At 62.9% G+C, this 57,206-nt stretch carries 49 protein-coding genes and 1 tRNA gene (1 of these 50 cut by a window edge); 25 read left to right on the top strand and 25 right to left on the bottom strand.

The features are described from left to right. The 6 genes from IEI94_RS17025 to betI form a co-directional block, all read right to left on the bottom strand. On the bottom strand, positions 1–776 hold the 5' portion of the coding sequence (locus IEI94_RS17025) for an ABC transporter permease (protein ID WP_191169643.1). 58 nt of this gene lie to the left of the window's left edge; 776 of the gene's 834 nt are visible here — the first part of the coding sequence; it begins with the start codon at positions 774–776; its stop codon lies beyond the left edge, outside the window. A gap of 5 nt (positions 777–781) precedes the next feature. Then, positions 782–2,029 carry a quaternary amine ABC transporter ATP-binding protein gene (locus IEI94_RS17020; RefSeq protein WP_191168450.1) on the bottom strand — a complete coding sequence of 416 codons (1,248 nt, stop codon included), beginning with the start codon at positions 2,027–2,029 and terminating at the stop codon, positions 782–784. A 372-nt stretch (positions 2,030–2,401) separates the two neighbouring features. Further along, complete coding sequence (locus IEI94_RS17015) at positions 2,402–4,852, bottom strand: acyl-CoA dehydrogenase (protein ID WP_191168449.1); 2,451 nt, start codon at positions 4,850–4,852, stop codon at positions 2,402–2,404. A gap of 165 nt (positions 4,853–5,017) precedes the next feature. Beyond that, positions 5,018–6,724, bottom strand: coding sequence for a choline dehydrogenase (betA, locus tag IEI94_RS17010; RefSeq protein ID WP_191168448.1), 1,707 nt, complete (start codon positions 6,722–6,724; stop codon positions 5,018–5,020). 9 nt (positions 6,725–6,733) lie between these two features. Beyond that, on the bottom strand, positions 6,734–8,203 hold the full coding sequence (gene betB, locus IEI94_RS17005) for a betaine-aldehyde dehydrogenase (protein WP_191168447.1): 1,470 nt from the start codon (positions 8,201–8,203) through the stop codon (positions 6,734–6,736). Positions 8,204–8,216: 13 nt separating this feature from the next. Beyond that, positions 8,217–8,813 (bottom strand): transcriptional regulator BetI, encoded by a 597-nt coding sequence (gene betI, locus IEI94_RS17000; protein ID WP_191168446.1) that lies wholly within the window; start codon positions 8,811–8,813, stop codon positions 8,217–8,219. A 203-nt stretch (positions 8,814–9,016) separates the two neighbouring features. Here betI and IEI94_RS16995 point away from each other — a divergent pair, with 203 nt between their 5' ends. Then, positions 9,017–9,976, top strand: a complete 960-nt coding sequence (locus IEI94_RS16995) for a choline ABC transporter substrate-binding protein (protein ID WP_191168445.1) — start codon at positions 9,017–9,019, stop codon at positions 9,974–9,976. An 81-nt stretch (positions 9,977–10,057) separates the two neighbouring features. Then, positions 10,058–10,134: transfer RNA gene (locus IEI94_RS16990), tRNA-Met, on the top strand. A gap of 63 nt (positions 10,135–10,197) precedes the next feature. On the opposite strand, the gene IEI94_RS16985 is transcribed toward IEI94_RS16990, so the two are convergent. Beyond that, a protein-coding gene (locus IEI94_RS16985) for an IS3 family transposase (RefSeq protein WP_191168444.1) occupies positions 10,198–11,564 on the bottom strand; the annotation gives its coding sequence in 2 pieces (ribosomal slippage) (positions 10,198–11,093 and positions 11,093–11,564; 1,368 coding nt in all). A 171-nt stretch (positions 11,565–11,735) separates the two neighbouring features. On the opposite strand from IEI94_RS16985, the gene IEI94_RS16980 reads away from it, so the two are divergent. Continuing rightward, positions 11,736–13,238, top strand: a complete 1,503-nt coding sequence (locus tag IEI94_RS16980) for an NCS2 family permease (RefSeq protein ID WP_191168443.1) — start codon at positions 11,736–11,738, stop codon at positions 13,236–13,238. A gap of 48 nt (positions 13,239–13,286) precedes the next feature. Here the strand turns inward: IEI94_RS16980 and IEI94_RS16975 are convergent, their stop codons facing one another. Both IEI94_RS16975 and IEI94_RS16970 read right to left on the bottom strand, forming a co-directional pair. After that, positions 13,287–14,561, bottom strand: a complete 1,275-nt coding sequence (locus IEI94_RS16975; RefSeq protein WP_191169642.1) for an MATE family efflux transporter — start codon at positions 14,559–14,561, stop codon at positions 13,287–13,289. 141 nt (positions 14,562–14,702) lie between these two features. After that, on the bottom strand, positions 14,703–16,727 hold the full coding sequence (locus tag IEI94_RS16970) for a putative bifunctional diguanylate cyclase/phosphodiesterase (RefSeq protein ID WP_224750174.1): 2,025 nt from the start codon (positions 16,725–16,727) through the stop codon (positions 14,703–14,705). A gap of 312 nt (positions 16,728–17,039) precedes the next feature. Here IEI94_RS16970 and IEI94_RS16965 point away from each other — a divergent pair, with 312 nt between their 5' ends. Continuing rightward, positions 17,040–17,834, top strand: a complete 795-nt coding sequence (locus IEI94_RS16965; protein ID WP_191168442.1) for a 2OG-Fe dioxygenase family protein — start codon at positions 17,040–17,042, stop codon at positions 17,832–17,834. 187 nt (positions 17,835–18,021) lie between these two features. Here the strand turns inward: IEI94_RS16965 and IEI94_RS16960 are convergent, their stop codons facing one another. From IEI94_RS16960 to fabI, 6 genes are all read right to left on the bottom strand, one after another. Continuing rightward, on the bottom strand, positions 18,022–18,606 hold the full coding sequence (locus tag IEI94_RS16960) for a YceI family protein (RefSeq protein ID WP_191168441.1): 585 nt from the start codon (positions 18,604–18,606) through the stop codon (positions 18,022–18,024). 32 nt (positions 18,607–18,638) lie between these two features. Next, positions 18,639–19,205, bottom strand: coding sequence for a cytochrome b (locus IEI94_RS16955; protein ID WP_191168440.1), 567 nt, complete (start codon positions 19,203–19,205; stop codon positions 18,639–18,641). Between the two features lie 124 nt (positions 19,206–19,329). After that, complete coding sequence (locus IEI94_RS16950; RefSeq protein WP_191168439.1) at positions 19,330–20,016, bottom strand: type 1 glutamine amidotransferase domain-containing protein; 687 nt, start codon at positions 20,014–20,016, stop codon at positions 19,330–19,332. Between the two features lie 93 nt (positions 20,017–20,109). Next, entirely contained in the window at positions 20,110–21,321 is a 1,212-nt protein-coding gene (locus tag IEI94_RS16945) for an acetate/propionate family kinase (protein ID WP_191168438.1), read from the bottom strand. After that, positions 21,318–22,736 carry a bifunctional enoyl-CoA hydratase/phosphate acetyltransferase gene (locus IEI94_RS16940; RefSeq protein ID WP_224750173.1) on the bottom strand — a complete coding sequence of 473 codons (1,419 nt, stop codon included), beginning with the start codon at positions 22,734–22,736 and terminating at the stop codon, positions 21,318–21,320. The genes IEI94_RS16945 and IEI94_RS16940 overlap by 4 nt, the downstream gene beginning before the upstream one ends. A gap of 2 nt (positions 22,737–22,738) precedes the next feature. Continuing rightward, positions 22,739–23,512, bottom strand: coding sequence for an enoyl-ACP reductase FabI (fabI, locus tag IEI94_RS16935; protein ID WP_191168436.1), 774 nt, complete (start codon positions 23,510–23,512; stop codon positions 22,739–22,741). Between the two features lie 186 nt (positions 23,513–23,698). On the opposite strand from fabI, the gene IEI94_RS16930 reads away from it, so the two are divergent. After that, positions 23,699–24,898, top strand: a complete 1,200-nt coding sequence (locus IEI94_RS16930) for an iron-containing alcohol dehydrogenase (protein WP_191168435.1) — start codon at positions 23,699–23,701, stop codon at positions 24,896–24,898. Positions 24,899–24,909: 11 nt separating this feature from the next. Here IEI94_RS16930 and gntR read toward each other — a convergent pair whose 3' ends face one another. From gntR to IEI94_RS16905, 5 genes are all read right to left on the bottom strand, one after another. After that, positions 24,910–25,905 carry a gluconate operon transcriptional repressor GntR gene (gene gntR / locus IEI94_RS16925; protein ID WP_191168434.1) on the bottom strand — a complete coding sequence of 332 codons (996 nt, stop codon included), beginning with the start codon at positions 25,903–25,905 and terminating at the stop codon, positions 24,910–24,912. A 79-nt stretch (positions 25,906–25,984) separates the two neighbouring features. Then, positions 25,985–26,476: a gluconokinase gene (locus IEI94_RS16920; RefSeq protein ID WP_191168433.1), complete on the bottom strand. Its 492-nt coding sequence runs from the start codon at positions 26,474–26,476 to the stop codon at positions 25,985–25,987. A gap of 19 nt (positions 26,477–26,495) precedes the next feature. Then, entirely contained in the window at positions 26,496–27,974 is a 1,479-nt protein-coding gene (locus IEI94_RS16915) for a tripartite tricarboxylate transporter permease (RefSeq protein WP_191168432.1), read from the bottom strand. Positions 27,975–28,058: 84 nt separating this feature from the next. Next, a complete protein-coding gene (locus IEI94_RS16910) occupies positions 28,059–29,024 on the bottom strand; it encodes a tripartite tricarboxylate transporter substrate binding protein (RefSeq protein ID WP_191168431.1) in 966 nt (321 codons plus the stop codon). An 86-nt stretch (positions 29,025–29,110) separates the two neighbouring features. Further along, positions 29,111–29,605, bottom strand: coding sequence for a tripartite tricarboxylate transporter TctB family protein (locus IEI94_RS16905; RefSeq protein ID WP_191168430.1), 495 nt, complete (start codon positions 29,603–29,605; stop codon positions 29,111–29,113). 272 nt (positions 29,606–29,877) lie between these two features. Between IEI94_RS16905 and IEI94_RS16900 the strand changes: the two genes are divergently transcribed. From IEI94_RS16900 to IEI94_RS16890, 3 genes are read left to right on the top strand one after another with little or no spacing between them, the layout of a single operon-like run. Further along, positions 29,878–30,426 carry a cytochrome b gene (locus IEI94_RS16900; RefSeq protein WP_191168429.1) on the top strand — a complete coding sequence of 183 codons (549 nt, stop codon included), beginning with the start codon at positions 29,878–29,880 and terminating at the stop codon, positions 30,424–30,426. Positions 30,427–30,435: 9 nt separating this feature from the next. Beyond that, positions 30,436–31,611 (top strand): ChaN family lipoprotein, encoded by a 1,176-nt coding sequence (locus IEI94_RS16895; RefSeq protein WP_191168428.1) that lies wholly within the window; start codon positions 30,436–30,438, stop codon positions 31,609–31,611. Between the two features lie 7 nt (positions 31,612–31,618). Further along, positions 31,619–33,505, top strand: a complete 1,887-nt coding sequence (locus IEI94_RS16890; protein ID WP_191168427.1) for a M1 family metallopeptidase — start codon at positions 31,619–31,621, stop codon at positions 33,503–33,505. Here IEI94_RS16890 and IEI94_RS16885 read toward each other — a convergent pair. The 3 genes from IEI94_RS16885 to IEI94_RS16875 are packed head-to-tail and all read right to left on the bottom strand — an operon-like array spanning position 33,482 to position 36,710. Further along, a complete protein-coding gene (locus IEI94_RS16885; protein ID WP_191168426.1) occupies positions 33,482–34,939 on the bottom strand; it encodes a PH domain-containing protein in 1,458 nt (485 codons plus the stop codon). The two genes, IEI94_RS16890 and IEI94_RS16885, sit on opposite strands and share 24 nt — an antisense overlap. Continuing rightward, entirely contained in the window at positions 34,936–35,463 is a 528-nt protein-coding gene (locus IEI94_RS16880; RefSeq protein ID WP_191168425.1) for a PH domain-containing protein, read from the bottom strand. The genes IEI94_RS16885 and IEI94_RS16880 overlap by 4 nt, the downstream gene beginning before the upstream one ends. After that, positions 35,460–36,710, bottom strand: a complete 1,251-nt coding sequence (locus IEI94_RS16875; protein WP_191168424.1) for a methyltransferase — start codon at positions 36,708–36,710, stop codon at positions 35,460–35,462. Before IEI94_RS16875 ends, IEI94_RS16880 begins: the two co-directional genes overlap by 4 nt. 302 nt (positions 36,711–37,012) lie before the next feature. On the opposite strand from IEI94_RS16875, the gene IEI94_RS16870 reads away from it, so the two are divergent. From IEI94_RS16870 to IEI94_RS16810, 13 genes are all read left to right on the top strand, one after another. Continuing rightward, a complete protein-coding gene (locus tag IEI94_RS16870) occupies positions 37,013–38,236 on the top strand; it encodes a GGDEF domain-containing protein (RefSeq protein WP_191168423.1) in 1,224 nt (407 codons plus the stop codon). A gap of 74 nt (positions 38,237–38,310) precedes the next feature. Next, on the top strand, positions 38,311–38,658 hold the full coding sequence (locus tag IEI94_RS16865; protein WP_191168422.1) for a putative quinol monooxygenase: 348 nt from the start codon (positions 38,311–38,313) through the stop codon (positions 38,656–38,658). A gap of 106 nt (positions 38,659–38,764) precedes the next feature. Continuing rightward, a complete protein-coding gene (locus IEI94_RS16860; RefSeq protein WP_191168421.1) occupies positions 38,765–40,555 on the top strand; it encodes an ABC transporter transmembrane domain-containing protein in 1,791 nt (596 codons plus the stop codon). Between the two features lie 443 nt (positions 40,556–40,998). Continuing rightward, positions 40,999–42,102, top strand: a complete 1,104-nt coding sequence (locus tag IEI94_RS16855; RefSeq protein WP_191168420.1) for a TRAP transporter substrate-binding protein — start codon at positions 40,999–41,001, stop codon at positions 42,100–42,102. Position 42,103: 1 nt separating this feature from the next. Further along, positions 42,104–42,613: a TRAP transporter small permease subunit gene (locus IEI94_RS16850; protein WP_191168419.1), complete on the top strand. Its 510-nt coding sequence runs from the start codon at positions 42,104–42,106 to the stop codon at positions 42,611–42,613. A 3-nt stretch (positions 42,614–42,616) separates the two neighbouring features. Next, positions 42,617–43,942, top strand: a complete 1,326-nt coding sequence (locus tag IEI94_RS16845) for a TRAP transporter large permease (RefSeq protein WP_191168418.1) — start codon at positions 42,617–42,619, stop codon at positions 43,940–43,942. 40 nt (positions 43,943–43,982) lie between these two features. Further along, entirely contained in the window at positions 43,983–45,569 is a 1,587-nt protein-coding gene (locus IEI94_RS16840) for a gamma-glutamyltransferase family protein (RefSeq protein ID WP_191168417.1), read from the top strand. Between the two features lie 554 nt (positions 45,570–46,123). Further along, the gene (locus IEI94_RS16835; protein WP_191168416.1) at positions 46,124–47,020 is read left to right on the top strand and encodes an NAD(P)-dependent oxidoreductase; all 897 of its coding nucleotides are present in this window, start codon (positions 46,124–46,126) and stop codon (positions 47,018–47,020) included. 99 nt (positions 47,021–47,119) lie between these two features. Further along, the gene (locus tag IEI94_RS16830; RefSeq protein ID WP_224750297.1) at positions 47,120–47,875 is read left to right on the top strand and encodes a GGDEF domain-containing protein; all 756 of its coding nucleotides are present in this window, start codon (positions 47,120–47,122) and stop codon (positions 47,873–47,875) included. A gap of 121 nt (positions 47,876–47,996) precedes the next feature. Next, positions 47,997–48,842: an AAA family ATPase gene (locus tag IEI94_RS16825; protein ID WP_191168414.1), complete on the top strand. Its 846-nt coding sequence runs from the start codon at positions 47,997–47,999 to the stop codon at positions 48,840–48,842. A 3-nt stretch (positions 48,843–48,845) separates the two neighbouring features. After that, on the top strand, positions 48,846–50,024 hold the full coding sequence (locus tag IEI94_RS16820; RefSeq protein WP_191168413.1) for a vWA domain-containing protein: 1,179 nt from the start codon (positions 48,846–48,848) through the stop codon (positions 50,022–50,024). 113 nt (positions 50,025–50,137) lie between these two features. Beyond that, positions 50,138–50,785 (top strand): hypothetical protein, encoded by a 648-nt coding sequence (locus tag IEI94_RS16815; protein WP_191168412.1) that lies wholly within the window; start codon positions 50,138–50,140, stop codon positions 50,783–50,785. Further along, the gene (locus IEI94_RS16810) at positions 50,782–51,546 is read left to right on the top strand and encodes a DUF3307 domain-containing protein (RefSeq protein ID WP_191168411.1); all 765 of its coding nucleotides are present in this window, start codon (positions 50,782–50,784) and stop codon (positions 51,544–51,546) included. Before IEI94_RS16815 ends, IEI94_RS16810 begins: the two co-directional genes overlap by 4 nt. 23 nt (positions 51,547–51,569) lie before the next feature. Here IEI94_RS16810 and IEI94_RS16805 read toward each other — a convergent pair whose 3' ends face one another. Then, positions 51,570–52,139, bottom strand: coding sequence for a helix-turn-helix domain-containing protein (locus IEI94_RS16805; protein WP_191168410.1), 570 nt, complete (start codon positions 52,137–52,139; stop codon positions 51,570–51,572). A 120-nt stretch (positions 52,140–52,259) separates the two neighbouring features. Here IEI94_RS16805 and IEI94_RS16800 point away from each other — a divergent pair, with 120 nt between their 5' ends. Then, complete coding sequence (locus tag IEI94_RS16800) at positions 52,260–53,480, top strand: benzoate/H(+) symporter BenE family transporter (protein ID WP_191168409.1); 1,221 nt, start codon at positions 52,260–52,262, stop codon at positions 53,478–53,480. Here IEI94_RS16800 and IEI94_RS16795 read toward each other — a convergent pair. Continuing rightward, positions 53,477–53,926 carry a hypothetical protein gene (locus IEI94_RS16795; RefSeq protein ID WP_191168408.1) on the bottom strand — a complete coding sequence of 150 codons (450 nt, stop codon included), beginning with the start codon at positions 53,924–53,926 and terminating at the stop codon, positions 53,477–53,479. The genes IEI94_RS16800 and IEI94_RS16795 overlap by 4 nt on opposite strands. A 159-nt stretch (positions 53,927–54,085) precedes the next feature. Here IEI94_RS16795 and IEI94_RS16790 point away from each other — a divergent pair, with 159 nt between their 5' ends. The 3 genes from IEI94_RS16790 (at position 54,086) to IEI94_RS16780 (ending at position 57,175) form a co-directional block, all read left to right on the top strand. Next, a complete protein-coding gene (locus IEI94_RS16790) occupies positions 54,086–54,679 on the top strand; it encodes a GNAT family N-acetyltransferase (RefSeq protein WP_191168407.1) in 594 nt (197 codons plus the stop codon). A gap of 200 nt (positions 54,680–54,879) precedes the next feature. Next, positions 54,880–56,601 (top strand): proline--tRNA ligase, encoded by a 1,722-nt coding sequence (locus IEI94_RS16785; protein WP_191168406.1) that lies wholly within the window; start codon positions 54,880–54,882, stop codon positions 56,599–56,601. After that, positions 56,582–57,175: a transglycosylase SLT domain-containing protein gene (locus IEI94_RS16780; RefSeq protein ID WP_412030914.1), complete on the top strand. Its 594-nt coding sequence runs from the start codon at positions 56,582–56,584 to the stop codon at positions 57,173–57,175. Before IEI94_RS16785 ends, IEI94_RS16780 begins: the two co-directional genes overlap by 20 nt. The last annotated feature ends 31 nt before the right edge of the window (positions 57,176–57,206 follow it).

Genomic DNA, 57,206 nt, shown 5'->3' with positions numbered 1-57,206 from the left:
ATCACCACCGCGATGCCGGCTTCGAAGCCGTCACCGGGGCGCAGGCGCTGGATGGCGCGCCACACTTCGCTGCCCAGGCCATCGGCGCCGATCATGGCAGCGATCACCACCATCGACAGCGCCAGCATGATGGTCTGGTTGATCCCTGCCATGACGGTCGGCAGCGACAGCGGCATCTGCACCTTGACCAGTTTCTGCCCTCGGGTGGCGCCATAGGCGTCGGCGGCCTCGATCAGCTCTTTGGGCACCTGGCGTATGCCCAGGGTAGTAAAGCGGATCGCCGGCGGCATGGAGAAGATCACCGTGGCAAAGATCGCCGAAACCGAGCCGATCCCGAAGAACGGAATGGCGGGAATCAGATAGACGAAGGCCGGCATGGTCTGCATGAAATCGAGCACCGGCATGATAGTGCGGTAGAGACGCTCGGAGAGCGCCGCGGCAATACCCACCGGTAGGGCGATGGTCACTGCCACCAGGGTGGCGATCACCACCAGCGTCAGTGTCTCGATCATCGGGTACCAGAGCCCGAGGTTCCAGATCAGTGACAGGCCGGCGGCGGCGCCAATCGCCAGCCGGGTATTGGCCAGCTTCCAGCAGATCGCCACGATGATCAGCAGCAGCGCCCAGGTCGGCAGCCACATCAAGGCATCGTTGAGGCCGTTGATACCGGTCTGGGTGGCCCGCGAGATGGCGCGAGTCACCATCGAGTACTCGCTGGTCAGCCAGTCCAGGCTGCCCTCGATCCACTGGCCCAGGGGAAGACGGGGAATTTCGATAGCCATCATGCATCTCCTGCCGTGGTCGTGGTGGAACGCTCAGCGATTTGCGTGGGCTCAGCGGCCTGGGCAAGCTGATCAAGTACAGCGCCTTTGACGACCACGCCTAGCAGGCGCTGCTGGTCGTCGACCACCGCGATCGGGAAGCTGTGTTCACTGAACATGGCAAATAGGTGGTGCATCGGCTCCTCGAGCGTGACTCGGCGGAAATCCTGAGTCATGACGTCGGTCACGCTCTCCTTGCCCTCCTCGATCGCCCGGCTGGCAGCATCGGCTTCGATCAGACCTATCAGGACGCGGTCGCGATCGGTGATATAGATCGAATCGAGGCTATGCTCATGCATCTTGCGCAGGGCGGTACGCGGGCCGTCGGTGTCGCGCACTGTGGAGCGCACCCGACGCATGGCACTCTCGGCGGTGAGAATGCGCGCCTTGTCGACGCCTTCGATAAAGCGCCGCACATAGTCGTCGGCGGGCTTGGTCAGGATCTCTTCCGGCGTGCCGATCTGGACCACCTCGCCATCCTTGAGCAGCACGATGCGATCGCCGATGGTCAGCGCTTCGTCGAGATCGTGGGTGATGAACACCGTGGTCTTCTTCATGCGGCTTTGCAGCTGCAGCAGCTCCTGCTGCATATCGCCGCGGATCAGCGGATCGAGCGCCGAGAACGCCTCATCCATCAATAGCACGGTGGAGTCGTTGGCCAAGGCCCGGGCCAGGCCGACGCGCTGTTGCATGCCGCCGGAGAGCTGATTGGGATAGGCATCTTCCCAGCCATCCAGGCCAACCTGCTTGAGGGCGTTGCGAGCGATTTCGCTGCGCTCGGCGGGGTCGATGCCGCGGATCTCGAGGCCGAACTCGGCGTTCTTCTGCACGGTACGATGAGGAAAGAGCGCGAAATTCTGGAACACCATCGAAAAGTGCCGGCGGCGGCACTCGAGCAGCGCCTTGTCGCTCAAGGTGGGGATGTTCTCGCCGTCGATCACGATCTCGCCCTCGGAGGGTTCGATCAAGCGGTTGAGACAGCGAATCAGGGTCGATTTGCCGGATCCCGACAGCCCCATGATCACCAGCAGTTCACCCTCATAGACATCGAAATCGATATTGGATAGACCGAGAGTCTGTCCGGTCTTGTCGAGGATCTCGGGGCGCTTGAGTCCCTGGTCACGCAGTGCCAGAGCCTTCTTCGGCTGTGCGCCGAATACCTTGCTCAGATTACGTACGCGAATCTTGACGTTGCGTTCTTCATTCATTGGTTTGCCTGTTGTCGACCCCCGGGTTCGCGGCGCAACGCCTCAACTCGAAGCGTCGAGGCATTCAGCGTCCTGCCGAACCAAAATGGCGGGCGGGGGAGTGCGTCACCCTGACGGTTGCGAATGATGCCTGGCAGCGTAGCGGAACCACTGCGTACGGCATATGAGTGGATCGCCATGGCGATCCCGTAAGCAGGCGATTGTTATAGTCTCTGCTGTTACTACGGTGTTATGAACCCGCTATGAGTAGTACCGCGGAATCAACATGATAACGGATGGAGAGGGGGGAGTGCCAAGGTTGTGCGCCCCTTGACAATGGCATAAAGCGACACCCCGGCATTTGCCGGGGTGTCGTGGTGAGGCAAGGACAGGTCAGGCCGCGTTATGCCAGACCACCTTCTCCTGCTGCTGGGCGAAGGCATCGAAGGCGAAGTCATCGACGGTCAGCATGTCCAGGACTTCTGCTTCGTACTCGGCCATGAAGCGGGCATCCTCCTCGCTGATCAGCTCGGCCTCGCGTGCCGCGGCAAAGCGCTGTTCGGGATGTAGCGCTTCGACCGGCAATTCGCCCTTGGCATAAGCCTTGTTGACGGTGCGGTACAGCGCCTCGGCGCGGTCGTAGTCGACCAGCAGGGCGTTGTAGCGCGCCAGCGGGTTGTCCTGCTGGCCCTCCTCCTGCTGATCCCAGGTATTGCCGAGCAGCTTGCTGCGCAGGGCGCTGTGACGCGATACCTGCTGGGCGATCTCGCGGGTCAGGTCGTCATGAGGTGTCGTCCAGCGGCGTCCGAGCGGCATCACCAGCCACGACAGCAGCTTGCCCAGACCCTTGTTGGGCAGGTTGTCGAACAGCTCGATCAGCGCCTGCTCGGCACGATGCAGCAGTAGCCGGCAGCTGTAATGCAGCAGCGCGGCTTCGCTCTCGACCTTGTCCGAGGCGTGCCACTGCTTGAGCACCATCGACGTCAGGTAGAGGTTGGAGAGCACGTCACCGAGCCGCGCGGAGACCATCTCGCGGGACTTCAGCGCCGAGCCGAGGCTGGCCATGGCTGCGTCGGCGCACAGACCGAAGCCGGCGGAGATGCGGGCGACCTCTTGAGCGTAGGGGGCCGCCACCTCGTCGAAGGGCGTAGCCGCCTTGCCCAGCCCCAAGCCCTGAGTGAAGGCGCGGGCGGTGTTGCCGAAGATCAGTCCGGCATGGCCGAAGAACGCCTTGTCGAAGGCCTTGAGGTCATCGGCATCCTTGGCGGCCAGCTCATCCAGTACATAGGGGTGGCAGCGGATCGCCCCCTGACCGAAGATCATCAGGTTGCGGGTCATGATATTGGCGCCCTCAACGGTAATCGCCACCGGGTTGGCACTATAGCCGATACCGATATAGTTGCGCGGCCCCAGGGTCACTGCCTTGCCGCCGTGGATATCCATGGCGTGGCTGAGCAGGTCGCGCTGGAACTCGGTCAACTGGCTCTTGAGGATCGCCGAGGGCACTGCGGGTTTATCGCCCTTGTCGATCATATTGGCGGTCTGAATCACCGCGGCTTGAGAGATGTAGGAGAGTGCGGCAATGCGTGCCAGTGGCTCCTGGACGCCCTCCATCTCGGCCACCGGCAGATTGAACTGGCGGCGTATGCGGGCAAAGCCGCCACTCCAGCCCAACGCATAGCGCGAGGTGCCGGTGGCGCCGGAGGGCAGGGTGATGCAGCGGCCCACTGACAGGCACTCGACCAGCATGCGCCAGCCCTGACCGGCCATATCCGGGCCGCCGATAATGGTGTCCAGCGGCACGAACACGTCTTTGCCTACGATTGGGCCGTTCATGAACGGGCTGCCAATCGGGTGGTGGCGACGTCCGATCTCCATGCCATCGGTGTCGCGGGGAATCAGCGCACAGGTGATGCCCAGGTCGTTCTCGCCGCCGAGCAGGCCATCGGGGTCGAACATGCGGAAGGCCAGGCCCACCACGGTGGCGATCGGCGCCAGGGTGATCCAGCGCTTCTCGAAGTTGAGGCGCAGGCCGAGCACTTCCTCGCCGTTGACGACCTGCTTGCAGACCACCCCGGTATCGGGAATCGAGGTGGCATCGGAGCCGGCACGGGGGCCGGTCAGACCGAAGCAGGGGATTTCGCGGCCATCGGCCAGGCGCGGCAGGTAGTGATCCTTCTGCTGCTGAGTGCCGTACTTGAGCAGCAGCTCACCCGGGCCAAGCGAGTTGGGCACGCCGACGGTGACCATCAGAGTCTCGTTGACGGCGAGTTTCTGCAGCACCGCTGACTGGGCCTTGGCGGAGAAGCCGAGGCCGCCATACTGCTTGGGGATGATCATGCCGAAGAAGCCCTCCTTCTTCAGATATTCCCACAGCTCCGGCGGCAGGTCGGCCCGTTCGCGGGTGATGTCCCAGGCGTTGGTCATCCCGGATGCAACGTTGCACTGGTGGTCGATGAAGGCTCGCTCTTCGTCGCTGAGGCCGTCGTCGCCATAGGCCATGAGGGCGTCCCAGTTAGGCTTGCCGCTGAACAGCTCGCCGTCCCAGCCAACGCTGCCGGCTTCCAGTGCGGTGCGCTCGGTATCCGATACCCGGGGAGCCACTTTCTTGAAGGTGGCGAAGATACGCGGCGTCAGCCACTTGCTTCGCAACGCCGGCAGACCGCACGCGGCCACTGCCACGGCGCCAATCAGCAGCAGTATGCCGAGCAGTGGCGCGCCAAACAGCACGCCGACGATGCCGGTGGCGGCGAGCACGCCGAGTGCTGGCAAGGCGCCAGCCTCGCGGCGCATTACCATCAGCAGGCCGACGACGGCCACGATGACCAACAACAGTTGCAACATGCGGGATCTCCTTCAGAGCCTGTCATCACTGGGATGACGAAATTCTAACAAGCGTTTGAATATTTGTAGACTAGTGCATTGGTCGTGCTCTGGCCAGCCCTTACTGGTACGCAAACGGCCCCGCTGAGAGTATCAGCGGGGCCGTTTTGTTCACGCTTCCTCTTCTCAGCTTGCCAACGAATTAGCCCCCTGGCGCGCAGGTGCGCTGCGGGCGGGCGTAGCGCCGGCGATATAGTAGGGCGCCTCACTCTTGGCCAGCGGCTCGCGTCCGCGGATGCGGTCGGCGATCTTCTCGGCCAGCATGATGGTCGGTGCATTGAGGTTGCCGGTTGGGATCACCGGGAACAGCGAGGCATCCACCACGCGCAGGCCATGCACGCCGTGCACTCGGCCCTCGCCGTCGGTCACAGCCATGGCATCGTCACCCATGCGGCAGCTGCCGCATGGGTGATAAGCCGTTTCGGCGTGGGCCTTGACGAAGGCATCCAGCTCGGCGTCACTCTGCACGTCCGGTCCCGGCGAGATCTCGCGACCTCGATAGGGGTCCATGGCCGGCTGCTGAATGATCTCGCGGGTCAGGCGGATGGCGTCACGGAACTCCTGCCAATCCTTCTCCTTGCTCATGTAGTTGAACAGGATGCTCGGCGCCTGGCGAGGGTCGCGTGAGGTCAACCGAATACGGCCGCGGCTCTCGGAGCGCATCGAGCCGACGTGGGCCTGGAATCCGTGAGCCTGGACCGCGCTCTTGCCGTTGTAGCTGATGGCAATCGGCAGGAAGTGGTACTGCAGATTGGGCCACTCCTCCTCATCGCGGCTGCGAATAAAGCCGGCCGCCTCGAACTGGTTGCTGGCGCCGATGCCGGTGCCTTTGAACAGCCACTCGGCGCCGATCTTCGGCTGGTTGTACCATTTCAGTGCCGGATATAGTGAAATCGGCTTCTTGCACTGGTACTGGATGTACATCTCCAGGTGGTCCTGAAGATTTTCGCCAACGCCCTTGAGATCGTGGACCAGCGGGATGCCCAATTCGGCGAGGTGCTCGGGATCGCCGACGCCGGAGCGCTGCAGAATCTGTGGCGAGGCGATGGCGCCGCCGCAAAGCAGCACCTCACGCCGCGCACGGGCTTCTACCGGCTGCTTCCTGTGCAGATAGCTGACGCCCACCGCGCGCTTGTCTTCGAACAGAATGCGGTCGGTGGTGGCGTGGGTGACGATGGTCAGGTTGCTGCGCTGCTTGGCGATGTCCAGATAACCGCGCGCCGTGGAGGCCCGCCGCCCGTTGGGGGTGACGAAGCGGTCCATGGGGCCGAAGCCCTCCTGCTGGTAGCCGTTGACGTCCTCGGTCTTGGGGTATCCGGCTTCTTGCCCTGCCTCGATGAAGGCGTGATAGAGCGGGTTGTTGCCTTCCTTGGGCGTGGTCACGCTGACCGGGCCGTCGCCGCCGTGATAGTCGTTGGGGCCGATATCGCGGCTCTCGGACTTCTTGAAGTAGGGCAAGCAGTCGGCATAGGACCAGTCTTCAAGGCCGGGCTGCTTGGCCCAGTTGTCATAATCCAGGGCATTACCGCGGATATAGCACATGCCGTTGATCAGCGATGAACCGCCCAGGCCCTTGCCGCGACCGCACTCCATGCGCCGACCGTTCATATGCGGCTCGGGGTCGGTCTCGAAGGCCCAGTTGTAGCGCTTGCCCTGCAGCGGGAAGGCGAGTGCCGCCGGCATCTGGGTGCGGAAGTCGAAGCGGTAGTCGGGGCCGCCGGCCTCGAGCAGCAGCACGCTGACGTCCGGATCCTCGGTGAGGCGGGTGGCGAGCACGTTGCCCGCCGAGCCGGCACCGATGATGATGTAGTCGAATTCGTGAGTCTGGGGCATGCGGCCTCCTTAAAACACCGACTCGAAGGGGCCCATTTCGATCTGGATCGATTTGGTCTGGGTGTAGTGGGCCAGCGTCTCGACGCCGTTCTCGCGGCCCACGCCAGACTGCTTGTAGCCACCCACCGGCATTTCCGAGGGCGACTCGCCCCAGGTGTTGATCCAGCAGATACCGGCTTCCAACTGGTGGATGGTGCGATGGGCGCGGTTGAGGCGCTCGGTGAAGATACCGGCGGCCAGGCCGTAGTGCGTGTCGTTGGCGCGACGGATGACCTCGTCGTCCTCATCGAAGGCGAGGATCGACATTACCGGGCCGAAGATCTCCTCGCGCACGATACGCATCTCGTCGCGGCAGTCGCTGAATACCGTGGGGGCCGCCCAGGCGCCCTTGGCACGCTCGCCCTCGTTCCAGGCGTCGCCGCCGGCCAGCAGGGTAGCGCCTTCCTGCTTGCCTAGGGCGATATAGGAGAGCACCTTCTGCTGATGCTCGAAGCTCACCAGCGGGCCGAAGTTGACCGCCGGATCGAGCGGGTCGCCGTCCTTGATGCGTGCCACGCGCTCCTTGATCCTGGCCTCGAAGGCCTCTTTGACGCTGCGCTGCACGAAAACCCGGGTACCGTTGGTGCAGATCTGACCGCTGGAGTAGAAGTTGGCCATCATCGCCGCATCCGCGGCGCGATCCAGGTCGGCGTCATCGAACACGATTAGCGGTGACTTGCCGCCGAGTTCCATGGTCACGTCCTTGAGGGTCGAGCCGGCGGCGGCCGACATCACCTTCTTGCCGGTATCCACTTCGCCGGTGAAGGAGATCTTGTCGATACCGGCGTGGCCGGTAAGCAGCTGGCCGACGCGGCCGTCGCCATGCACCACGTTGAAGACGCCGTCGGGCAGGCCCGCCTCGGTGAAGATCTCGGCCAGCTTCATGGTGGTCAGCGGAGTCACTTCGCTGGGCTTGAAGACCACGGCGTTGCCGGCGGCCAGCGCCGGGGCAGCTTTCCAGCAGGCGATCTGGATCGGGTAGTTCCAGGCACCGATGGAGCCGATCACGCCCAGCGGTTCACGGCGGGTATAGACGAAGGAGTCGTCGCGCAGCGGGATCTGGCTGCCCTCGATGGCTGCCGCGAGGCCAGCGTAGTACTCGAGGGCATCGGCGCCGGTGACGATATCCACGGCAGCGGTTTCGCTGATCGGCTTGCCGGTATTGCGAGTCTCGAGTTCGGCGAGTTCGTCGTTGCGTTCCCGCAGCAGCGCCACGGCGCGCTGCAGGATGCGCCCGCGCTGCATGCCGGACATCGCGGCCCAAACCCTCTGGCCCTTGTGGGCAGCGGCCACGGCGCGGTCGACGTCGGCCTCACTGGCCTGCTGGACGTTGGCTAGCAGGCTGCCGTCATAGGGATTGACGACCTCAAAGGTCTCGCCGGAGGTGGCGTCGGTGTGGCGGCCATCTATATAAAGTTGCTGTGTCGTCAGTTGAGTCATCGAGTGTCTCCCGTCACGCTGAGGCGTTACGCCCCAGCTGTTCGTCGAGGTAGTCGTAGGCGAGTGAGCGAGCGCGCTCCACATCCAGGCCTTCCGGGGCCAGTGCACCACGTAGCCACAGGCCATCGATCATGGCCGCCAGGCCTCCAGCGGCGCGGCGTGCCTCAGCCTTGGGCATGCAGTGGCGAAACTGGTGGCAGAGATTGGAGTAGAGGCGCCGATCGTTGACATACTGCAGGCGCTGCAGTGGGCGGCGGTGCATGCTGCTGGCCCAGAAGGCCAACCAGGTCTTCATGACCGACTGGCTTACCTGGCTGCGATCGAAGTTGCCATCGATGATCGCACGGATGTGTTCGCGGGGGTTGTCAGCGGGCAGGGACTGGCGACGCACGGCGACTGCCTCGCCAAGATCATTGAGGATCTGACGCATGGTGGCCTCGAGCAGGCCATCCTTGCCACCGAAATAATGACTGATGATGCCTGCCGACACACCGGCGCGGCGAGCAATACGAAGGATCGTGGCGTCGGCCAGGCCAGCTTCGTCGATCGCTTCCATGGTGGCGCGGATGAGCTGGCTGCGGCGGATGGGTTCCATTCCTACCTTGGGCACCGGTCGCCTCCTTTGACTATTTTGAATGTGATTTGGTGGCCCGCTGTCATGCGGAGAGGGCTGGCCAGACGGTGGCTAACCCATTATGGTAAGAAGTATGCCTCTTTTTTATTGAACGTTCAATCAATAAAAGAGGGGGCATGCACAAAGACAAGAGAAGCATCGCATTCTGTTTACCGATACCTATACGCAAGGAGAACCTCATGTCGAATCATTCTCGCCTGATGCTCAAAGGGACGCTGCTGGCCGTAGGTGCGCTGACCGTCAGCGTGGCTCAAGCCAGCGAGCCTGAATCATGTGACATGGTGCGCTTCGCTGAGGTCGGCTGGACCGACATCACTGCGACCACCGCCGTGGCGCGAGAGTTGCTGGAAGGGCTGGGCTATGAAACTCGGGTCGACACCGTGTCGGTGCCGATTGCCTATGGCGGTATGCGTAACGGCGACTTCGATGTCTTTCTCGGTAACTGGATGCCGTCGATGGCCTCTATCAGCGATCCTTATGTCGAGGCGGGTGACGTGGATCGCTTGAGCGCCAACCTCGAGGGGGCCAAGTACACCTTGGCGGTGCCGCAGTACGTTCATGATGCGGGCGTGACGTCAGTGGCCGATCTCGACGAGCACGCCGAGCAGTTCGAAAGTGTCATCTATGGTATCGAGGCTGGTAACGACGGCAACGAGTTGATCCAGGATATGATCGATGACGATGCCTTTGGGCTTGGCGATTGGCGGCTGCGCGACTCCAGTGAAGCGGGCATGCTGGCTGAGCTGCGCTCCAAGGTTGGCAATGACGAGTGGATGGTGTTTCTCGGCTGGGCGCCACACCCGATGAATACCAATTTCGACATCGCCTATCTGGAAGGTGCCGACGACTACTTCGGACCCGACATGGGGGGCGCTACTGTTTATACCAATACCCGCGGTGGGTATGCAGAAGAGTGCACCAACGTCGGCACGCTGCTGGATAACCTGGCCTTCACCCTGGAGATGGAAAACCAGCTGATGGCGGCGATCATGGACGATGGCGAGGACCCGCGTGATGCGGCGCGCGCTCACCTGCAGGCTGATCCCGAGGTGCTCGAGGAGTGGCTGGCTGGTGTCGTGACCCGCGATGGGGACGATGGGCTGGCTGCAGTGCATGCTGCGCTCGACATTGAGGAGTGATCCTCGTCAGGGGGCTTGTCATGCGTATTCGGCATAGGCATAATTCGCCCCCGTTGCCTGCCGGTAGGCGGGCAATCATGTGGCTACGTAGCTCAGCTGGTTAGAGCACATCACTCATAATGATGGGGTCCCCTGTTCGAATCAGGGCGTAGCCACCAGATTTTGCAACAGCGCCCGATGCCCTTGTGAACTGACCCCCAATCGTTGGACGGTTAGTTCTCTTAACCGGCGACCATGGCCTGAGTCCTGTATTGCACTGGGCTCAGGCCTTTTAGTCTCTGCTTGATCCGTTGATGGTTGTAGTAGTGGATGTAGTCGGCAATGCCTTGCTGCAACTGCTCAACGGTGTCGAACCGGTTCAGATGGAAGTACTCGGACTTCAGGGTGCCGAAAAAGCTCTCGATGGCGGCATTGTCCAGACAATTTCCTTTCCGTGACATGCTGCGCAGTATTCGTTTCTCCACCACCAGGCGACGATAGTTGGGGTGCCGGTAATGCCATCCCTGATCCGAGTGCAGTAGAGGCCGATCACCCGGCCTCAGCCGGTCGAAGGCGCTCCTCAACATGTTCTTCACCAGGCCGAATACCGGTCGTGGCCCGGTCTGAAAGGCGATGATTTCGCCGTTATATAGATCCATGACCGGTGACAGGTAGAGCTTCTGGTCATCGACCTTGAATTCGGTGATGTCGGTCACCCATCGTTGATTCGGTCCTTGGGCCTGAAACCGACGCCGTAGCGTATTCGGGGCGGCGTAGCCCTCGGCTCCTCGATATGCCCGATACCGCTTGGGGCGAACGAGGGACTTCAGGCCCAGCTGTTGCATCAGCCGCTGGACGGTCTTGTGGTTGACCGCCTCGCCTGTCTGGCGCAGCACAGCGGTGATACGGCGATAGCCATAGCGTCCCTTGTGGTGATCATAGATCGCCTGGATACGCGCCTTCAGAGACGCATACGGATCGCCAGCCACCAAGGCCTTGAGCTGGTAGTAGAACGTGCTGCGTGGTAGCGATGCCGCACGTAGCAGCATCGCCAGTGGGTGCTCATGCCTTAACCCTTGGACGGCTTGGGCTTTTTGCCCCGTGTCGTCGCCCACTTCTCTCGGGTCAAGGCATCGAGCTTTTTTAGATAGGCATTCTCCGCCCGCAGATATGCCAGCTCCTCGAGCAGCTCCTCATGGGAGCGCTCACCATCGGAGGGAGGCTCGGGCGGTGGAGATGGGGGTTTCTGGGGCATCGGGCGGCGTCCCGTACGTTTCGGTTCCAAGGCGATTAGGCCACCACTATGGTACTGGCGCTCCCATCTGCCAATAGCGCCAGCGGCACGGATATCAAACAGTGCCTCGGTCTGCCGGATCGACAAGCCGTCGCGCCACATCCTTTCCAGCACCTCACGCTTGAACGCTGGGCTGTAGTGATGGCGTGTCCGGCGCAATCCTGAAGGCCCATGCTCCCGGTACTGCTCCACCCATCGCCTGATCATGGAATAGTCCAGACCAAGGTGGTGGGCGACCACTTCTAGGCCGTCATCCCCGTCCAGGTATTGCTGCACCACTTGCAACTTAAACTGGTCGCTGTACTGGTTCCTCATAGAAACACCCCGAAGGTTGGATTGGGTGTCCAACTTTCGGGGTGCAGTTCAATCTCCCGGGCGTTTTGCTGTGCGCGCGAGCCGTTGATATCGACACTTGACCAACCAGTCAGACAAGGCGACACTGCCGTCAGCCTTGTATACAAATCAAACAACCCGTGAGGCACTGCCATGGCTACTCCCGCTGTGCACTACCCCTGGTACAAGAAGGAAGACACCGACGCCTTCTTCGCGCTGTTTCAGAACAACATCGCCAACTTCGTGATTATCGCCCTGACCATGCTCGGCATGGGCTTTCCCGCCGCCATCGTGTTCGGCCAGGTCCTGCCGGGTGCCGCCGTGGCGGTGATGGTGGGTAACTTCTACTACGCCTGGAGCGCGGCACGCCTGGCGCGCAAGGAGAATCGCGCCGACGTTACCGCCCTCTCCTACGGCATCTCGACCCCGGTGATGTTCGTGTTCCTGTTCGGCGTGCTGCTGCCCGCCAAGCAGCTCACCGGCGATGCCGACCTGGCCTGGAAGATCGCCGTGGCCGCCTGCTTCATCAGCGGTGCCATCGAGGCGCTGGTCAGCCTGATCGGCCGCTGGGTACAGCGTCACCTGCCGCGTGCCGCGATGCTGGGCGCAGTGGCCGGTGTGGCGCTGACCTTTATCGCCGGCGAGATGCTGTTCAAGACCCTGGAGATCCCGGTCATCGGCCTGCTGGTGATGGCAATCATCATCGTCGGCCTGATCGGCCGGGTGAGCATGCCATTTCGCATCCCCACCTCGCTGTTCGCCATCGTCATCGGCACGGCCCTGGCCTACCTGATTGGCGCCACCGAGGAGGGCCAGTTCAGCGACGCATTCACGCATCTCGGCTTCTACCCGCTACTGCCGACCCTGGCATGGTTCGAAGGCCTCGGGCTACTGTTCACCAGCATGCTCGCGGTCCTCACCGTGGTCCTGCCAATCACGCTCTACAATGCCATCGAGACCATGAACAACGTCGAGGCCATGGAGGCCGCCGGCGACAAGTACGATGTGCGTGAGTGCCAGGCGGTGGACGGCGCCGGCACCATGATCGGCGCGCTGTTCGGCGGCGTCTTCCCGACCACGGTGTATATCGCCACCGTAGGGGCCAAGTGGATGGGCGCCGGGCGTGGTTACAGCATTCTCAACGGCGCGGTCTATGCCATGGCCACCATGTTCGGCCTGATCGCCATGCTGGCAGCGATCATTCCGGTCTCGGTGGTGGCACCGATCCTGGTATTCGTCGGCATGTCGATGATCGCCACCGCCTTCCAGACCAACGACACCCGCTACTATCCGGCGGTGGCGCTGGCGATGCTGCCCTACTTCGCCAACTATGTGATGACGCGCTTCAATAATGCCGCCGGCGAAGTGGTCAGCGATATCTCCACCGCCATCGTGGCACTGGGCCAGGGGGCGATGTTCACCGCCATCCTGATCGGCGCCATGACCGTGTCGGTGATCGACCACCAGTTCCGGCGCGCCGCCGTCTTCGCGCTGTTCGCCGCTGGATTCTCCTTTATCGGGCTGATGCACGCGCCGCGGCTGGCCTTCAACGCCGCGCCCGATTTCGCCATGGGCTACGTCGTGATGGCGCTGTTCTTTGGCTTCTACGCGCTTCAGGGCGCACGTCAGGAACGTCCGCTGCCCAGCGGCGATTGATCTTGCAAGCCCTTTAACCAAGAAGCCCCATCCAGTTGGACGGGGCTTCTATCGACTCCCCAAGGTGTTGCCCATGGTGATCCGATAGAGCCGCCACGCCAGCAAGCCCGCCAACAAGTTGCCCAGCGCCGCCCCTATCGCCAGCCCCTTCAGACCGCCCACCAGCATGCCCAGCCACAGGCAGGGCAGATAGCAGACGAATAGCCGGGCGCTGGACATGAGCATGGCGCGCAGCGGCCAGCCCAGGGCATTGCCTGCCGATACAACGATCATGCACAGCCCCAGCAATGCATAGCTGGGCAGCAGGAAGCGGATCAGCAGCGCCAGATCGTCACCGATATCCGGGTTGCCCGCGAGCCCCTGCGCCACCCACGGCGCAGACAAGGCCATTATCAGTCCCAGCAGCAGTTGCCAGCCCACCACGGCGATGGCGGCCACCCTCATCAAGCGCTGGATCTGCCCCCAATCACCGGCGCCATAGCAGCGACCCAGCCAGGGTGGCAACGACATGGTCAGCGCCAGCACCAGCATCAGCGACAGCGTTTCCAGACGGCTGGCGAGCCCCCAGGCGGCCACCGCCGTTTCGCCTAGCCGCGAAACGATGGCGATAGCCAGCATCGCCGCCAGCGGCGGCATCAGCTGACTGACCATGGCAGGCCCGGCAATCCCGGCGAAGGGCCGCGCCGAACGCCGAGCCTCCGGCAGCAGGCCGCTGCGCCCCAGCCAGTCGGCACGGCGCAAGCGCGGCCACAGGATCAGGCCGCCGCTGGCGAAGGCAATGACCGTGGCCCAGGCCGCGCCGGGCAGCCCCAACCCCGCCCAGGGGCCAACGCCGAAAATCAGCAGCGGGTCGAGCAACAGGTTGATCAGGCTGGTAAGTACCATCAGCTTTCCCGGCAGCCGGGTATCGCCGTGGGCGCGGCATAGGCTGTAGCCAAAATAGAGCACGGCCCCGAGCCAGGCCGCCAGCAGCTGAGGGCCCCAGTAGCCGCGAATCAGTACCAGGCTCTCTGCAGATGCGCCCAGGCGCGCGAAGATCGGTGTCTGGGCGAGCCATAGCACACCCACCAGCAGGCCGATGACAACCCCGCCAACGCCCAGCACCAGGCTTCCCAGCCGTCTGGCACGGCGTGTTTCACCGGCGCCCAGCGCGCGCGAGATCAGCGCAGCAATGGCGATGCCCAGACCAACTTGAATGCCAATGATCAGGAATGTCAGCGGGAAGGTGTACGATTGCGCCGCCAACGGTGCGGTACCGAGGCGCGCGATAAAGGCGCTGTCGACCAGTTGGAAGCCCAGCAGCGCAAACACACCGATGGCCATCGGCCAGGTCTGGCGCCAGAGTTGAACGGCGAGTCGCGTTGAAGAAAGGGCAGCAGCAGACACGGGCACTCCAGTCGATCAGGGGCGCACTAGTCTACTTGATCTTGCCAGCGGCTTGGCAGCCACCTTCGCGCATGTCGCCTAGCTGACGATTCGCGACTGTCCACCCACCAGGCCAGTCAGCAGCCGGGTAGTATCAGCGGCACTCATCGGCTTGAAGAAATAGTAGCCCTGGACCAGATCACATTTCATCTCACGGACCAGTTCGAGCTGCTCCTCGTTCTCGACCCCCTCGGCAATCACCTCGAGACCCAGCCGGTGGCCGATGAATACCGCAGCGGCCATGATCGCCCGATCACTGGGATCCTTGGGCGCGTCGCGCACGAAACTGCGGTCGATCTTCAGCGACGTCACCGGAAACAGCTTCAGGTAGCTGAGCGAGGAGTAGCCGGTACCGAAATCGTCGATGGCGATTTTCATGCCGCGGTGATAGAGGCCGCGCAGGGTGTCGAGAATCCGCTCCTCGGCCTCTATCAGCACGTTCTCGGTCAACTCGATGCCGATATCCTGTGGCGTCAGGCCGAACTCGCTCATGCACGCCTCAAGGTGCTTGAAGGTATTGGCCATCGCCAACTGCTTGCCGGACAGGTTGATGTCGACCCGGGGGCCACCCAAGCCTTGACGCTTCCACTCGGCCTGCTGACGGCACGCCTCGCGGATTACCCAATCACCGATACGGTGGATCAGCTGCGAGCGCTCGGCGACCGGAATGAACTCCGATGGCGAAATGGCGCCCCCCTCACTCGGGTACCAGCGCAGTAGCGCTTCCAGGTTCTCGATGCGCCCACTCATTGCGCTGACCTGGGGCTGGTAATGGAGGCTCAGCTCATTCTCGGCAAGTGCCAGCTGTAGCCGCTCTGCCAAGCGGTGCTGGTGCAGCAGCTCATCGTGGATCTTCTGGTTGAAGAACCAGCAGCGGTTGGGCGCAGATAGCTTGGCACGGTTCTTGGCAGCATCGGCATTATGGATCAGCTCGCGGGCGTTGGTGCCGTTATCCGGGAACAGGCTGACCCCCAGACTCGCCGTGACGTGGACCTCGCGGCCGTCGAGCAGGAAAGGGCGTGAGAAGCTGTCGAGCACCTTCTCCACCAGTTGCAGCACGTCGTTACCGGCGCGCAAGTGGGGGAAGGCCAGCACGAATTCGTCGCTGCCGAAACGTGACAGCAGGTCAGACCCGCGCTGACAGTAGCGGAGTCGTTTGGCTACCATCGACAGCAGCAGATCCCCTTGCTCGTAGCCCTTGGCGTCGTTGATCTCGGCGAAGCGGTCAAGATCGACGAAGAGCACCGCCAAATACTCTGCATGGCGCTGTGCCGTGACGATGAACTCCTCCAGCTCACGCTCGAAGGTGTTTCGATTGGGCAGTTGGGTAAGGGCGTCATAACGCGTCACGTACTCAAGCTCGCGACGCGCTTCCTTCTGCTCGGAGAGATCCACATCGACGCAAAACATCAGTGGATCATCGCCATGCTCACCCAGCATCAAGTGCTGAGAGAAGACCGCAACCGGCATCCCGGATTTGTTCTTGAGTTCTAGCTCGGCAGCAGGAATCTCGATGCCCTTGTTTATCCAGTCGTGGTGCGCCGCGATCACGCCATCACGCATGTAATCGGGAATAATCAGGTCTTCCAGCAGCTGCCCATGAGCTTCTTCAGGGAGATAACCGTAAAGTCGGGTGCTGGCTGCGTTCCAGTAAATCACACGGCGGCGGCTGTCATAACCCTGCACGGCCACCTTGGGCAAGCTCTCGAGCAGTGCCCGAAAGCGCAGTTCGCTCTCGTTATGGCGCTGCTGGGCCAACACCAGGGCGTGATGATCGGCGAGCACGATAGCGGTACCGTCACCGTTACCGTCGTTGGCAGCATTCACTCCGTCTGGGGGTTGGTCGTCGCCCCCCTCTCGTGCCGGTTGCCCGTGATGAAGCGAGGCGCGCCGCTCATACCACCAGCCCAGCCCTAGTGCTACTGCAGCGCTGGCGCCCAGCACGGTGGGCAACCAGGCAACCCCACCGAAACCTATCAATATCAGCGCCGCGGCAAAGGCGGCCACCAAGAGCACCGCCACACCCAGCAGCAGATCAGCGTGCGGTCGTTGTCGCTTGTACAAGATGCGCTCCCCTGCAACTCACCCGGCTAGCCCCGCGGCGAGTGTGTCAATTTCATGAGTCAATCCTACATTGCTTCGCCTCCTTGCGCAGCGGCAACGCACTCCGCAGACCCGTATTCCGTCAATGAGTTAGCCCACTACACATAGACTGACTGACCTAATAGTAGCCACCTATGCACGTTATGACGATATTTCTACATATTGCGCGTTTTGTTGACATTACTTTTCATTTGTTTTCATTCTGTTTCCTGTAGTACCCAAGCAGTGCCGAGCCATTCTGGACTCGGCCCTCAATACAGAAAGGAAACGATCATGAAACAGGAAAGCCTCAAGCACGGTTACGACGTCACCAGCATGCCCTTCGACTTCGCGCGTAGCTACTGGCACCCCGCGGTCCACGAAGAGCTTAGCCAACAGTACTGGAGCGTCACCAACGTACGTGAGCAGATCGACCTGCCAGCCTGGCAAGGCTACCTCGCCGACCTGCCCCGCGACCCCTATGTCAATCAGCGCTGGAAGCGCATGGCCTGGCTGACACTCAATGATCGCGACGAGGTCGAGGTGATGGGGGAGTGCCCGATGGCACAAGGGGGCATGTTCAATGATGCGGATAGCATGGCCGACGTGCTGCGCTACTACCCCAGCCTGGAAACCTCGTTCGTCGAGCGCAACGACGTCAAGGCCTTCGTCAAGGCGTGGGCCAAGCTGTGGGGGATCAGCGCCCGTGAGCCTATCCTGATGCAGATCACTGGCATGCGTGGCAGCGAACCTCTGGATCCGTTACAGGGCCAGGGCATTCATTCCGATGGCTGCAAGTACCTGAGTATCATGGTGGTAAGCCGCGACAACGTCAGCGGGGCCAATAGCCTGCTGTTTGCCGACAAGGCCGGAACTCGCCCGCTCACCAAGCAGGTCCTGACACCGGGCGATGTGCTGCACATTCGCGACGACAAGCTGTTCCACGGCGCCGACGGCATGACCCAGGATGATCGCGACAAGCCCTATGAGCGCTTTATCATCATCATCAACAGCCGCTTCGTCGATGCCTTCCAGAACAAGATGCTGCGTCGTCACTTCCCGGATGCGGTACTCAACGAAGGTCACTGACCGCTGACCTGTTAGCCAGGCAAGCTCCCGATGCATAGCCTCCCAAAGCCGGCGCACTCCATGAGTGAGCCGGCTTCCTGGGTAGCGTCCTGGCAAACAGTCACGTCAATTGTCGCGTCCACTAACGCACAAGCTCCCGGCGCTTGGCGCCGGGAGCTTGTTGAGTTACCACAATGGTGCGTCAGGATTACTGACGAATCCCCTCGAAGGTCACGTACAGTTCGAGCTCCTGCATCGACTCAGGAAAGTCGCTCATGTCGATACCGTAATCCTCGAGAGTCAACATGGTCGACCCCTCGAAGCCGGCGCGGTAAGCGCCCCACGGATCTTCACCCTCGCCCATCAGGGTGACCGGCATCTCGATTTCGCGGGTTTCACCTTTAAGGGTCAGCTCACCGGTCAATACACCCTCGCCTTCGTCGCCAGGCTCAAAGCCGGTGGTCACGAAGCTCGCCTCGGGATACTGATCGGCATCAAGGAAGTCATCGCTGAGGATATGGCGATCGCGCTCGGCGTGGTTGGTGTCCAGACTGGTCACGTCAACCTCGAGTGAGACACTGGACGCTTCCAGATCGTCCGGATCGTAGCTGAACTCACCGCTGAAATCGCGGAAGCTGCCGAGAATGTAGGAGTAGCCTAGGTGATTGATCTTGAACTGAACGAAGGCGTGCTGGCCTTCGATGTCGATCTCGTAATTGTCGGCCTGGGCCTGGCTCAGCGGCACCAGGGCGGCGGCCCCGAGAGCGGTCAGCAGTGCAGTCTTCTTCAACATTCCAGTGTCTCCGTTTGCGTCATTGCCCGCACTCATTTAGCGGGTGGCTTAGTGTGACCGACCCGTGGGCGCAGCATGCGCACCAAGGTATCGTGCCGGTCGATGAAATGATGCTTGAAGGCGGCCAGAGCGTGGCCGGCAGCGAGAATCATAAGCGCCAGGGCGCTATACCAATGAACGTTGCCTGCTACGCTCGCCTGATTCGGTAGGCCATGCAGGATCGCCGGCGCCTCGAACCAACCGAAGACGCTAATACCGCGACCGTTGGCAGTAGAAATCATATAACCACTGATCAACACCACCATCAGCAGGACGTATAGTAAAGTGTGCCCAATGTGGGCGGCCAAACGCTCGACGCGGTGGCCATGGGCCTGCGGTATGGGCTGGACGAAACGCCAGGCCACTCTCAGCAGGGTCGCCAGCAGCAGCAGCACGCCAATCGAGCGATGCCACCACGGTCCCAGGTTGTACCAGCTATCAAAATAGCTGAGCCCGGTCATCCACCATCCCAGGGCGAACAAGCCAATGATCGCTACTGCACTGAGCCAGTGCAGCAGGATCGCCACCAGGCCCCACCCGCCTGCGGTGTTGCGCCACATATCCAATCCCTCGTGATGGGGATACGCCGAGAGCGTATCCATTAGCACAAAGCCTAGTGGCATCTGGGCGGCAATACAGCGCCGCATCGGTTAATGCATCGTTCACGTCAGAGAAACGGTCCATTTAGCGGCCGCCAAGCTGCTCCAGCAGCAGTGCCGCGGTGGGCGCGCTGGAAGCGGGATTCTGGCCGGTTACCAGCAGACCGTCGTTGACCTGATAGGGGGCGAAATCATCGACGCTGCGCACATAGTCGGCCCCCAGGCGTTTGAGCTCGTCTTCGAGCAAGTGTGGCACCACTGCGCTCAGACCAACCGCATCCTCCTCACTGTTGGCAAACCCCGTAACCCGCTTGCCCTTGACCAGCGGCTCGCCGTTGGCGGCCTTGGCCTTGAGCAACACCGTAGGCGCGTGGCATACCGCGCCCAGAGGCTTGTCGGCGGCGAGAAAGGCCTCGATCAGGCGCAGCGAGTCGGCGTTGTCTGTCAGATCCCATAGCGGTCCGTGACCACCAGGATAGAAGATGGCGTCGTAATCGGCGGCATTGAGCATATCCAGTCGCAAGGTGCTGGCCAATTGCGCCTTGGCCTCCGAGTCCGCCTCGAAGCGCCGCGTCTCGTCGGTCAGCGCATCCTCCTGGGTCGAGTTGGGATCCACCGGCGGCTGGCCGCCTTTGGGCGAGGCCAGCGTGACCTCGGCGCCGGCATCCTTGAAGACGTAGTAGGGAGCGGCGAACTCCTCGAGCCAGAACCCGGTCTTGTGACCGGTATCGCCCATGGCGTCGTGAGATGTCAGTACCATCAGAATCTTCATCGTTGCCCTCCTGGGCCGCGTATCAGCATGCCCTGAATAGATGGCGACACGCCGCCAAGGTTCAACCCCAAGGCGCATAACCTCAAAGATCGATCAACGCCCGCTGCGCGATACCAGCAGTTCCTGAGTCTGCCAGGCGATCATTTGCGCCTCGTCCGTGGCAAGCACCCACAGGCCGATGCGGCTCTCGGCGCCGGCAATCGAGGTGGCATGGACCCGGTTGGCCGCCGCATCCAGACGCGCCCCGAGCCAGCGGCAGCCGTCGACGATGGCGGCCCGCACCGGATCGGCGCGCTCGCCGATGCCGGCCGTGAATACCAGGTGGTCGAGCCCCTCTAGCGCCGCCGCGAGGCTGCCGATTTCACGCACGATACGATAGACGAACAGCTCCACGGCAAGCTGCGCAGACGGCGAGCGGCTGGTCAGCAGCTCGCGCATGTCGGCGCTGATGCCAGAGACCCCTAGCAGCCCGGCGTCGCGATACAGCAGCCGCTCCACCTCAGTGGCACTCATGCCGCGCTGCTGAATCAAGTGCAGCACCAGGCCCGGATCGAGGCTGCCGCTGCGGGTCCCCATCATCAGACCATCCAGAGCGGTAAACCCCATGCTCGAGGCAATGCTGCGCCCTTCGGCGATAGCACACAGACTGGCGCCACTGCCCAGGTGAGCCACGACCACCCGCGCACCAGGCTGGCCGCCCAACTCCCGGGTAAGTTGCCGATTCACATAATCGTAGCTGAGCCCGTGGAAGCCATAGCGACGCATGCCGTCATCATGAAAGCGCTGAGGCAGTGCATAGCGCTGCGCCAACGCCGGCTGGTCGGCGTGAAAGGCGGTGTCGAAGCTGGCGACCTGAACCAGGTCGGGTCTGCGCTCGGCCAGGGTTCTTACCGGCGCCAGGCAGTGTGGCTGGTGCAAAGGGGCAAGCGGGCTGAGGCTCTCCAGTTCATCAAGGATCGTGGCATCGATGCGGGTCGCCTCGCGGTAGCGCGCACCGCCGTGAACGACACGATGCCCCACCGCGCTGAGATGCTGCCAACCAACCTCAGCTTCCAGCCAGTCGAGCAGGTGCGTCAACGCCGCCCCCTGCTGGTCATCACTGCTATCGCCGATGAATGATAGCGAGCGCTCCTCGGCCGGCCGCCCCAGGCCCGCCTCGAGCTGCCAGCGCGGTGAAGCGCCAAGCCCACTGATCTGCCCACGCAGCACCACTGGAAGCGCCTCTGGGGAACACCCTTCAGCGGCCTCGAACAGCGCAAACTTGAGACTCGACGAGCCGCTATTGAGTACCAGCACGAGATTCATGACGCTGCCGACTCACGCTGGTGGCGCGCCACCAGCAGTGCCAGGGCACAGGAGGCGAGCCGGGTGATGGCGTCATCGGAGCGACTGGTCAACACGATCGGCACCTGAGCGCCCATCACCAGGCCAGCCCCGCTGGCATCGGCCAGGTGGGTCAGCTGTTTCATCAGCATATTGGCGGCCTCCAGGTCGGGTGCCACCAGGATGTCGGCGCGCCCCGCCACCATCGAGTCGATGCCCTTGGTCTTGGCTGCGGCTTCGGAGATGGCGTTATCGAAGGCTAGCGGCCCATCGAGCAACCCACCGCTGATCTGGCCTCGCTCGGCCATCTTGCACAGCGCCGCGGCGTCCAGGGTCGAGGCGAGCCGCGGGTTGATCGTCTCGATGGCCGATAGCAGCGCCACCCGCGGCTGCTCGATGCCCACCGCGTGAGCAAGGTCAATCGCGTTCTGCACGATATCGCGCTTGATCTCGAGCCCCGGCGCGATGTTGATCGCGGCATCGGTAATGAATAGTGGTCGCGGGTAGGTCGGCACATCGAACGCCATCACATGGCTCAGTCGACGACCAGTGCGCAGTCCTGCGCTACGCGAAACCACCGCCTGTAGCAATTCATCGGTGTGCAACGCGCCCTTCATCAGCGCATTGGCACGCCCCTCACGCACCAGAGCCACGGCCTGCTCGGCGGCGGCATGGCTGTGCTTGGTGGCGATCAGCTCGAAGCCGTCGATATCTACCCCCGCGGCTTCGGCAGCGGCGCGAATACGCGCCTCCGGACCCACCAGAAGCGGCGTGATAAAGCCCTTGTCCGCCGCCTCCCAAGCGCCCTTGATCGAGACCTCGTCGACCGGGTGCACCACCGCCATGGTCAGCGCCTCGCTGCGCTCAGCGGCATTCAGCAGCTCATGCAGGTGCCCGCGCTCGGCCAGCCGCAGCTGCGGCATCACGGTGCGCCGCCTGCGCACCTTCTCGCGCGGGGCAACGACCTCGGCCTCACCTTCGATGACGCTCTCGCCGTTCTGGTTGGCGCAGCGACAATCGAAGGTGATCCGCGAGCGTTGCGCCTCCTTGAGGCGCACCTTGACGCTGACGGTGAGAACGTCGCCTAGCCGCACCGGCGCCATGAAGCGCAGCGACTGCCCGACATAGATGGTGCCAGGCCCCGGCAGCTCTGTGCCCAGCACGGTAGAGATCAGCGCCCCGCCCCACATACCGTGGGCGATCACCTCCTGAAAGCGCGAGCTCTTGGCATAGTCTTCATCGACGTGGGCGGGGTTGATGTCACCCGACATGATGGCGAACAGCTTGATGTCTTCGAGGGTCAGGCGTTTCTGTATCGAGGCGCTGTCGCCCACTTCTATTTCATCGAAGGTGCGATTCTCGATATCGTCCTGGTGCGGCGTCTGTGCATCGCTCATGGTCATGCCCTGATGTGGTGGCCGGCGTCGACGTAAAGGGTGGTGCCGGTCAAGGCGGCGCCGGCCGCAGAAGCGAGATAGACCACCGACTGCCCCACCTCTTCGACGCTGGCCAGGCGACGCAGCGGTGAGCGCGTCTCGCCATCATGGACCAGCGCATCAAAGTCCTTGAGACCAGACGCGGCGCGGGTACGAATTGCCCCGGGGGAGACCGCATGGGCCCGGATACCTGCCGGGCCCAGCTCGGCCGCCAGATAGCGGGTCGTCGCCTCCAGCGCCGCCTTGACCGGCCCCATCAAGTTGTAGTTGTCGACCACCTTGTCGGCGCCGTAGTAGGACATGCAGATCAGGGTGCCGCCATCATGCATCAGCGGCTCCGCTAAGCGAGCCATGCGGATAAAAGAGTGGCAGGAGAGGTCCATGGCCAGCACAAAACCGTCGCGGGAGCAATCGACGACCCGGCCGTGCAGATCTTCCAGCGGCGCGTAGGCGATGGAGTGAACGACGAAATCGAGGCGTCCCCAGCGCTCGGCGGCACGCCTGAACAGCGACTCCAGCTGGGCGTCGTCCTGGACGTCGCAGCAGATCAGCTCGGGCTCACCCAACTCGCCGGCCAGGGGCGCCACGAAACGCTCCGCCTTGGGTGAAGCGTAGCTGACGATCTGCTCGGCACCCGCCTCATGGCAGGCAAGCGCACAGCCGTAGGCAATACTGTCGCGATTGGCCAGTCCGGTCACGATGCCCACCTTGCCCTCTAGAGAAAACGCGTGGCCCATCTCGACCCTCTCCTTGTCAGTCGTCGTCCGATAGCGGCAGGTGGAATAACTTCGCTGCCGCACTGCAGCACAGGTTAGCGGAAGTCGCCGGGTATTGCCCGTTGAGGCCAGCGAATGCCCCCCACTTTCCCCTGGCGTATGCTGACATCAGCTTGCCACTCACCTGCACCGATCAACGAGAACGCCATGCCCTCCCCCTTCCCTGCCGTCCAGGTCTCTCGACTGCCCGAGATTCATCTACACGCCGAGGCGATTCGGCGCCTCCCGGCGCTGGTCGAGGAATTCGGCCAGCATGTGCTGCTGGTGACCGGTCGGCACTCATTCGTCGCCTCGCCCCACTGGCCTGCGCTGCTCGGGGAGCTGAAAGCACGCAACATCGAATGGCAGCACGCCAGCATCGATGGCGAGCCGTCTCCACAGCGCATCGATGAGCTGGTCAGCGAACACCGTCAGCGCAATATCGATGTCGTGGTGGCCATCGGCGGTGGCAGCGCACTCGACGCCGGCAAGGCCGTAGCGGGTCTGCTGAAAGCGGGCAATTCGGTGATGGATCATCTCGAAGGCGTCGGCCGAGGCTTGACATATCAGGGGCCGGCGGTGCCGATGATTGCGGTACCCACCACCGCCGGCACCGGCAGCGAAGCGACCAAGAACGCCGTGCTCAGCGTGCAGGGCCGCGACGGCTTCAAGAAATCGTTTCGCGATGCCCAACTGGTGCCGCGCATCGCCCTGGTCGATCCGGCGCTGCTGGTCGGCTGCCCCAGACCCCAGCTGGCCGCCAACGCCATGGATGCCCTGACCCAGCTTCTCGAGTCCTATGTCTCCCTCAAGGCCAACGCCTTTACCGACGCCTTGGCCTGGGCCGGCCTGGAGGCCCTCCAGCAAGGCCTATGGGGGGCCTGGCAGGCCGATGCCGGTCAGTACAACGAGGGCTACACGCGACTCGCCTACGCCTCGCTGAGCTCGGGCATAACGTTGGCCCAAGCAGGGCTGGGTGCGGTTCACGGACTGGCCTCACCGCTCGGCGCCTTCTTCCCGATGCCCCATGGCGCCGTCTGCGGCACCCTGTTAGCCGAGGCCACTGCCACGAATCTTGCAGCCCTTGAGGCGCATGCCCCGGCGTCACCGGCGAGGGGTAAATACGCCCGCGTCGGGCGTCTGCTGAGCGGCAACGCTCGGTTAAATGACGACGACGCCAACCGGGTGCTGGTGGAAACCCTGCACGACTGGAGCGAACGCTTGGAGATGCCGCGACTAGGCCGCTTCGGCATGAGCGCCGAGGATATCCCGCGGGTAGTTGCCAACGCGCGCGGTGGCAGCATGCAGACCAACCCGCTGGTGCTCAGCGACGAGGCGCTGGCCGAGCTACTGACAGCACGCCTTTAGCACGCCTACGATCATAGCGTGCCGCCCGCCTCGATACGAAACCCCAGGTCGATCACCCGCCGGGTGATCGCCGTGCCCTGAATGCGCGCCAGCAGCTCGCGGGCCGCGGTCTCGCCGATCGCCTCCCGTGGCGTGACCACGCTCGCCAAACGAGGCGCCATGACCTGGCCAACGTCGTGGCCATGAAACCCGGCGATGGCAACGCGCTCCGGCACCGCCACGCCGCGGCGCAGACACTCGAAGTAGGCGCCTACCGCCACGTCATCATTGGTGCAGAACAGCGCATCGGTCTCGGGGTATTGGTCGAGCACCTCACCGAGTAGCGCGGCCCCTACGCTATAGGACGAACGCTGGCTCCGCCACAAAGTGGTGGGCTGTAGCCCAAACTCCTCCATCGCCTGACGGTAACCCTGTTGGCGCTGACGGGTACGTTCGTCAAGACGTACGGCAAGATAGACGATATGACGCCGACCGCGTCGAGCCATTTCGCTGACCATTTCATAGCCAGCCCGAACATTGTCGAAGCCCACAGCCTGGTGAAGCGGCGGTGTCAGCGAATCCATGATCTCCACGATTGGTATACCGTCGGTTTCAAGCATGCGGCAGGTGCGGCTGGTATGCAGGCTGTCGGACAGGATCACCCCATCGACGTTATAGGACAGCAGCGAAGCCAGGCTGCGTTCCTCGAGCTCCGGGCTATAGCCGTAGTGGGAGAGCATAAGGTGATAGCCCGCGGGCTCGGTGACTAGCTCAATGCCCTTGATGACATCGGCGAAGACCTGGTTCGCCAACGATGGCACCATCACCCCGATGGCACGACTGGTCGCCTTGGAGAGAATATCCGGTGCGCGGTTGGGAATGTAACCGAGCTCCTCTACCACCGCATAGATGCGCTCGCGAAGCCCCTCTGAGACCATCTGTGGGTCGCGCAGGCAGCGGCTGACGGTCATCTTGGTGGCACCGACGCGCTCGGCGATATCCTGAAGTGTTGGTCGTTTATTTCTCACGTCAGCCTAAATATCAGGTAATGGTTGCCGAAGGCCTCCAATGAGGCGTTATCGGAAGCTCGATGGCACTATACCGAAATCATTGGCTCAGCGCCGCCAAACACTGACGGAGGACCCCCTCTTCATCCATACGAATATCAATGGGAACTGCCTCTCCAAGGCCTGGAGGCTCAAGCTGTTCGAACTGATTTCGTAGCATTTTTTCACCACTGAAGTAGTGACCTTCCCGCTTGGACAAGCGCGATGCAATCGTATCGAAGTCACCGTCCATATAGAGAAAAACCAAGTCGGTGGCCGCTTCACGAAAACGCTGGCGATAGCATTGCTTCAACGCTGAGCACCCCAGAACCAGCGCCGGCTCGCGCTCGATCAGTTTGGCCAGATCTGCCAGCCAGCTAACACGGTCAGCGTCACTGAGCGGCTTGCCACTGGCCATTTTCTTCACGTTGGCTTCGCTATGAAAGTCATCAGCATCGAAGAAAGGAATGCCCAGGTGCTGGGCAAGCCGCTCGCCTATCAAGCTCTTACCGCTGCCTGAAACGCCCATGACAACGATCTTCAAGTAGCCCATCACTTGCCCCGTCCCTGGTTCAGCCTGTTTTACGACGCATTTGAACAACCACCACCAACAGTACCAACACCATAATCAGCAGACCAATGGCCAATGGCGAAGAGAGCATGTACTGGACAAGAGGCACGTCACGGGCCCCAGCGATACGCATGGCGCGTGCCAAATTGGTTTCAATCAAAGGACCCAATACAACACCAATAATAATCGGGGCAAGTGGCACTTCGATTTTCTTGAATATAGCTCCAGCAATACCTAACACTAAGGCGATGAGAACATCAAACAGGCTGTTGCGCAGACTGTAGGCGCCGAATAGAGCGAAAACCAGAACCGTCGGCACGATATATTCCATACGGATTTTAAGGATATAGGAAAAATACTTGATGCCGACCGCACCAATGATGGTCATGGCCACTACCGTCAACAGCATGCCATATAGAAAAGTGTAGGCCACATCGGGACGATTAACGAACAGGCTTGGACCCAGAATTATGCCATGAATGACTAGTGCCCCAGCGATGATAGCACTGGTTGGGCTACCCGGCACACCTAGCGCCAATAGCGGGACCATGGAACTTCCCACCGTAGCGTTATTGGCACTTTCCGCAGCGATAATACCTTCTGGGTTGCCTTTTTCGAAAAGGCCAGGCTGTTTCGATACACGTTTGGCTTCACCGTACGACATAAATACGGCCAGTGTCGTGCCCACCCCAGGTAGAAGGCCAACGACCGTGCCAATAAGGCCTGACTTCCACACTAAAAATCGCGCCTTGAGAATCGACGTCAACACTGACGTACGACTGATATTCTGGTCACGATATTTTACCTGCTCGCTGGGTTTCTTGCCAATATTGAGAAACATCTCTGCGAAACAGAATAGTCCCAACACCACAGGCACAACGGAAATACCAGAGCGAAGGTCGACGCTGCCAAAGGTAAAACGCTCTGACCCAGTGATCATATCGATGCCGATGGTACTAATAAACAGCCCGAAAAGCACGGCAAAGGCTGCTTTGAGATAGCTTCCGCTCAGGGCTCCAACAACGATGAGACCACTCAGCGAGACAAAAAACATCTCGGCAGGACCGAATTGTAGGGCAAGCCTTGCTAGCGGTGGCGTAAAGAAGATAAGGATCATGACGCCGATAAAACCACCAAACATACTGGAAAAAATCGAGTAATAGAGCGCTTCCTTAGCTCTACCTTGCTGGGTCAAGGGGTAACCTTCCATGGCAACTGGCGCCGCCACGACATCACCTGGAACATTGATCAATATGGCAGTAATCGAACCGCCATACATACCCCCCATATAAATACCGCCCAATAACAAGAGACCTATCTGTGGCTCCATGGTGAACGTCAGGGGAAGCAGCAGCGAGATACCAATGGCGCCGTTTAGTCCAGGTATGGCTCCCACCACGATGCCGATCAACACACCAGCGAACACCACTAAAAACACACTCGGTGTAAAAAGAACAGAAAGTATCGAGATAAGATCCATGAGCACTGCCAACTTCGCTAATAAAACTGGGCCCGAAGCAACACAATGCCCGGACCCACCTGGGGTTATTTACTTAAAACCATATCAATCAATATTGAACTGCTCGAGATTTTCCTCGATAATTGGTGAAAGCACATTATTGGAGCGTTCCACCATCTCTTCTGTTTCCTCAGCATTCAGATAGCGGTAGGGTAGCGAAGCGTTTTGGAAGTTCTCGATCATTGCCTCATTAGTACTTATCTCATCGAGAGCGGATGTCAGAATATCGCGCACTTCGTCAGGCAGCCCAGTCGGGGCTACCATAACACGAGAAACCCCCATTTCCAGGTCGATACCTTGCTCCTTGAAAGTGGGAACATCCGGGAACATATCCATCCGCTCGGCCGCAGCGAAGCCAATCGGAGTACCACCGGCATCGGTAATCGGATCATGGCTCATGGAAGACGTTGAAGCCAGATCGATATGATTCCCCAGCAGCGCATTCATAAGCTCGCCACCGCCCGAATAGAGGACCGGCGTGGTTTCAATTCCTAAATCATCGCTAAGAGCCAAGATATTCAGGAGACCAATTGCACCAGACTCACCAATCACGAGCGCACCAGGATTTTCTTCGCCATAGCTGCGCATAGCCTCAAGACTATCGAGCTCGCTTCCTGGACCGGAAAAAATCCCCATCGGCATATCATCGAAAGAAGCCAGATACTCGAAGCTATCATTATCAAAGCTAGTGTCGCGCGTATTTTCCAGTACGAAATTATCCGGATACCCGAACACTCCCAGGGTATACCCATCGGGATCGCTACCGGCCATTTCAGCAATGCCGATTTCACCACCGGCCCCTTCGCGATTGACCACATTGACCTGCTGCCCGAGCTCATCACTCAGTCGATCGGCAATGATCCTTGCTACAGTATCGCCACCGCCACCGGCACTATAGGGTACGATGATCTGTATATTCCCGGTGGGGTAATCCTGCGCCAGGGCGGCACCGGACGCAGCCAGCAAGAAAGGTGCACCAAATAGAGTTGCCAACTTCATTTTCTTTGTCATTGTCTTCACCTTATATTGGTATTTAATTCTGCATCATTGCAGTGTGAGCCGGCATGATGCATACGAATCTCCGAACGTTTGAACGCTCAGAAGAGAACCCCAGATGGGGCGGGAAGCCCCAGCAACAGGGTGAAAACCAAGTACATAAAGAGGGTCACTAGAAAAGCAAAAACACACCCTTTCAGATACACTTTTCGCTTGAGTCTGGCAGGATCGATACGATAGTCGTGATAGCAGTAAATCACAAAAACGAGAAATGCCGAGGCTAGATAAAAACCAACCACTGTGAGCAACATAAAGGTCAGCAGCATAATACCGCCTGGCACCATTATCTGAAATACCAAAGTATCGCGCATCTTGATGCGCTCACTTTTCACCTCGGCGATATCCAAGTCATCAGCGGTGGCTAGTCTTTTAGCCTTTATCGCTGCATCTATGAGCATCAGCAGGCCTGTGATTCCAGCTCCCCACAGCACCATTTTAGGAAACATGGCAGAACGCACGGGGAGATCAACAACCTGGGTATATAGCAATGCTGAGGCGATGATTAAGAAAATACCCAAGATAAAATTGGATCGCATTTAGCCAACTCACACAACTTTTCCAGTGGAAACCAGGAACATTTCCCGATCTATGTTATCGGTAACTTTTCTATAACAGAGAGGCTAGAAGGTGCTCACAAAAGTGTCAATATCAAAGTGCCACACCACCCCTTAGACAATGGTATAAGAGGCCTAGCACTCCTTGGAGCATATGCACTCGTAGCAGGCCTTGTTTGAGTATGCTGGGTATGCCGATACGCAGATCGGCTACGCTGATAAAGCGATGCCGCCTCCCGCCATAAGGAGTTTCCATGACAGACCGCTATGCCTACCCGCACCGACTGCTCCACTGGGGAGTTGCGGTGGTGCTGCTGTTCTCGCTGGCCAGCGGCCTGACGCTAGGATTTCTCGGCTTCGAGGGCGCTATGGAACGCCTTGGGCGGGCCGGCACGGATACGCTCTACACGCTGCACAAGACCGCCGGCGTTGCAATGCTGGGGCTGATGACGGCAAGGCTGATCACCCGCCTGATCTACGTCGTGCCCGTTCATGAGCCCCCGCTTCCGCCCTTTCAGCATCTTCTCAGCACTGCCGTGCACCATCTGCTCTACTTGGCACTACTGGCCATGCCGGTGATCGGCTGGCTGGCCACCGCCGCCGGCGGCTTTCCGGTACAGTTCTTCCAGTTCAACCTGCCCGGTCTGATCGGCGAGAATGAGGCGCTGTCACAGCAACTATTCGTGTGGCACGGCTGGCTCGGATGGGTCATCCTCGGTCTGGTGGTACTGCACATCTGCGGCGCGCTCTACCACTGGCTGATTCGCCGCGACGGCGTGATAACACGCATGAGCCTGTTTTAGGAGCCTTCGATGCCGTTACGCCGCTTGACTCTGCCCGCGTTGCTCCTCGCCGCGAGTTTCTTGACGCCGCAGACGGCCCTGGCCGCGGCCTGCCCTGCGCCGGGCGAATGGCGGCTCGACGATGGGCGCCACACCACCAATGCAGCGATGATGCACCAGCTCGCCGACCAGCAGGTGGTACTGCTGGGTGAGCAGCACGATCGGCTCGCCCACCACCGCTGGCAGCTGCATACGCTCTCCGGCCTGCATGGCCATCGTGACGATCTGCTGATCGGGCTCGAGATGCTGCCGCGGGAGTCGCAGCCGGCGCTCGATGCCTGGGTGGCCGGCGAGCTCAGCGAGTCGCAATTCCTCGATAAGAGCGGCTGGCATCAATACTGGGGCCACGACCCGGCGTTCTATCTGCCGATCCTGCATTTTGCACGCATGCAGCAGATCCCGCTGGTGGCCCTGAATATCCTGCCCGAGCTGCGCCAGCGACTCGCCAGCGAAGGCTGGGACAGCGTCCCGACCGACCAGCGTCACCACCTCTCGCCTCCCGCCGCGCCTGAGACGGCTTACCGAGAACAGCTCGAGGCGGTATTCGCCCAGCACCCCAGCGGCAGCGATTCTGACGACGCCGGGAATAACGGCCTGGAACGCTTTATCGCCGCCCAGCTCGCCTGGGACCGGGCCATGGCCGAGGGTATCGCCGACGCGCTTGAGCGCCATACCGATAGTGACAATAACGCCCCGCTACTGGTGGGGCTGGTCGGCCAGGGGCATCTGGCCTACGGCCACGGCGTGCCCCACCAGTTGGCTGATCTGGGCGTCGAGGGCCAGCAGACTCTGCTGACCTGGCAGCCCAATGGTCAGTGCGAGCCCCCCGCGGGGCTGGCCGATGCTCTGTATGCGCTAGGTGACGAAGCGGGCTTCGAGCCGTCGGCACCACCACGCTTAGGGGTCATGATAGAAGCTCACGTGGACGGCGTGCTGGTACAGGCCGTTGGCGACGACTCCATTGCAGAGCGCGCCGGCCTGGCCAGCGGTGACGTGATTGTCGAGGCCGCCGGACGGCGTATGGCCAGCCCCGGCGAGCTGATCGCCGTGGTTCGCGACCAGCCCCCCGGCACCCTGCTGCCGCTGGGGGTATCACGCGATGGAAGCCTCGAGGAAGTGCTGGCGCGCTTCCCGGCGCAGCAGTGAGTCCGCCATGGCCGGCACTCACCATCGTCTAGGCAGTCTGCTTACGCTGCTGGCGGGCCTGAGCATACTGCCCAGCGGCACCGCCGTCGCCGAGGCGCTGTCGCACAAGACCATGCGGCTGTGGCTCGACCCCGCTAATGGCGGCCTGCGCGGCGAGCTCGAGATCAGCCCCGCGCCCGCCGCCAACGACATCCGTCTGCTCCCTGGACTCGAGATCACCCTTGATGAGCACGACGGCGAACGCCGCCTGATACACTGGCAAGGTCACCTCGAGGCGGCACATCAGCAGCGTGGACTGCGCCTTAGCGAGGCCGGCAGTTTCCTGCCAGCCCGTGCCAGCTGGTACCCCTCACTGGTCGACTCGCCCTTCTCGCTCTCGCTGACGCTTGAACTGCCGCCAGGCCAGCGCGCTGTGGCCAGCGGCTCACTGTTTCACCAGGAAAGTGACAGCGACATCAACCGTGAGCACTACCGGCACCCTCGTAGCGATAGCATCGAAGTCGCTGCTGGGCCCTGGCAACTGCGCGAACGCGATCTCGGCGAAGTACGCCTGCGCACGCTGTTCCCTGCCGCTCTGGACGATGCCTTCGCCGAGACCTACCTCGCTCACGCCGCCCGTTACCTGGTCATGTTCGAGGAGCGTCTCGGCGACTACCCCTTTACCAGTTTCACCATGGCCGCCACTCCGGACCCGGTGGGATTGGCCTTCCCAGGCTTCACGCTGCTCGGTGAGCGGGTCATCCCGCTGCCCTTCATTCCCCGCACCTCACTGGCACACGAGCTAATGCATGCCTGGTGGGGCACCGGCGTGCGCCTCGATCATATGGCGGGCAACTGGTCGGAGGCGCTGACGACCTACCTGGCCGATTATCACCTCGATGAGTTGCGCGGCGAGGCCCTCGAGACGCGCACTCGCTGGCTGACCGATCTCGCCGCTCTCCCCGCCGACCGCGAGCATCCGCTGATCGCCTTTCGCGGTGGCCGCGATCCCGCTATGCGACTGATCGGCTACCAGCACGGCGCCATGGTCCTGCACATGCTGCGCCAGCGGATTGGCGATGCCGCCTTCGACCGCGCCCTGCGCCGGCTGGTTGAAACGCACATGTTCCACGAAGCCGGCTGGGACGATCTGCAGGCCGCCTTCGAGGAGGCCGCCGATACCTCACTGGAGGCCTTTTTCACTGCCTGGCTGACACAGCCTGGTCGCCCACGGTTAGCCCTCGACGACGCCCAGTCCACCGCGCGGGACGATCACTGGCAGCTCGATATCGTACTGCACCAGCACGGCGATGCTGGCCCCTGGCCGCTATACCTGCCGCTTGTCATCGAGACCCGGGACGGGGAGGTACAGCGCACCATCGAGATGGACAGGACCCGCCAGCGCGTAAGCCTCGAACTCGAGGTGCGCCCGCTGGGCCTGCAGATCGATCCGCAGATGGAGGTGCTGCGCGAACTTAGCGACCCACCGGCAACCCTGCGCGCGCTGATGCTGGCAACCGATGTCGACGTAATCGCGGTGAGCCCGGGGAGTGAGTCGCTGGCCCATCAGCTGCTGGGCCAGCGGCCCGCGGCAGCGCAGACAACGACCGCAGACGAGCAGGCCAGGCTGCAGCTGGTGGTGGGCCTCAGCGACGACGTCGAGGCGTGGCTCGAAACCCAGGGCATGGAGGCAGCGCCTGGGACTGTCCGGCGCGGAACGGCGCGCATGTGGCACCATCCCGACAGGCCCTTGGTCGTACTCAGCGCCGATAGTCAGCGTGGCCTCGGCCAGCTGGCGGGAGCACTGCGCCACCAGGGCCAATACAGCTATGTGACTCAGAACGCCGAGGGCGACACCCTCGACACTGGGCGCTGGCCTCTGGGGCGTGGCCTAGCCTGGGACTTCGACGACTGAGCGTGGCACAGAGGCCGCCAACAGCTCGTCGGCCAGCGCCAACGCCGTGCCATGCTCGATGAACGGCAGCGCCACTCGTCCATGGGCGAGATGCAGGTGCAGCGTGGCCAGCCCGCGACGACGCTGTAGCCAGCTCTGGCGCACGTCCACCGAGATGCCCTTGTCCAGTGCAAACACATGGGTGCGAATGCCGAACAGGCCATGCCGCACCCACAGATACCCGCCGCAGTGCGCCCACCCCTGACAACGCCAGCGCCGCCAGGCGCCGACGACAACCAGCACCACCAGTGCCCCGGTCAGTAGCCACCACTGCCAGGTCGTCAGCGCCGGGCCCAGCACTGCGCCGCTGCCCGCCAGCAGCAGCCCGCTGAGCAGCCCCCCGCGTAGCAGCAGCGCTCGGCGGTAGTAGTGCGATACGGGCGTCCAGGCTGGGGGCCATCTCAGCCCCGGCCACAGCACGGCCAGCAGACGACGCTGTTCGCCGCCTGTTACGCCGGGTACCAGAAAGCGGCGTCCCTCATCGGCACTCCCGCCAAACTGATGGCAGACCAGATAGCCGCAGCCGAGCAGGCGCCCCAGCCCGGTTTCGACCCACTCAACCACCTGCAGCCGCTCAAGGGCGAGACTCTGGCGCCGACGCTGGAGCAGGCCGCTGGTCTGAATCTGACGCCCTCCCTGGTCGACCAGGCGATAGCCAGCAAAGCGCCACACCGCCGCCACGATCGACAGCAGCGCCAGCGCCATGACCACCACCAGCATACCCAGCGCAGCGAGCAGCAACGGCGCGGTCGGCAGCCAGTCCGGCAGCGCCTGGGACGGCGCGATGTCGTGCAGCCAGCGTTCAACGGGGCGCATCAGCGGCGACAGCATTGCCGCGGCCACCAACACCGAGCGACTCGACAGGCCATGCAGCAGCAAGCCGCGGGTGGTAAGCCTGAAGTGCGGTGCGACGCTGGTGCCCGACGCCGACATGGCCGGTGCCAGTCTCTCACTGAGCGCATCGGCCGTGGTCTGGCGGATGCCCGGCAGGGTGATTCGCGAGGCGTCACCGGCCACCGGTATCACCTGCCACTCCACCACACCGAATGGCCGCATGTGCAGTGGCTGGCGGGTGGCGATCTGCTGCACGTGGCGCGCAGCGAGCTTGAACTCGCGGTGCTCGAATAGGCCTTGGTGAATGACCAGCACATCGTCTTCCAGCCGAAACCGAAAGCGCCGGTAATAGCGCCAGGCCAGCAGCACCGCCACCAGAAGTGCAACGCCGACGCCAAGCACCAGCTCGCGCCAGCCGACGGCATCGAGCAGGGTCAAGCCGGCCCCGGCGCCCAGCAGAAGCGGCAACTGCTGGCGGCTCTGCTCCGCCGCCTGAGTCAGCAGCAGCGAGACCATCGCCCACGGCGACAACCGCTGCCACTGCGTCAGCGATTCACTCATGCCGAGGTCCCATCCGCGGTGCTCTGCAGGCGATGCAGAAGCTGCTGTTTCAGCGCCTCGGCCCGGGCCGCGGGAAGGCCTTCGATCACCACATCGGCGCTGCGCCCTCCGGCGGTGAAACAGGCCAGACGTACCAGCCCGAAACAGCGCTCCAACGGGTTGCTGCGCGTCTCGATATGCTGAAGCCTGACCAGCGGCAGCGCCTGAAAACGCTGCACCAACAACCCTCGACGCTGGACGATATCATGCTCGCGTAGTGCATAGCCGCGCCGCCGGGCCTCGCACCACGCAACGCCTACGCCCAGCGCTCCGAGCCCAGCGACGCCGGCCACCAGCCAGATACGCCATGCCAGCCACTCCGACTCGCCCAGCGGCATCAGCGCCACTGCCATCACGACCAGCAACCAGCTGCCCGCCTTGTGCAGCGCTAAACAGGGCGCCAAGCGCGCCGAAACGGCCTCCAGCGGGGCCTCGGCGAGGCGCGGCTGGCGCTCTTCGTCGGCGGGAGAACGCGCCTGGTTCATGAGACGCCTCGCACCGCAGGATGGCCTTGTCGGCCGGGGGGCACTGCCTGAATCAGCAGATTGCGCGGCGTCAGTTGCCGCGCGCAGAAGGTGCCCAAGGTGACCCTATAGCCGGCTTCCTCGAGCATCACCACGCGGTCGAGTACAAGCCACAGTTCCAACGGCCGGCGAAACAGCTGGCGCACCACTTCGAGACGCTCGACCTCGGCCTGGCGCTGCCAGCCGCGCGCCTCTAGCTCGGCCCAGTCGATCCGCGACGCCAGCCTCAGCCCCTTTTGCGCAGCAGCCCAGGCGCAGAAATCGGCCAGCGTCGACGGCATGCGTCCATAGGCGAGACTCGGCACCGGCAGGTAACTGTCGACACCTCGCAATTGGCGCTGCAGCAGGTCGAAGGCGAGTCGCCAAGCGCTGTTCTGTCGCCGCTGGCGGCGTACCTGCTGCGGCGCGGTCACGGTTTCCTGAACCGCCAGAGCCAGGGTCTCACGCTCGAGGTCCAGCCCATCCCGCTTGGCCAGTGACCGCCCCGCTGCCGACAGCGGCCGATAGTGCGACTCACCCGTACGCTGATAGCAACACGGCGCCAGGGTCACCCCTGCACCGCTCGCCGCCGCCAGCTCGAGTAGCCGCACATGCAGGTCGCCACAGGCGTGCAGCGCCACCACCTGGGTCGAGTCATTCAGACGCTGCGCTGCCGATGCCGCCATCACATCCTGCTCGACCAAGGTCACCCGAGCGCCCTGCCGATCAGCCAGTCGCTGCCCTTCTCTGCACAGCGCCGGCTGCCACTCCAGCGCAGATACCGACCGCCGATGCAGACGGCTGAGAGTTCGCGATAGGTGTCCCTTGCCAGCACACCACTCCACCAGACTTGCGTCAGGCATGATCGGCACCTGGGGTGCGAAGGCCTCGATCTGCCGCCACTTTCGGCCTCCCACATGCGTCGCCCAGGATGCCGGCAGCGACACCTCACTGGAGAGCGTCGCCACGTCACACAGTTCGGCCAGCGGCCCCAATGGCAGATACGCCCCCAGCGGGTGCCGGGACACGGTGTCAGGCGACGCATAAGGGTCCTCGTCGCGCAGTCGCGCCAAGCAGGCATCACTCAGGCCGATAGCCGCCTCGTACAGCGCCGGGTGGTCGTTCGACCAGTCAGGCGTATGCTGATAAAAGGGCGTCGGCTGCCACAGCGTTTGCCACCTTCCAAGCAGCGCACTCAATGACTCGAAGCGTTCAGCATGGCCTGTCAAAACACCTCCCCATGACAGGCAAGCAATTGAAGTTGCATCAAATATCCCTCCTTTCGCGCCACTGGCATGAGAGCTCTGGTACCACCACCTCACACTTGACCTGTAGGCAATGTCTTACACTATGTGTAGGCAATATATGACATTCACCGAGCCTCCCTGGCGACCTCCACAATACCTGCCATGCTTGATGTTGCGTGCTGAAGCGAGCGACACACTCACGTTGCCAGTATGCCCTGATAACACTAATAGCAGTAAGGGAACCGGGAGGGCCCGCCATCGGCAGGCCGCCCAAGGATTCGGTAATGCCGGTCAGCATGCCCACGACACCCTCGGTGGCGAAGCTCACTCTATGGGCGGAATTCAGTGACCCCGCGCTAGAGTCACGCTATCGCTGCACCATGCTCGCCCATGATGCTTGCCAGATGCAGTATGCCGCGCTCCTTGCGGCGGCGCTGTTTCTGCTGTTCGGCTTCGCCGACCACGCCATCAGCGGCTCAGGCAGCGACTTGATCTGGCTATTGGCGATGCGCGCCACCGTTATCGTAACCTGCATTGTGCTGGCCATTGCCGTGCATCGCCAGCCGCACTGGGCACATCGTCAACTGCCGATCAATCTGGCGTGCCTGGTTGCACTGAGCGGACTACTGCTGACCATTCCACTGCGCCCCAACGGTTTCAGCACGCAACTAACGTCCACGGTCGTGGCCAGCATGGCACTCTATCTGCTGGTGCCCAACCGCTTGCCCTGGACGCTATTATGGAATGCCTATCTCATCACCGGGTTTACCGCTGCCGTACTGCTCTGGGTACCGGCACCGCCGGGCGTAATGACGGCCAATCTACTGCTGATCGGTGTGGTCAATCTGATCGGCGGCATTACCCAACTGCGCCTTAACCGCCTGCAGCGTCAGCAATATCTGTCGTTGCAGGAAGAGCGCGACACCAATCTCCGTCTGCAGGCGGAGATCGACGAACGCCGACAGCTGGAGCGACGACTTCGCCATAGCGCCAGCACCGACCCTCTCACCGGGCTGTTCAATCGTCGCCGATTCTTCGAACTGGCCGACCACGAGTTGCGTCGCGCGCAACGCCACACAACGCCGTTAGCGCTGTTCATGATCGATATCGATCACTTCAAACTGCTCAACGACTGCCACGGCCACCGTATCGGCGACCAGGCCTTGATCGCAGTAGCCGCCAGCTGCCAGGCAGCGCTGCGCGATACCGACATCATCGGCCGCTACGGCGGTGAGGAGTTCGTGGTCGCCCTGCCCGATGCGACACTCGACACTGCCCTGTCGATTGCCGAGCGCCTTCGCCAGCAGATCAGCGATCTGTCGCTGGAAACCGACTCCACGCCCCTGAGACTGTCGGTCACGGTCGGGGTCAGCCTGCTGCACGACAATGAAACAACGCTGGATGGTGCTTTACAGCGTGCCGACCAGGCGCTTTACATCGGCAAGGCCAGGGGCCGCGACCAGGTCGTGGTCGCCCCGCCGAGCTCATTGACCGCCATCAAGGCATGAGTCCCACGACAGATTTCGCTACGCAACGTCGGAGTGGTATCGTCGCCGGTCTCAACGACATGCTTGGAGGCACCATGAGCGCGAAGATCTACTGCACCGCCAGCTTCAAACCCAAACCCGGCAAGGAAGAGTCACTCTTCAAGGCGCTGCAGGCGCTCGAGCCGAATGCTCACCGCGAAGACGCCTGTCTGCTCTATACGGTTACCCGCCATATCGACAACCCCTTCGCTCAGGGCACCAGCTACCCGATCGTCTTCCATGAAATCTGGGCCAACCGCAGCGCTTTCGAGGCACACTGCCAGCGTCGTGAGATTCGTGAATTCTTCGCGACGCACCTCGACGCTGAGGACGGCGATATAGAGGATGCCAACGTCTGCGTATACAGCGATGAGCCGATCGACTACGACGCCCCCGAGTGCTAGGTCGAGTCGCTCACCGACCATCAGGAGGAGGCCCAGCCATCGTCTGAGTCAAGGATGACGGCAACTGGTAAGGTGACGCTGTCAGTCACCACTCTGGAACCGTCCGATGCCGTCTCGCCCTGATCCCCGCACCCTGCTGCGGTTGCTTGCCCTGCTGCGCCCCTATCGTGTGCGCCTGGCGTTGGCGGCACTGACCCTGCTACTCGCCTCGGCCAGCGTACTGCTACTGGGGCAGGGGTTGCGCCTGGTAATCGACCAGGGGTTCATGGCGTCCGATAGCGCCAGCCTGAACCACGCCCTGGTGATGATGCTGGCGGTGGTCACGGTACTTGCCGCAGCCTCGGCGCTACGCTACTACCTGGTCACCTGGATCGGCGAGCGGCTGGCTGCCGATCTGCGGCGACAAGTCTTCGATCACCTGCTCACTCTCGAGCCCAGTTTCTTCGAGAGTGCCATACGCAGCGACCACAGCGCCGGCGAAATCACCTCACGCCTGACGGCCGATACCAGCGTGCTGCAGAGCCTGTTTGGTTCATCGGTGTCGATGGCGCTGCGCAATGCGGTGATGCTGGTCGGCGCCGTGGCGCTGATGCTGATTACGCAGCCCTGGCTGTCGGCACTGGTGCTGCTCGGCATCCCGGCCACGCTGCTGCCAATTCTTTGGTTCGGCCGGCGGGTACGACGCCTATCTCGCTCGAGCCAGGACCGCGTCGCCGAGCTGGGCCGCTACGCTGGCGAGGCCCTGGGAGGCATTCGCACCGTGCAGGCTTTCAACCACCAGGTCACGGATCGGCAGGCCTATGGTGAACGCGTCGAGGACGCCTTCGACACGGCCGTGGTGCGAACCCGGCAGCGGGCCTGGCTGACCGCCATTGCCATGCTGGCCGTCTTTGCCGCAGTGGGAATCATGCTGTGGCAGGGTGGTCAGGCCGTCCTTGCGGGCACGCTAAGCCCCGGTGAACTCTCGGCCTTCGTTTTCTATGCCGTGCTGGCCGCCGGCGCCGTGGCAACACTGGCCGAAGTCGCCGGTGACGTGCAGCGTGCAGCTGGCGCCGCCGAGCGCCTGCTCGAACTGCTCGATACGCAGCCCAGCATTCAGCCACCCGCCTCACCAACGCCGCTGCCTACTCCACTGCGCGGCGAGATCGGCCTGCACGCCGTAAGCTTTCGCTACCCGGGACGCAAGGCGCCGGCCCTGGATGACTTGACGCTGACCATTGCCGCCGGCGAGCGGATCGCGCTGGTCGGCCCCTCGGGCGCTGGCAAGAGTACCCTGCTAGCAATGCTGCTGCGCTTCCACGCCCCCGACAGCGGCTACCTGACCCTGGACGGTATCGATCTCGCTCGGCTCGATCCTCAGTCCCTGCGCAGTCAGTTGGGGCTGGTCTCTCAAGAGCCGGTGCTGTTCAGCGGCAGCGTGGCCGACAACCTGCGCTATGGCCAAGCCGACGCCTCCCATGCGGCGCTGCGCGAAGCGGCCAGCGATGCCAACGCGCTAGCCTTTATCGAGGCGCTCCCCCAGGGGTTCGATACGCCGCTGGGGCCGGGCGGCATTCAGCTTTCCGGTGGCCAGCGCCAGCGCCTGGCGATTGCCCGTGCCCTGCTCAAGAATCCCCGCGTGCTGCTATTGGACGAGGCCACCAGCGCGCTGGATGCCGAGAGCGAGCGGCTGGTGCAACAGGCGCTGGATGCACTGATGGTGGGCCGTACCAGTCTGGTCATCGCCCACCGGCTGGCCACGGTGGTCTCCGCCGATCGCCTGCTGGTGATGGACAACGGCCGACTGCTCGCTGCCGGACGCCATCACGAGCTGCTTACCAGCAGTCCGCTGTATCGTCAGCTCGCCGAGCTGCAGTTCGGTCGGGCGACACCTACCGCAGGCCAGGCACCAGGTTGAACCAAGGTCGAATTGTGCCAGGTCGCCAAGCCAACGATACTTTATGCCTCGATACAGGGCGCACAATCACAAGAAGCCTCTGGTCGACATTACCGTCGAACAAGATATAAAAAGGTCCCTCAGGGATCAGGGGTGCACGCCAGCTCCCCAGGGAGAGGACGCCAGCTATTTTTCTCCCATCATCCGCAGTAATCCCACCCTCTTTCATTACTCGTTGAACGCCTGTTCAGCGCGCCTGCGCCATTCCGACGCCGACCTCCAAGCTTTTAGCCTTTTTTGGTGCGCGTGCGCCCTGAAGGGCCTCTGTTCTGGCGCATAAACGTTACCGATACCTCGCAGAAAAATCATTACAGATATAGAAAATCGATTTTATGGCACACCCATTGCATCGCTCTGGATGGCAACCCCCAATGCCATCCATTCGCAGCCCAAGGGTGAACGCTATGTCGCTATCTCGCCGCAAGTTCCTGACTACCGCCGCGGTTTCCTCCACCGCAGGCATGATCATGGGGGCACCGGCCATCGCCCGCGCCCAGTCGTCCGAGACCGTCAACTGGCGCATGACCAACGCCTACGGCCCAGGCGCCCCCTTCTACACTGAAGGTCCCGGCAGTCCCGCCGATATCATCCAGAAAATCAACACTATGTCCGGCGGACGCTTCAACATCCAGCACTTTGCCGCTGGTGAACTGATTCCCGCCTTCGAGGGATTCGAAGCCGTGCAGGCCGGTACCATCGAGATGAACGCCGCCAACAGCTACTTCTGGTCGGGCACCACCTTCGCCGCTCAATACTTCACCACCGTGCCCTTCGGCATGAGCTATATGGGCCATATGGCCTGGCTCTACCACGGCGGCGGGCTGGAGCTATGGCAGGAGGTCTACGAGCCTTACGGCCTGGTGGCGCTGCCGATGAACAACACCGGGGTGCAAATGACCGGCTGGTTCCGCGAACCGATCGAGGACGTCAATCAGCTCAACGGCTTGCGCATGCGTATCCCGGGGCTCGCCGGCCAGGTCTATGCCGCGCTGGGGGTGGATGCGAGGGTCCTGCCGGGCGGCGAGATTTTCCCCGCACTGGAGCGCGGCGTGATCGATGCCGCCGAGTTCGTCGGCCCCTACCAGGATCGCCGCCTCGGCCTGCACAACGCCGCCAAGTACTACCACACCACCGGCTGGCACGAGCCCGCCACCACCGGTGAGCTACTGATCTCGAAGTCCCACTGGGACAGCCTGCCCGATGATATGAAGATGATGGTGCGCAGCGCCTGCCAGGCGGCTTGCCTGGAGAGTCTGGCCTGGTCGGAAGCGGTCAACGGCGAAGCCCTCACCGACCTGGTGGAGAACCACGGGGTCACCGCTCAGGTACTCCCCGACCCCGTCTTGGAGGCGCTGCGCGAGGCGACCTACGACACCCTGGAAACCGAGGCCAATGCCGATCCCATGGTGCGCAAGGTGCACGACAGCTACATGGCCTTCAAGGCCAACCATGACCGCTGGGCCGGCGTCAGCGAAGGCCTATGGCTCAAAGACATCCTGGGGGTGTGACATGCGCGCCGTGGAACGTCTGGTCCACGGGCTCGAGGCGGTGGTCCGGCTATTCGGCTGGATCGCCGCCTGGACCTGTGTGGCGCTGGTCCTGCTGGTCGCTGGTGACGTGCTAATGCGCTATCTGTTTCGGGTCGGCGCGATCTGGCTGCAGGAGCTGCAGTGGCACCTGATCTCGCCCATCGCCCTGTTCGGCATGTCCTATGCGCTGTATGCCGGCGAACAGGTGCGCGTCGATGTGTTCTACGAACGCTTTCCCGAAGGCCTGAGGCGTACCATCGAGGTGATTGGCGGCCTGCTGCTGGTGGCCATCGGGCTCTATGCTGCCTGGCTGACGCTGCCCTGGATCAGCCAGTCATGGCTACGCAATGAGAGTTCTCCCAACCCCGGCGGTCTACCCTGGCGCTGGGCGCTCAAATCCATTATCCCGCTCGGCTTCGTGCTGCTTGCCATGCAGAGCCTGGCGCATGTACTGCGTCACGTCTTTGCCCTTCCGCCAAGAGGTGAATGATCGATGTCCCCTAATGAGTGGCTCGCCATCGGCATGATCGGCGCCTTCTTCGTCCTGCTGCTGATAGGCTTGCCCGTCGGTATCGCCATCGCCAGTACCGCCTTCTTCTTCGGTTTCATCGGCTTCGGGCCGGCGCTCTTCAACTTGTTGCCTTCACGTATCTACGGGGTGGTGACCAACTACACCTTTATGGCCATCCCGCTATTTGTGTTCATGGGCGTCATGCTGGAGAAGTCCAAGCTCGCCGAAGAGTTGATCGATGTGGTCGGCCACCTGTTCGGCAATATCTCCGGCGGCATGGGGGTGGCCATTATCGCGGTGGGGGTGCTGCTGGGTGCCGCCACCGGCATCGTCGGCGCCACTATTGTTACGCTGGGGCTGCTGACCCTGCCCACCCTGCTGCGCCGCGGCTACCCCAAGACACTGGCTACAGGGATGATCTGCGCCTCGGGGACCCTCGGTCAGATCATCCCCCCTAGCCTGGTGCTGATTCTGCTGGCTGAAATCCTCGGCGAGTCGGTGGGCACCATGTTTGCAGCGGCGATGGTGCCGGGGCTGACCCTGGCAGCGGTCTACATCGTCGCCATTCTGGTGCTGGCGGCGCTGCGGCCAGGGCTGATGCCACCGATTTCCGCCGAGGAGAGGGCCGCACTCTCGAGGGGGCAGCTGATCCGCAAGGTGGTGCTGGTGGTAGGCCCGCCGGTGGGCCTGGTAGTGGCGGTGCTGGGCTCGATCATCGGCGGCATTGCCGCCCCTACCGAAGCCGCGGCCATGGGCGCACTGGGCGCACTGCTATTTGTCGGCCTCTCCGGACGCCTCAACCTGGGCCTGCTCAAGGAGGTCGCCACCGCCACCCTGCTGATCTCGGCGATGGTGTTCTTCATCCTGATCTGTGCTCAGGTGTTTGGCTTGGCATTCCGCGGCCTTGGCGGCGAACATCTGGTGGCGCGCATGTTCGACTGGGTCCCCGGCGGCGAGACCGGCGCCCTGCTGTTCATGCTGCTGCTGATGTTCGTGCTCGGCTTCTTCCTCGAGTGGATCGAAATCACCTATATCGCGCTGCCACTATTCTTGCCATTCTTCGTGCAGCTGGGCGTCGACATGGTGTGGCTGGGGATTCTGGTCGGACTGATCCTGCAGACCTCGTTTCTGACGCCGCCCTTCGGCTGGTCGCTGTTCTTCCTCAAGGGCGTGGCCCCCAAGGAGGTCAGCACCCTGGATATCTACAAGGGCGCGCTGCCCTTTATCGCCCTGCAGTTCCTGGCGGTGGCGCTGGTCTTCATGTTTCCCGCCATTGCCACCTGGCTACCTCAGGCAATTGGCTGGTGACCCCCAGGTGCATCACGATGGCTAACCAGAGAGACCTTCGATGATCCATACCCGACGCAGTTACGGCGGCATGTGTGTCGCCCCCCACCACCTCGCCGCCGAAGCGGGTCGTGATGTGCTCAAGGCGGGAGGCAACGCCGTCGAAGCCATGGTCGCCGCTGCCGCTGCGGTGGCGGTGGTCTACCCGCATATGAACGCCCTGGGCGGCGACGGTTTCTGGTTGATCCACGAACCGGGCAAGCTCCCCGTGGCCATCGACGCCTGCGGCCCCGCCGCTGCCCTTGCTACGCCATCCTTCTACGCCGGCCACGCCAGCATTCCCGAGCGCGGCCCACTGGCGGCACTGACCATGGCCGGCACCGTCGGCGGCTGGCATGAGGCGCTGGCGGTAGCTGCCGACTGGGGACAGGCACTCGCGCTGGAACGACTGCTGGGCGATGCCATTCAGCACGCCGAGCAAGGTGTCGCGGTTACCAGGAGTCAGCAGCAGCTGACCGCCAAGCACCGTGAACGCCTCTCTCAGAGCCCCGGCTTCAGCGAAACCTTCTTGAGTGCCGGCGAGGTGCCCATGGAAGGTAGCCGCCTACGCCAGCCGCGTCTGGCCAGTACCTTAAGACGCCTGGCCGCGGCCGGGCTCGACGACTTCTACCGCGGCGAGCTGGCGACCAGCATGGCCAGTGACCTGGAAGCGCTGGGCAGCCCGCTGCGAGTCGGCGATTTCAACGCCTACCGACCACAGCGGGTCACGCCGCTGGAGGCTAGCCTAGACTCCGCCACGCTCTACAACCTGCCGGCCCCCACCCAGGGCGTGGCATCGCTGATGATCCTGGCACTCTACGAGCGACTCAGGGTAGCCGAGGGCGAGAGCGTGGAGCACCTGCACGGCCTGATCGAAGCGACCAAGCGCGCCTTCCTGCTGCGCGACCGCCTGGTCACCGATCCCGAGCGGCTGCCCTCGCCGCTGCAGCCGCTGCTCGAGGAGGAGGCACTGCAACGCGAGCTGGCCCAGATCGATATGCGCCGCGCCCTACCCTGGCCCCATCAAGCGGCACCGGGGGATACCATCTGGATGGGCTGCGTGGATCGCCAAGGTCGTGCGGTAAGCTTTATTCAGAGCATCTTCTGGGAGTTCGGCAGCGGCGTGGTGCTCCCCGAGAGCGGCGTGCTGTGGCAGAACCGCGGCATCAGTTTCAGCCTCGACGCCGACTCCCTGCGCGGCCTGGGGTCGGGACGCAAACCGTTTCATACCCTCAACCCGGCACTGGCACGCTTTCACGATGGCCGCACCCTGGTCTACGGCACCATGGGCGGCGAGGGGCAGCCGCAGACGCAAGCTGCGGTCTTCTCGCGCTACGCCTTCCACGGCATGTCACTGCAGCAGGCGATCAGCGCGCCGCGCTGGCTGCTGGGCCGCACCTGGGGCGAGAGCAGCACCAACCTCAAGCTGGAGTCACGCTTCCCCGAGGCCAGCGTTGCGGCACTGCGCGCCATGGACCATGACGTGGAAGTATTGCCCGAGGCCTTCAGCGACAGCATGGGCCACGCCGGCGGCATCGTGCACCACCCCGAGGGCTTGATCGAAGGCGCCCACGACCCGCGCAGTGACGGCGGTGCCGCGGGCTGCTAGGGCCTGCCCGAAACACCCCGTAGCGGCGTTAACAGCACGCACCATACGGTGCTCCGAGATTTTTCTTCATGCATAAAAAAGGTCCCCCGAAGGGGACCAGGGGAGCACGCCAGCTCACTCGGTGTATCACCTCGATGGAGGTGATGTTGGCATTCCACGGATCGCAGCACTGTTTTCCTTGTTGTTGGCTGCGACTCAGGCGATGAAGGGTGAAACGCCGATGTCTGTGCTTGTCTGCTCTATACATTGCACAGCCTGAGCCAACTTTTTAATAGAGCATTACAAATCAATGCGTTATATAGGCCTTGCGTGCCAACCGCCACTCTTGCCCCGTATCTTTCGTGCTGCTTTGCACCATACAGGGGCTTTTTTTGACCCAAATGCATTACTTCGGAGCATCTGCTGCTTTTAACACAGCATCCAGAGCATCTTGCCGCACCTGCCGCCGATGTCATTACCTGATACTGGCTAGCCACCAACCTGCTCAACGCCTTCACATTGCCGCCCTTGGCGCCTTCGCGCATGCTATGGCTTTTGTCTGTGAGGAGCATGTCATGTCTGATATTCGTCTTGGTTTTATCGGTATCGGCCTGATGGGCGATCCCATGACGCGTCGTCTGCTGGGTGCCGGCTTCGATGTCACGGTCTGGAACCGCACCCCGGACAAGACCCGCCCCCTGCTCGATGCCGGAGCCCAGGCGGCCGCCTCGGTCGCCGACCTGGTCACCCAGGTGGATGTGCTGATGCTGTGCCTGGCCAATACCGCGGCAGTCGAAGAGGTGGTGTTCGGTGCCGGCGGCGTGTCCGAGCACGGGCGCCCTGGCCAGCAGTTGATCGATCTTTCCAGCAGCGACCCGGCGGCGACCCGCGATTTCGCCAATCGTCTCGAGCAGCAGTGCGGCATGCGCTGGGTGGATGCACCGGTCTCTGGCGGCGTGGCCGGCGCCGAGGCCGGCAGCCTGGCCATCATGTGCGGCGGCAGTGAGGCAGATATCGCCTCGACACGCCCGCTGCTGTCGCCACTGGCGGCCCACATCACCCATATGGGCCCGGTCGGCAGCGGCCAGGTCACCAAGATCTGCAATCAGATGATCGTCGGCTGCCAGGCGGCGGTCATCGCCGAAATGGTGGCCCTGGCCGAGGCCAGCGGCGTCGATGCCAGCCGGCTGACCGAAGCGCTGGCCGGCGGCTTCGCCGACTCCAAGCCGTTTCAGATCCTCACCCCTCGCATGGCAGCGAGCGACTTCGATAAACCGGCCTGGCACCTGCGTACCCTGCTCAAGGATCTCGATATGGCTACCGCCCAGAGCCAGCGAGCAGGTAGCGCCACGCCCATGAGCGGCCTGGCCGCGCAACTGCTGCGCGCTCACGCCAACCGCGGCCACGCCGAACACGATCCGGCCACTCTGGTGGAGGCCTATCGGCCTGCTGGCAGCCAAGAGTCGCCGTAATTCACTAAAGTTTGTCGTGTAATGCGCGATAACATAGGGGATAGCCATACAACTACGTATGCCGCTGCAGACCAAGGAGTCGTTCGAATCGTGCCTAACATGCTCCTGGTGACGCTGCTCGCCACCGCTTTCCTACTGTCCGCGGCGGTACTGATACACCTCTTTTACCGGCGACCGCTGCTAGCCCTGCTCAACGCCCTCGACGATGTGCAGCAATATAGGGAGCAGATGCAATTCTGCCAACCGGCAGCCCCCTTGGTCGTTCGTCTGGCACGGCAAGTGGCAGCGCTTCAGAGCAGCAATTCCCAGCTACATGAGCAGGCCGTAATGGATCCACTCACCGAGCTGGGAAATCGCCGCATGCTCGAGCAACGGCTAATGGTCGCACTGCCGATCAGTCGGCGCTGGATGAAAGCCGTCTCTGCACTGATGATCGATGTCGACCACTTCAAGGACTATAACGACCTGTACGGCCATCAGGCCGGCGATGAGTGCTTGATCGAGATCGCCAATGTGTTGCGCGACACCTTTCGTCGTGAAACCGATATCGTGGTGCGCCTAGGTGGAGAGGAGTTTTTGGTGGTCCTGCTCGATGCCAATGCCACGGAAGCCACCCGCCTGGCAGAAGCCATGCGCGGCATGCTTCAGGCCGTGGGCATCCCACACCGCGGTTCCAATGTGGCAGATGTCGTCACGGTCAGCATCGGCGTCTCGACCACCGCTCCTGGGTCGGCATTCGACCTGGAGGATATGATCGCATCTGCCGACGCCGCGCTTTATGCCTGCAAGGCCCGGGGACGCAACTGCGTGACGAGCCATACAACCGCCCCCTCGCAGCAGGCCTTATCCCATTAGTCCCTCCGAGCCGAGATTGCGCACCGATTACTTGCCTCGTGACTGTTGAACCGCTGTTTGTCGCGCCCCCTCGGCTTCCGTACACTTGTTTGAATATTGCCCTGAATGCCGAGGAGTGCCCATGGCTTTTACTTCCACCACCACCTACGTGGCCACCGAGGCCCTCAAGCAGGCGGTGAATGCCGCCGTGACCCTCCAGCGTCCGCTGCTGATCAAGGGCGAGCCGGGCACCGGCAAGACCCTGCTGGCCGAAGAACTGGCGGCCTCGCTGGGTACCCGCCTGATCACCTGGCACATCAAGTCCAGCACCAAGGCGGCCCAGGGCCTGTATGAGTACGATGCGGTGAGCCGCCTGCGTGATTCGCAGCTCGGCATCGAAGGCGTGGAGAACGTCGCCAACTACATCAAGCCCGGCAAGCTGTGGGAAGCCTTCACCGCCGATGAGCGGGTGGTACTGCTGATCGACGAGATCGACAAGGCCGACATCGAATTCCCCAACGACCTGCTCCAGGAGCTGGATCGCATGGAATTCCATGTCTACGAGACCGGCGAGACCATTGCCGCCCGCCACCGGCCGATCATCGTCATCACCTCCAACAACGAGAAGGAGCTACCCGACGCCTTCCTGCGCCGCTGTTTCTTCCACTACATCGAATTCCCCGATCGCGAGACCATGCAGCAGATCGTCGATGTGCACTTCCCCGATATCGCACCGAAACTGGTCGGCGAGGCGCTGGAGGTATTCTTCGACCTGCGCCAGGCCCCGGGGCTGAAGAAGAAGCCCTCCACCTCGGAGCTGGTGGACTGGCTGAAGCTGCTGATGAGCGACGAGCTGGCTCGCGAAGCGCTCTACCAGCGTGATCCCGCCAAGGCGATCCCACCGCTGGCCGGCGCCCTGGTCAAGAACGAGCAGGATACCCAACTGCTGGAGCGGCTGGCCTTCATGATACGCCGCAAGGGTCGCTGAACGATGTTTATCGGCCTGTTCGAGACCCTCAAACGTGCCGGCGTACCGGTGTCGCTGCGCGAGCTGCTCGACCTTCACGCCGTGGTCGAACACGGCGTGGTGTTCGCCGACATGGAGGCGTTCTACCAGGTGGCGCGCACCGTGATGGTCAAGGACGAGCGGCACTTCGACCGCTTCGATCGTGCCTTCGCCGCCTGGTTCGAAGGGCTCGAGAACCTCGACGCCGCCATCGAGGCGCTGATTCCCGAGGACTGGCTGCGCCGCGAGTTCGAGAAGCAGCTCTCCGAGGAGGAGAAGGCGCAGATCGAGTCCCTGGGCGGGCTGGAGGAGCTGATCGAGACCTTCAAGAAGCGCCTGGAGGAGCAGAAGGAGCGCCATGCCGGAGGCAACAAGTGGATCGGCACCGGCGGCACCAGCCCCTTCGGCGCCTACGGCTACAACCCCGAGGGCATCCGCATCGGCCAGGATGGCTCGCGCCACCGCCGGGCGATCAAGGTGTGGGACGAGCGCCGCTTCCGCGACTACGACGACAGCCTCGAACTCGGCACCCGCAATATCAAGATGGCGCTGCGCCGGCTGCGCAAGTTCGCCCGCCAGGGCGCGGCAGAAGAGTTCGACGTCGACGCCACCATCCGCGACACCGCCCGGGACGCCGGCCTGCTCAACGTGCGCATGCGCCCGGAGCGCCACAACGCGGTGAAGGTACTGCTGTTCCTCGACGTGGGCGGCTCCATGGACGACCATATCCGCGTCTGCGAGGAGCTGTTCTCCGCGGCGCGCTCGGAATTCAAGCACCTCGAGCACTACTACTTCCATAACTGCCTATACGAAGGCGTGTGGCGCAACAACATGCGCCGCGGTAACGAGCGCATTCCCACCATGGACGTGCTGCACACCTACGCCAGCGACTATCAGGTGGTGATCGTCGGCGACGCCGCCATGTCACCCTATGAAGTGACCCACCCGGGCGGCAGCGTCGAGCACTTCAATGACGAGGCCGGCGCGGTATGGCTCAAGCGCCTGGCCGACAAGTTCCCCCGGCTGGCCTGGCTCAACCCCATGCCGCCCCGGGCCTGGGAGTACACCCACTCCACCCAGCTGATCCGCCAACTGATCGACGACCGCATGTACCCGATGACGCTGGAGGGGCTGGAAGAGGCCATGCGCGAGCTGGCTCGCTGAGCTGCAATAGCCCTACAGGGCGATAAAACATGAATATAGCCCTTAAGGGTTATTTAGTTGCCAGATAGCCTTTTTCGGCTATCATGAAGGCGACCCTCTCTGGAGCGCCTGCCATGACCCAGCGAATCGCCGTGCTGACCGGCGATGTGATCGACTCGCGCAAGGTCGAGGATCGCCAGCGCCTCTATGCGCTGCTGGACGATACCCTGGCCGAACTGGCCGCCCGCCACGGCGGTCGCGGCGAACGCTTCCGCGGCGACGGCTTTCAGTTGGCACTGCCCAGGGCCACAGCCGCCATGGAGGTGGCTATCGCCCTGCGTGCGGCACTGCTCGAGCACTCCGAGGCCGACCAGCGCTGGGACGCCCGGATTGCGGTGGCGGTAGGACCAGCAAGCTGGCCTGGAGACGACCGGCTCGCCACGGCGGACAGCGAGCCGTTCGTGCGCTCCGGCCACGATCTGGATGGGCTGAGCGAAGGCAGTGCGCACCTGTCGCTGGCACTGCTCGACGACACGGACGATGGCAGCCTGGCCCTGCTGACGCGCTACCTGGACGACATGGTGGCAAGCTGGTCGCGCTACTCGGCCGAGGTGGTCAGGCTCAGCCTGGAGAACGAGACCTCCCAGCAGGCCATGGCCGACCACCTGGGAATACGCCAGCCCAGCGTGCACAAGCGGCTACGTGCCGCCCGCTGGCCACTGCTGGCCGATACCCTGACTTACCTGAGCGAGCGGTTGGCGGAAAAGGATACACAGCCATGAACCCCAACGATCTCTCCCTGCTGATGGGCCTGGTGCTGGCCCACCTGGCTGGCGACTTCCTGCTGCAGCCGCGCCTCTGGGTCGACGAACGGGTGCGTCGCCTGCACCGCTCGCGCCACCTGCTCTACCACGTGCTGGTGCACGCCGCCCTGACCGCCCTGGTGCTGGTGATCGCCGCCTGGCTGCTGCCGGGCTCCCCCGGCCTGCCGGGTGTGCTCGCCGGTACCGCCGCAGTGGCCGTCAGCCACTGGCTAATCGACCTGGGCAAGGCGACGCTGCCCCCCGGCCGGCTGCGCTGGTTCCTGCTCGACCAGTTGCTGCACCTGCTGGTGCTGTGCGCGGTGTGGCTGGCCTGGCTCGGCAGCCTGGCGCCACTCGAAGCTCTCGGCGCCTGGCTGCTCACGCCCACGGTGCTGGGCGTGGCCACCGCCTACCTGCTGGTGACGCGCCCCTTCTCGTTCGCCATCGCCATGTTGATGAAGCGCTGGAGTAGCCAGCTCGAGGATACCGGCACCCTGGCCCAGGCCGGTGCCCGCATCGGCATGCTGGAACGGCTGCTGGTACTCTCCCTGGTGCTGCTCGACCAGCTGACAGCGGTAGGCTTCCTGCTGGCCGCCAAGTCGGTGCTTCGCTACGGCGACCTGCGAGAGTCAAAGGACCGTAAGCTGACCGAGTATGTGCTGCTGGGCACCCTGGTGAGCGTGGCATCGACCCTGGTACTGGGGCTGCTCCTGCGCTTGCTGATGGTCGGCTCTGCCTGAGACTGGCCTACCCAAAGGGCAACTCACTCACCAGCGACCGCTCCCGGTAGATAGTGGATCACATCATGGAAACGCATCACGCTATCGCCGAGGTTCTCCATCACGTGATGACGGTCAGCCTGGAAGCGCAGCCCCTCTCCGACGCCGAGACGACGCTGTTCGCCGTCGACGCTAAAGCCCAGGGCACCTTCCACCACCACGATGTGTTCGACCACCCCGGCGGCATGGGGCGTTGATTCGCTGACCGCCCGAGGTGCCATCTCGATCTCGAACATCTCGAAGCCCAGCAGCGGATCGAAAGGAAATAGCAGCCGCGCCTGCATGCCCACTGCGTCGCGACCCCAGCGAGTCTGACCCACGCCCCCTGACATGCCAGGCTCGCCCGGGGCGGTGAATAGCGATGAGAAAGAGACCGCAAAGCCACTGGCGATTTTCCACAGCGTCGCCACCGTGGGACTCGACTCCCCCCGCTCGATCTGGCCCAGCATCGCCTTGCTGACGCCAGTGGCCTGAGCAGTGCGATCGAGGCTCCAGCCGCGGGCCTGGCGAAGCGCCTTGAGCCGACCGGCAATATGCCCAGCAATGTCCTGCATGGTGACTCCTCTGCAGCAACTGTCTGACGCCACTTGTGCGTTATAACGCACAAGTGGTAGTGTGCGGCGCATTGTACGTTATAACGCACACCCACCCAAGTCGATCCCATGGGAGTTCGTATGTCACAGCCGCCTCTCGCTCAGCAGCACCACTCCCCGGCCACCGCCAGGCGCTCCCTGTGGCAAGACATCAGCCTGTCGAGCATCACCGCCGGCCTGGTAGCGGTGTTGGTCGGCTACGGCAGCTCGGCGGTGATCATCTTCCAGGCCGCCGAAGCAGCCGGTGCCAGCGAGGCACAGATAGGCTCCTGGCTGTGGGCACTGGGTATCGGCATGGGGCTGACCTCACTGGGACTATCGCTGCGCTATCGCATGCCGGTGCTCACCGCCTGGTCGACGCCCGGCGCCGCCCTGCTCGCCACCAGCCTGCCAGGCGTGCCCATGGAGCAGGCTATCGGCGCCTTCCTGTTCTCGGCGGCACTCATCACGCTGTGCGGGGTCACCGGCCTGTTCGGCGCACTGGTCAAACGCATCCCCGCCTCGCTGGCCGCTGCCCTGCTGGCAGGGGTGCTGCTGCGCTTCGGAATGGATGCCTTCGTAGCACTGGAACAGCAGTGGCTGTTGCCACTGGCGATGCTGGTCACTTACGCGCTGAGCCGCCGCCTGATACCGCGCTATGCGATTGTGGCGGTGCTGCTGATCGGCGTAGGCGTATCTGTGGGTCAAGGCCAGCTGTCGCTGGCCGGCGTGCGACTGGTGCCCACCGTGCCAGTGTTCACCGCACCTGAGTTCGCGCTGTCGGCACTGATCGGCATTGGCATACCGCTGTTTGTGGTCACCATGGCAACGCAGAACCTGCCCGGCATCACGGTACTTCGGGCTGCGGGCTACCCCGCCCCCAGCTCACCGCTGATCGGTTGGACCGGCGCCGCCACCCTGGTGCTGGCACCCTTCGGCGGCTATGCACTCAACCTTGCCGCCATCAGTGCGGCGGTCTGCATGGGGCGCGACGCCCATGAGGATCCCGCACGCCGCTATACCGCCGGCGTGGCAGCCGGGGTCGGCTATCTGGTGATGGGTATCTTCGGCGCCACTGTCACGGCGCTGTTCGCAGCCTTTCCAGCGGCACTGATCATGGCATTGGCGGGACTGGCGCTGCTCGGCACCATCGGCAACGGGCTGGCCGGCGCGGTGGAAGACGCCAGTCAACGCGACGCCGCCGTCGTGACTTTTCTATTCACTGCCTCAGGCGTGACGCTGCTGGGAATCGGCGCGGCTTTCTGGGGACTGGTGGCCGGCATGGCCATGCTGGCCATCGGCGGGGTCAGACATCGTCGCTAGAGCGCTTCGAGCCGCACCGCATCATCGACGCCCGACATACGCACCAGTGCCAGCGCCTCGTCGAGGCTCTCGACCCGCTCGGCCAGCAGCAGTTCATGATCGAGCTCGACCGGCTTGCCGAGGTGCTCAGCCAGCATCTGCTCGAGGGTCGCCAGGTCGAGGTCGTCTTCGAACGGCATGCTGTCGATCTGCGCCTGATCCCGGTCACTGGGCAGATAGATGGTGCCGTTGGAGAAGTCCACGGCGTAGGCCACGGCGCCGGGAATGATGAAGAACAGCAGCCCCACACCATTGGCCAGCGCGATGCGAGGATCGATGTCGCCGCTGGTCTGCCCCTTGCGCTCCGGGTGCAGCAGCGTGCCGCAGCCCGCCAGGGCCAGTACACCGGTGACAACCACAAGCCGAGTCAGCCAGCGCCGCAGCAGCGCACCCGTGATGGTGATCATTATCGCTTTCCCCCTGCGTTATTTTTTCGAAGCCTACCACACTCCCACTGTCTGCGCCTGGCGACGCCCCTGGCGCAACCTGTGTCGCCGTGGGGATTGGCGCTAGGCGGCCGGGCTGCTAGCGTGCACAGGAAATACGCAAGCCGTGAGGAAGCGCCTATGCCGGCCGTCACTCTGAGCACCTGCCAAGGTAGCGCCATCGCCCCGCATCTCGACGCCCTGGCGCGGCTGCGCATCCGCGTGTTTCGCGACTTCCCCTATCTCTATGATGGCGACCTCGCCTACGAGTCCGACTACCTGGCCCGCTATGCCGACTGCCCGCGCAGCCTGTTCGTGCTGGCCTTCGACGACGAGGCTCTGGTGGGCGCGGCCACCGGCATGCCATTAGCCGACGACCTGGCCGAATTCCGCGCGCCCTTCGAGCAGGCCGGCATCGATATCGGCAGCGTCTTCTACTATGGCGAATCGGTGCTGCTATCCAGCTACCGCGGCCGCGGCATCGGCAAGGCGTTTATGGCCGAACGGGAGGCCCATGCCCGCCGCGAGGGCTTTGCCAGCGCCGCCTTCTGCGCCGTGGAGCGCCCCGACGACCACCCGTTGAAGCCCGACGACTATGTGCCGCTGCACGGCTTCTGGCAGTCGCGGGGGTATCAGCGGGACCCCGCGCTGGCCACCACCTTTCACTGGAAGGATATCGGTGACGCCGAGGAGACCCATAAGCCGATGGTGTTCTGGCTCAAGTCGCTGAGATGATTCCCTATGCTGATGAGTGGCACCGAGTACAGGTTGAGAAGGAGCATACGGACGAGGGGGCCCTGGCGGCATCACTCGGGGCTGCTCCGTCGACAGGGCCTTTTGCCGCCACTCACGGTTGGCCGTACAATGCCCCAAACGCCGCCACCGCGGCACGCCGACTCATGTCACGCCCCATGCTGGAAGGAAACGCCGGACCCATGCGCGCCACCCAACTGCTGCTCTCGACCCTCAAGGAAACCCCCGCCGACGCCGAAGTGATCAGCCATCAGCTGATGCTGCGCGCCGGCATGATCCGCCGCCTTACCTCCGGCCTCTATACCTGGCTGCCGCTGGGACTGCGCACCCTGCGCAAGGTCGAGCGTATCGTGCGCGAGGAGATGGATCGCGCCGGCGCCCAGGAGGTGCTGATGCCGGCAGTGCAGCCCGCCGAACTGTGGCAGGAGTCGGGCCGCTGGGAGCAGTACGGCCCCGAGCTGCTGCGCCTCAAGGATCGCCACCAGCGCGACTACTGCGTCGGGCCGACCCATGAGGAGGTGATCACCGACCTGGTGCGCAAGGAGATCAATAGCTACAAGCAGCTGCCGGCCAACTTCTACCAGATCCAGACCAAGTTCCGCGACGAGATTCGGCCGCGCTTCGGGGTGATGCGCTCCCGTGAATTCATCATGAAGGACGCCTACTCCTTCCACGTCGATGAGGCCTCGCTGCTCGACACCTACCAGGCGATGTACGACGCCTATGTGCGCATCTTCACCCGCCTGGGCCTCGATTTCCGCCCGGTACTGGCCGACAACGGCTCGATCGGCGGTACCGGCTCCCACGAGTTCCATGTGCTGGCCGACTCCGGCGAGGACGCCATCGTGTTCTCCACCGAATCCGACTATGCCGCCAATATCGAGAAGGCCGAGGCGCTGCCGGCCCCGCTGGGCACTAAGCCGGAGCGTGCCATACCCAGCGAGGAGCTACGCCTGGTCGACACCCCCAACGCGCGTACCATCGCCACCCTGGTGGAGCAGCACGGCCTGCCCATCGAGAAGACCATCAAGACGCTGATGGTCGAGGCCGCGGAAGGCGGGCTTATCGCCCTGCTGGTACGCGGCGACCATGAACTCAACGAGATCAAGGCCGAGAACCTGCCCGAAGTAGCCACCCCGCTGAGCATGGCCACGGAAGAGCAGATCCGCGCCGCAGTGGGCGCCGGCCCCGGCTCGCTGGGTCCGGTCAATCTCGATATGCCGATCATCATCGACCGCTCGGTGGCGCTGATGAGCGACTTCGGTGCCGGCGCCAATATCGACGGCAAGCACTACTTCGGCATCAACTGGGAACGCGACGTGGCACTGCCCAAGGTGGCCGACCTGCGTAACGTGGTGGAGGGCGACCCCTCGCCGAACGGCAAGGGCGAGCTGGCCATCAAGCGCGGCATCGAGGTAGGCCACGTCTTCCAGCTCGGCAAGAAGTACTCCGAGGCGATGAACGCCACCGTGCTCGACGCCAACGGCAAGGCAGCTCATCCGTGGATGGGCTGCTACGGCATCGGCGTGACCCGCGTGGTGGCCTCGGCCATCGAACAGAACCACGACGCCGGCGGCATCATCTGGCCCGACGCCATCGCCCCCTTCGAGGTGATGCTGGTGCCGATGAACGCCCACAAGTCAGAACGCGTCCGCGAGACCAGTGAACGCCTCTACGCCGAACTGCGTGCTGCCGGCCTCGACGTACTGCTCGACGACCGCGACACCCGCCCCGGGGTCAAGTTTGCCGATCAGGAGCTGATCGGCATCCCCCACCGGCTGGTGATCGGTGACCGCAGCCTCGACAACGGCGAGCTGGAGTACAAGGGCCGCCGTGACGACGCACCGACCATGGTGCCTGCCGAACAGATCGTCGACTTTCTGCGTGAGAAGGTCACGGGCTAACCCCGCCGCAGCCGCCCTGTTGGCGGTTGCGCTGTATAGCTCGGCCCCGGCGACGCTGGCCGAGCAGCGCCATGCCGTCACCCCAGGGCTGCGCGCGACGCTCGACGGTGTGCTCGAAGAGGCACCCAGCGCAGCCCAGATATGGGCTTCCCGCCAGTGGCGTAGCGCCATGGAGCCGCGTCTGGCGCGCTTCGTTCCCGATCCTGAGACCCGTGGGCTGCTGCTCGAGCGCATCTACCAGGAGGCGCGACTGGCCGGTCTAGCCCCCGAGATCGTACTGGCGGTGATCCAGGTCGAAAGCGTCTTTCAGAAGCAGGCGGTCTCTTCCGCCGGCGCCCAGGGGCTAATGCAGATCATGCCATTCTGGATAAACGAACTGGGGCGCCCGGCCGACGACCTGTTCGATCCCCTGCTCAACCTGCGCTATGGCTGCACCATCCTCGCCCACTACCTGGCGGTGGAGCGAGGCGACCTGACCCGTGCCCTGGCGCGCTATAACGGTAGTCGCGGTGAGACCTGGTACCCCGAGCGAGTGATGCGCGCCTGGAAACGTCATTGGTGGATACAGCGTTAAGCCGCAGAGGGTGACAGCACACAGGCAATAC

Origin of the sequence: Halomonas sp. ML-15 (assembly GCF_014779595.1) — a bacterium.
Classification (GTDB): Bacteria; Pseudomonadota; Gammaproteobacteria; order Pseudomonadales; family Halomonadaceae; genus Franzmannia.
Note: the sequence above shows the minus strand (reverse complement) of the source record. Positions and strands in the feature narration are given on the sequence as shown.

What these genes read in the sequence shown, in the direction of transcription:
- IEI94_RS17020 (WP_191168450.1), bottom strand. Translation starts at nt 2,029, where the DNA reads ATGAATGAAGAACGCAACGTCAAGATTCGCGTACGTAATCTGAGCAAG.
- IEI94_RS17015 (WP_191168449.1), bottom strand. Translation starts at nt 4,852, where the DNA reads ATGTTGCAACTGTTGTTGGTCATCGTGGCCGTCGTCGGCCTGCTGATG.
- betA (WP_191168448.1), bottom strand. Translation starts at nt 6,724, where the DNA reads ATGCCCCAGACTCACGAATTCGACTACATCATCATCGGTGCCGGCTCG.
- betB (WP_191168447.1), bottom strand. Translation starts at nt 8,203, where the DNA reads ATGACTCAACTGACGACACAGCAACTTTATATAGATGGCCGCCACACC.
- IEI94_RS16995 (WP_191168445.1), top strand. Translation starts at nt 9,017, where the DNA reads ATGTCGAATCATTCTCGCCTGATGCTCAAAGGGACGCTGCTGGCCGTA.
- IEI94_RS16980 (WP_191168443.1), top strand. Translation starts at nt 11,736, where the DNA reads ATGGCTACTCCCGCTGTGCACTACCCCTGGTACAAGAAGGAAGACACC.
- IEI94_RS16975 (WP_191169642.1), bottom strand. Translation starts at nt 14,561, where the DNA reads ATGGCCATCGGTGTGTTTGCGCTGCTGGGCTTCCAACTGGTCGACAGC.
- IEI94_RS16965 (WP_191168442.1), top strand. Translation starts at nt 17,040, where the DNA reads ATGAAACAGGAAAGCCTCAAGCACGGTTACGACGTCACCAGCATGCCC.
- IEI94_RS16960 (WP_191168441.1), bottom strand. Translation starts at nt 18,606, where the DNA reads ATGTTGAAGAAGACTGCACTGCTGACCGCTCTCGGGGCCGCCGCCCTG.
- IEI94_RS16955 (WP_191168440.1), bottom strand. Translation starts at nt 19,205, where the DNA reads ATGTGGCGCAACACCGCAGGCGGGTGGGGCCTGGTGGCGATCCTGCTG.
- IEI94_RS16950 (WP_191168439.1), bottom strand. Translation starts at nt 20,016, where the DNA reads ATGAAGATTCTGATGGTACTGACATCTCACGACGCCATGGGCGATACC.
- IEI94_RS16945 (WP_191168438.1), bottom strand. Translation starts at nt 21,321, where the DNA reads ATGAATCTCGTGCTGGTACTCAATAGCGGCTCGTCGAGTCTCAAGTTT.
- IEI94_RS16940 (WP_224750173.1), bottom strand. Translation starts at nt 22,736, where the DNA reads ATGAGCGATGCACAGACGCCGCACCAGGACGATATCGAGAATCGCACC.
- fabI (WP_191168436.1), bottom strand. Translation starts at nt 23,512, where the DNA reads ATGGGCCACGCGTTTTCTCTAGAGGGCAAGGTGGGCATCGTGACCGGA.
- IEI94_RS16930 (WP_191168435.1), top strand. Translation starts at nt 23,699, where the DNA reads ATGCCCTCCCCCTTCCCTGCCGTCCAGGTCTCTCGACTGCCCGAGATT.
- IEI94_RS16920 (WP_191168433.1), bottom strand. Translation starts at nt 26,476, where the DNA reads ATGGGCTACTTGAAGATCGTTGTCATGGGCGTTTCAGGCAGCGGTAAG.
- IEI94_RS16915 (WP_191168432.1), bottom strand. Translation starts at nt 27,974, where the DNA reads ATGGATCTTATCTCGATACTTTCTGTTCTTTTTACACCGAGTGTGTTT.
- IEI94_RS16910 (WP_191168431.1), bottom strand. Translation starts at nt 29,024, where the DNA reads ATGACAAAGAAAATGAAGTTGGCAACTCTATTTGGTGCACCTTTCTTG.
- IEI94_RS16905 (WP_191168430.1), bottom strand. Translation starts at nt 29,605, where the DNA reads ATGCGATCCAATTTTATCTTGGGTATTTTCTTAATCATCGCCTCAGCA.
- IEI94_RS16900 (WP_191168429.1), top strand. Translation starts at nt 29,878, where the DNA reads ATGACAGACCGCTATGCCTACCCGCACCGACTGCTCCACTGGGGAGTT.
- IEI94_RS16895 (WP_191168428.1), top strand. Translation starts at nt 30,436, where the DNA reads ATGCCGTTACGCCGCTTGACTCTGCCCGCGTTGCTCCTCGCCGCGAGT.
- IEI94_RS16890 (WP_191168427.1), top strand. Translation starts at nt 31,619, where the DNA reads ATGGCCGGCACTCACCATCGTCTAGGCAGTCTGCTTACGCTGCTGGCG.
- IEI94_RS16885 (WP_191168426.1), bottom strand. Translation starts at nt 34,939, where the DNA reads ATGAGTGAATCGCTGACGCAGTGGCAGCGGTTGTCGCCGTGGGCGATG.
- IEI94_RS16880 (WP_191168425.1), bottom strand. Translation starts at nt 35,463, where the DNA reads ATGAACCAGGCGCGTTCTCCCGCCGACGAAGAGCGCCAGCCGCGCCTC.
- IEI94_RS16870 (WP_191168423.1), top strand. Translation starts at nt 37,013, where the DNA reads ATGCCGGTCAGCATGCCCACGACACCCTCGGTGGCGAAGCTCACTCTA.
- IEI94_RS16865 (WP_191168422.1), top strand. Translation starts at nt 38,311, where the DNA reads ATGAGCGCGAAGATCTACTGCACCGCCAGCTTCAAACCCAAACCCGGC.
- IEI94_RS16860 (WP_191168421.1), top strand. Translation starts at nt 38,765, where the DNA reads ATGCCGTCTCGCCCTGATCCCCGCACCCTGCTGCGGTTGCTTGCCCTG.
- IEI94_RS16855 (WP_191168420.1), top strand. Translation starts at nt 40,999, where the DNA reads ATGTCGCTATCTCGCCGCAAGTTCCTGACTACCGCCGCGGTTTCCTCC.
- IEI94_RS16850 (WP_191168419.1), top strand. Translation starts at nt 42,104, where the DNA reads ATGCGCGCCGTGGAACGTCTGGTCCACGGGCTCGAGGCGGTGGTCCGG.
- IEI94_RS16845 (WP_191168418.1), top strand. Translation starts at nt 42,617, where the DNA reads ATGTCCCCTAATGAGTGGCTCGCCATCGGCATGATCGGCGCCTTCTTC.
- IEI94_RS16840 (WP_191168417.1), top strand. Translation starts at nt 43,983, where the DNA reads ATGATCCATACCCGACGCAGTTACGGCGGCATGTGTGTCGCCCCCCAC.
- IEI94_RS16835 (WP_191168416.1), top strand. Translation starts at nt 46,124, where the DNA reads ATGTCTGATATTCGTCTTGGTTTTATCGGTATCGGCCTGATGGGCGAT.
- IEI94_RS16830 (WP_224750297.1), top strand. Translation starts at nt 47,120, where the DNA reads ATGCTCCTGGTGACGCTGCTCGCCACCGCTTTCCTACTGTCCGCGGCG.
- IEI94_RS16825 (WP_191168414.1), top strand. Translation starts at nt 47,997, where the DNA reads ATGGCTTTTACTTCCACCACCACCTACGTGGCCACCGAGGCCCTCAAG.
- IEI94_RS16820 (WP_191168413.1), top strand. Translation starts at nt 48,846, where the DNA reads ATGTTTATCGGCCTGTTCGAGACCCTCAAACGTGCCGGCGTACCGGTG.
- IEI94_RS16815 (WP_191168412.1), top strand. Translation starts at nt 50,138, where the DNA reads ATGACCCAGCGAATCGCCGTGCTGACCGGCGATGTGATCGACTCGCGC.
- IEI94_RS16810 (WP_191168411.1), top strand. Translation starts at nt 50,782, where the DNA reads ATGAACCCCAACGATCTCTCCCTGCTGATGGGCCTGGTGCTGGCCCAC.
- IEI94_RS16805 (WP_191168410.1), bottom strand. Translation starts at nt 52,139, where the DNA reads ATGCAGGACATTGCTGGGCATATTGCCGGTCGGCTCAAGGCGCTTCGC.
- IEI94_RS16800 (WP_191168409.1), top strand. Translation starts at nt 52,260, where the DNA reads ATGTCACAGCCGCCTCTCGCTCAGCAGCACCACTCCCCGGCCACCGCC.
- IEI94_RS16795 (WP_191168408.1), bottom strand. Translation starts at nt 53,926, where the DNA reads ATGATCACCATCACGGGTGCGCTGCTGCGGCGCTGGCTGACTCGGCTT.
- IEI94_RS16790 (WP_191168407.1), top strand. Translation starts at nt 54,086, where the DNA reads ATGCCGGCCGTCACTCTGAGCACCTGCCAAGGTAGCGCCATCGCCCCG.
- IEI94_RS16785 (WP_191168406.1), top strand. Translation starts at nt 54,880, where the DNA reads ATGCGCGCCACCCAACTGCTGCTCTCGACCCTCAAGGAAACCCCCGCC.